55 protein-coding genes and 3 pseudogenes (1 of these 58 only partly in view) are annotated in these 57,671 nt (G+C 39.0%); 6 read left to right on the top strand and 52 right to left on the bottom strand.

Annotated elements, in window-relative coordinates; translation table 11 throughout:
• From cysS to OC529_RS06790, 8 genes and pseudogenes are all read right to left on the bottom strand, one after another.
• Positions 1–247 carry the start of a cysteine--tRNA ligase gene (gene cysS / locus OC529_RS06755; protein ID WP_262081795.1) on the bottom strand. 1,097 nt of this gene lie to the left of the window's left edge, so the window shows 247 of its 1,344 coding nt (coding positions 1–247); it begins with the start codon at positions 245–247; its stop codon lies off the left edge, out of view.
• A gap of 81 nt (positions 248–328) precedes the next feature.
• Positions 329–1,213, bottom strand: a complete 885-nt coding sequence (locus OC529_RS06760) for a GNAT family N-acetyltransferase (protein ID WP_262081796.1) — start codon at positions 1,211–1,213, stop codon at positions 329–331.
• An 11-nt stretch (positions 1,214–1,224) separates the two neighbouring features.
• Positions 1,225–1,842: a serine O-acetyltransferase gene (gene cysE / locus OC529_RS06765; RefSeq protein ID WP_120164262.1), complete on the bottom strand. Its 618-nt coding sequence runs from the start codon at positions 1,840–1,842 to the stop codon at positions 1,225–1,227.
• Between the two features lie 15 nt (positions 1,843–1,857).
• On the bottom strand, positions 1,858–4,071 hold the full coding sequence (gene pnp, locus OC529_RS06770; RefSeq protein WP_000166424.1) for a polyribonucleotide nucleotidyltransferase: 2,214 nt from the start codon (positions 4,069–4,071) through the stop codon (positions 1,858–1,860).
• A 486-nt stretch (positions 4,072–4,557) separates the two neighbouring features.
• Positions 4,558–5,424, bottom strand: a complete 867-nt coding sequence (gene metF / locus OC529_RS06775) for a methylenetetrahydrofolate reductase [NAD(P)H] (RefSeq protein WP_262081797.1) — start codon at positions 5,422–5,424, stop codon at positions 4,558–4,560.
• A gap of 102 nt (positions 5,425–5,526) precedes the next feature.
• Entirely contained in the window at positions 5,527–7,776 is a 2,250-nt protein-coding gene (gene metE / locus OC529_RS06780) for a 5-methyltetrahydropteroyltriglutamate--homocysteine S-methyltransferase (protein WP_262081798.1), read from the bottom strand.
• Positions 7,777–8,300: 524 nt separating this feature from the next.
• Positions 8,301–8,594 carry a helix-turn-helix domain-containing protein gene (locus OC529_RS06785; protein WP_262081799.1) on the bottom strand — a complete coding sequence of 98 codons (294 nt, stop codon included), beginning with the start codon at positions 8,592–8,594 and terminating at the stop codon, positions 8,301–8,303.
• 48 nt (positions 8,595–8,642) lie between these two features.
• Positions 8,643–9,128: pseudogene (locus tag OC529_RS06790) on the bottom strand (transposase); the annotation flags it as partial.
• A 156-nt stretch (positions 9,129–9,284) separates the two neighbouring features.
• Between OC529_RS06790 and OC529_RS06795 the strand changes: the two are divergent.
• The gene (locus OC529_RS06795) at positions 9,285–10,286 is read left to right on the top strand and encodes an endonuclease/exonuclease/phosphatase family protein (RefSeq protein WP_262081800.1); all 1,002 of its coding nucleotides are present in this window, start codon (positions 9,285–9,287) and stop codon (positions 10,284–10,286) included.
• A 221-nt stretch (positions 10,287–10,507) separates the two neighbouring features.
• On the opposite strand, the gene pheT is transcribed toward OC529_RS06795, so the two are convergent.
• The 28 genes and pseudogenes from pheT to rimP all read right to left on the bottom strand — a co-directional run bounded on the left by pheT (position 10,508) and on the right by rimP (position 40,067).
• The gene (gene pheT, locus OC529_RS06800) at positions 10,508–12,913 is read right to left on the bottom strand and encodes a phenylalanine--tRNA ligase subunit beta (protein WP_262081801.1); all 2,406 of its coding nucleotides are present in this window, start codon (positions 12,911–12,913) and stop codon (positions 10,508–10,510) included.
• A 76-nt stretch (positions 12,914–12,989) separates the two neighbouring features.
• Positions 12,990–13,499 (bottom strand): GNAT family N-acetyltransferase, encoded by a 510-nt coding sequence (locus OC529_RS06805; RefSeq protein ID WP_173219840.1) that lies wholly within the window; start codon positions 13,497–13,499, stop codon positions 12,990–12,992.
• Positions 13,499–14,545, bottom strand: coding sequence for a phenylalanine--tRNA ligase subunit alpha (gene pheS / locus OC529_RS06810; RefSeq protein ID WP_173282626.1), 1,047 nt, complete (start codon positions 14,543–14,545; stop codon positions 13,499–13,501). Before pheS ends, OC529_RS06805 begins: the two co-directional genes overlap by 1 nt.
• A gap of 367 nt (positions 14,546–14,912) precedes the next feature.
• Positions 14,913–17,591 carry a TOTE conflict system archaeo-eukaryotic primase domain-containing protein gene (locus tag OC529_RS06815; RefSeq protein WP_262081802.1) on the bottom strand — a complete coding sequence of 893 codons (2,679 nt, stop codon included), beginning with the start codon at positions 17,589–17,591 and terminating at the stop codon, positions 14,913–14,915.
• A gap of 241 nt (positions 17,592–17,832) precedes the next feature.
• Positions 17,833–18,627, bottom strand: a complete 795-nt coding sequence (locus OC529_RS06820; RefSeq protein WP_262081803.1) for a Fic/DOC family protein — start codon at positions 18,625–18,627, stop codon at positions 17,833–17,835.
• Positions 18,628–18,841: 214 nt separating this feature from the next.
• Positions 18,842–18,991 (bottom strand): annotated as a pseudogene (locus OC529_RS06825) (DNA cytosine methyltransferase); the annotation flags it as partial.
• Between the two features lie 174 nt (positions 18,992–19,165).
• Complete coding sequence (locus OC529_RS06830; protein ID WP_262081804.1) at positions 19,166–19,933, bottom strand: hypothetical protein; 768 nt, start codon at positions 19,931–19,933, stop codon at positions 19,166–19,168.
• Positions 19,934–19,936: 3 nt separating this feature from the next.
• A complete protein-coding gene (locus OC529_RS06835; RefSeq protein ID WP_240149569.1) occupies positions 19,937–21,988 on the bottom strand; it encodes an ATP-binding protein in 2,052 nt (683 codons plus the stop codon).
• Between the two features lie 78 nt (positions 21,989–22,066).
• The gene (locus OC529_RS06840; protein ID WP_173212711.1) at positions 22,067–23,230 is read right to left on the bottom strand and encodes a DNA cytosine methyltransferase; all 1,164 of its coding nucleotides are present in this window, start codon (positions 23,228–23,230) and stop codon (positions 22,067–22,069) included.
• A 74-nt stretch (positions 23,231–23,304) separates the two neighbouring features.
• Positions 23,305–25,956 (bottom strand): valine--tRNA ligase, encoded by a 2,652-nt coding sequence (locus OC529_RS06845; RefSeq protein WP_262081805.1) that lies wholly within the window; start codon positions 25,954–25,956, stop codon positions 23,305–23,307.
• Entirely contained in the window at positions 25,949–26,527 is a 579-nt protein-coding gene (locus OC529_RS06850; RefSeq protein WP_262081806.1) for an AAA family ATPase, read from the bottom strand. The genes OC529_RS06845 and OC529_RS06850 overlap by 8 nt, the downstream gene beginning before the upstream one ends.
• Entirely contained in the window at positions 26,527–27,087 is a 561-nt protein-coding gene (locus tag OC529_RS06855; protein ID WP_262081807.1) for a GNAT family N-acetyltransferase, read from the bottom strand. Before OC529_RS06855 ends, OC529_RS06850 begins: the two co-directional genes overlap by 1 nt.
• Complete coding sequence (locus tag OC529_RS06860; RefSeq protein ID WP_262081808.1) at positions 27,074–27,652, bottom strand: flavin reductase family protein; 579 nt, start codon at positions 27,650–27,652, stop codon at positions 27,074–27,076. Before OC529_RS06860 ends, OC529_RS06855 begins: the two co-directional genes overlap by 14 nt.
• A 283-nt stretch (positions 27,653–27,935) precedes the next feature.
• On the bottom strand, positions 27,936–28,331 hold the full coding sequence (locus OC529_RS06865) for a helicase (RefSeq protein WP_262081809.1): 396 nt from the start codon (positions 28,329–28,331) through the stop codon (positions 27,936–27,938).
• A gap of 95 nt (positions 28,332–28,426) precedes the next feature.
• Complete coding sequence (locus OC529_RS06870) at positions 28,427–28,681, bottom strand: DUF1912 family protein (protein ID WP_000119707.1); 255 nt, start codon at positions 28,679–28,681, stop codon at positions 28,427–28,429.
• A 9-nt stretch (positions 28,682–28,690) separates the two neighbouring features.
• Positions 28,691–30,025: a DUF438 domain-containing protein gene (locus OC529_RS06875; RefSeq protein WP_262081810.1), complete on the bottom strand. Its 1,335-nt coding sequence runs from the start codon at positions 30,023–30,025 to the stop codon at positions 28,691–28,693.
• Complete coding sequence (locus OC529_RS06880) at positions 30,025–30,258, bottom strand: DUF1858 domain-containing protein (RefSeq protein WP_000368739.1); 234 nt, start codon at positions 30,256–30,258, stop codon at positions 30,025–30,027. The genes OC529_RS06875 and OC529_RS06880 overlap by 1 nt, the downstream gene beginning before the upstream one ends.
• A gap of 417 nt (positions 30,259–30,675) precedes the next feature.
• Positions 30,676–30,858, bottom strand: coding sequence for a hypothetical protein (locus OC529_RS06885; protein WP_262081811.1), 183 nt, complete (start codon positions 30,856–30,858; stop codon positions 30,676–30,678).
• 1 nt (position 30,859) lies between these two features.
• Positions 30,860–31,639 carry an EcsC family protein gene (locus OC529_RS06890; protein ID WP_262081812.1) on the bottom strand — a complete coding sequence of 260 codons (780 nt, stop codon included), beginning with the start codon at positions 31,637–31,639 and terminating at the stop codon, positions 30,860–30,862.
• 367 nt (positions 31,640–32,006) lie between these two features.
• Positions 32,007–33,116 (bottom strand): SPFH domain-containing protein, encoded by a 1,110-nt coding sequence (locus OC529_RS06895; protein WP_262081813.1) that lies wholly within the window; start codon positions 33,114–33,116, stop codon positions 32,007–32,009.
• Between the two features lie 12 nt (positions 33,117–33,128).
• Complete coding sequence (locus OC529_RS06900; protein WP_000386258.1) at positions 33,129–33,686, bottom strand: hypothetical protein; 558 nt, start codon at positions 33,684–33,686, stop codon at positions 33,129–33,131.
• A gap of 20 nt (positions 33,687–33,706) precedes the next feature.
• Entirely contained in the window at positions 33,707–34,210 is a 504-nt protein-coding gene (locus tag OC529_RS06905) for a hypothetical protein (RefSeq protein WP_262081814.1), read from the bottom strand.
• Positions 34,211–34,380: 170 nt separating this feature from the next.
• A complete protein-coding gene (gene rbfA / locus OC529_RS06910; protein WP_001273601.1) occupies positions 34,381–34,731 on the bottom strand; it encodes a 30S ribosome-binding factor RbfA in 351 nt (116 codons plus the stop codon).
• A gap of 251 nt (positions 34,732–34,982) precedes the next feature.
• Entirely contained in the window at positions 34,983–37,784 is a 2,802-nt protein-coding gene (infB, locus tag OC529_RS06915; protein ID WP_262081815.1) for a translation initiation factor IF-2, read from the bottom strand.
• Positions 37,785–37,800: 16 nt separating this feature from the next.
• Positions 37,801–38,100: a YlxQ-related RNA-binding protein gene (locus OC529_RS06920; protein ID WP_001041392.1), complete on the bottom strand. Its 300-nt coding sequence runs from the start codon at positions 38,098–38,100 to the stop codon at positions 37,801–37,803.
• Entirely contained in the window at positions 38,093–38,386 is a 294-nt protein-coding gene (rnpM, locus tag OC529_RS06925; protein WP_000857562.1) for an RNase P modulator RnpM, read from the bottom strand. Before rnpM ends, OC529_RS06920 begins: the two co-directional genes overlap by 8 nt.
• Positions 38,387–38,407: 21 nt before the next feature.
• Positions 38,408–39,544, bottom strand: coding sequence for a transcription termination factor NusA (gene nusA, locus OC529_RS06930; RefSeq protein ID WP_049511349.1), 1,137 nt, complete (start codon positions 39,542–39,544; stop codon positions 38,408–38,410).
• A 43-nt stretch (positions 39,545–39,587) separates the two neighbouring features.
• A complete protein-coding gene (gene rimP / locus OC529_RS06935) occupies positions 39,588–40,067 on the bottom strand; it encodes a ribosome maturation factor RimP (RefSeq protein ID WP_001808916.1) in 480 nt (159 codons plus the stop codon).
• 247 nt (positions 40,068–40,314) lie between these two features.
• On the opposite strand from rimP, the gene OC529_RS06940 reads away from it, so the two are divergent.
• Positions 40,315–41,481, top strand: coding sequence for an IS30 family transposase (locus OC529_RS06940; RefSeq protein WP_262081816.1), 1,167 nt, complete (start codon positions 40,315–40,317; stop codon positions 41,479–41,481).
• A 256-nt stretch (positions 41,482–41,737) separates the two neighbouring features.
• Here the strand turns inward: OC529_RS06940 and trmB are convergent, their stop codons facing one another.
• Both trmB and ccrZ read right to left on the bottom strand, forming a co-directional pair.
• Complete coding sequence (gene trmB / locus OC529_RS06945) at positions 41,738–42,373, bottom strand: tRNA (guanosine(46)-N7)-methyltransferase TrmB (RefSeq protein ID WP_112445000.1); 636 nt, start codon at positions 42,371–42,373, stop codon at positions 41,738–41,740.
• On the bottom strand, positions 42,370–43,164 hold the full coding sequence (ccrZ, locus tag OC529_RS06950; protein WP_112444998.1) for a cell cycle regulator CcrZ: 795 nt from the start codon (positions 43,162–43,164) through the stop codon (positions 42,370–42,372). Before ccrZ ends, trmB begins: the two co-directional genes overlap by 4 nt.
• A gap of 208 nt (positions 43,165–43,372) precedes the next feature.
• On the opposite strand from ccrZ, the gene OC529_RS06955 reads away from it, so the two are divergent.
• Positions 43,373–44,539 (top strand): IS30 family transposase, encoded by a 1,167-nt coding sequence (locus tag OC529_RS06955; protein WP_262081817.1) that lies wholly within the window; start codon positions 43,373–43,375, stop codon positions 44,537–44,539.
• Between the two features lie 328 nt (positions 44,540–44,867).
• Here OC529_RS06955 and OC529_RS06960 read toward each other — a convergent pair whose 3' ends face one another.
• The 14 genes and pseudogenes from OC529_RS06960 to blpI form a co-directional block, all read right to left on the bottom strand.
• Complete coding sequence (locus tag OC529_RS06960; protein WP_262081818.1) at positions 44,868–45,479, bottom strand: CPBP family intramembrane glutamic endopeptidase; 612 nt, start codon at positions 45,477–45,479, stop codon at positions 44,868–44,870.
• 29 nt (positions 45,480–45,508) lie between these two features.
• Positions 45,509–45,757 (bottom strand): immunity protein BlpZ, encoded by a 249-nt coding sequence (gene blpZ / locus OC529_RS06965; protein ID WP_112444995.1) that lies wholly within the window; start codon positions 45,755–45,757, stop codon positions 45,509–45,511.
• 41 nt (positions 45,758–45,798) lie between these two features.
• Complete coding sequence (locus OC529_RS06970; protein ID WP_173234446.1) at positions 45,799–46,488, bottom strand: CPBP family intramembrane glutamic endopeptidase; 690 nt, start codon at positions 46,486–46,488, stop codon at positions 45,799–45,801.
• 63 nt (positions 46,489–46,551) lie between these two features.
• Positions 46,552–46,935 carry an immunity protein gene (locus tag OC529_RS06975; protein ID WP_262081819.1) on the bottom strand — a complete coding sequence of 128 codons (384 nt, stop codon included), beginning with the start codon at positions 46,933–46,935 and terminating at the stop codon, positions 46,552–46,554.
• 625 nt (positions 46,936–47,560) lie between these two features.
• Positions 47,561–47,965, bottom strand: a complete 405-nt coding sequence (locus OC529_RS06980; RefSeq protein WP_164226411.1) for an immunity protein — start codon at positions 47,963–47,965, stop codon at positions 47,561–47,563.
• Positions 47,966–48,326: 361 nt separating this feature from the next.
• Complete coding sequence (locus OC529_RS06985; protein WP_049538848.1) at positions 48,327–48,683, bottom strand: hypothetical protein; 357 nt, start codon at positions 48,681–48,683, stop codon at positions 48,327–48,329.
• A gap of 327 nt (positions 48,684–49,010) precedes the next feature.
• Positions 49,011–49,283: a hypothetical protein gene (locus tag OC529_RS06990; protein ID WP_049533701.1), complete on the bottom strand. Its 273-nt coding sequence runs from the start codon at positions 49,281–49,283 to the stop codon at positions 49,011–49,013.
• A 408-nt stretch (positions 49,284–49,691) separates the two neighbouring features.
• On the bottom strand, positions 49,692–50,729 hold the full coding sequence (locus tag OC529_RS06995) for a thioredoxin domain-containing protein (RefSeq protein ID WP_049533700.1): 1,038 nt from the start codon (positions 50,727–50,729) through the stop codon (positions 49,692–49,694).
• A gap of 161 nt (positions 50,730–50,890) precedes the next feature.
• Positions 50,891–51,276, bottom strand: a pseudogene (locus OC529_RS11755) (immunity protein).
• An 80-nt stretch (positions 51,277–51,356) separates the two neighbouring features.
• On the bottom strand, positions 51,357–52,025 hold the full coding sequence (locus OC529_RS07000; RefSeq protein WP_049533698.1) for a CPBP family intramembrane glutamic endopeptidase: 669 nt from the start codon (positions 52,023–52,025) through the stop codon (positions 51,357–51,359).
• Positions 52,026–52,058: 33 nt separating this feature from the next.
• Complete coding sequence (locus OC529_RS07005; protein ID WP_153226613.1) at positions 52,059–52,226, bottom strand: hypothetical protein; 168 nt, start codon at positions 52,224–52,226, stop codon at positions 52,059–52,061.
• Positions 52,227–52,238: 12 nt separating this feature from the next.
• Positions 52,239–52,418: a bacteriocin class II family protein gene (locus OC529_RS11760; RefSeq protein ID WP_049533696.1), complete on the bottom strand. Its 180-nt coding sequence runs from the start codon at positions 52,416–52,418 to the stop codon at positions 52,239–52,241.
• A 68-nt stretch (positions 52,419–52,486) separates the two neighbouring features.
• Positions 52,487–52,756 (bottom strand): bacteriocin-like peptide BlpJ, encoded by a 270-nt coding sequence (gene blpJ, locus OC529_RS07015; RefSeq protein WP_049533694.1) that lies wholly within the window; start codon positions 52,754–52,756, stop codon positions 52,487–52,489.
• A gap of 465 nt (positions 52,757–53,221) precedes the next feature.
• Positions 53,222–53,416 carry a bacteriocin-like peptide BlpI gene (gene blpI, locus OC529_RS07020; RefSeq protein ID WP_049533692.1) on the bottom strand — a complete coding sequence of 65 codons (195 nt, stop codon included), beginning with the start codon at positions 53,414–53,416 and terminating at the stop codon, positions 53,222–53,224.
• Positions 53,417–53,698: 282 nt separating this feature from the next.
• Between blpI and blpA the strand changes: the two genes are divergently transcribed.
• The 3 genes from blpA to blpC are packed head-to-tail and all read left to right on the top strand — an operon-like array spanning position 53,699 to position 57,439.
• Positions 53,699–55,852, top strand: coding sequence for a peptide cleavage/export ABC transporter BlpA (gene blpA, locus OC529_RS07025; RefSeq protein WP_262081820.1), 2,154 nt, complete (start codon positions 53,699–53,701; stop codon positions 55,850–55,852).
• A gap of 10 nt (positions 55,853–55,862) precedes the next feature.
• Positions 55,863–57,224 carry a bacteriocin secretion accessory protein gene (locus tag OC529_RS07030; RefSeq protein ID WP_262081821.1) on the top strand — a complete coding sequence of 454 codons (1,362 nt, stop codon included), beginning with the start codon at positions 55,863–55,865 and terminating at the stop codon, positions 57,222–57,224.
• Positions 57,225–57,280: 56 nt separating this feature from the next.
• Positions 57,281–57,439 carry a quorum-sensing system pheromone BlpC gene (gene blpC / locus OC529_RS07035; RefSeq protein WP_078141630.1) on the top strand — a complete coding sequence of 53 codons (159 nt, stop codon included), beginning with the start codon at positions 57,281–57,283 and terminating at the stop codon, positions 57,437–57,439.
• Positions 57,440–57,671: the final 232 nt, after the last annotated feature.

A 57,671-nucleotide genomic window follows, 5' to 3' on the forward strand; every position in this document is an offset into this window, starting at 1 on the left:
TGCCCTCTTCCTTGGCACGGTTGATAATCTTATCATCTACATCTGTAAAATTGGAAATATAGGCAACCTCATACCCACGGTACTCAAAATAGCGACGAACCGTATCAAAAGCCACTGTTGAGCGGGCATTCCCCACGTGGATATAGTTGTACACAGTTGGCCCACAAACATACATCTTGACCTTACCGTCCTCAATCGGGACAAATTCTCGCAAATCACGAGACATGGTGTCATAGATTTTAATCATAAATCATAGTCAGGAAATCCAAAATCCAAGAACAATTAGTTTCATTACTAAGAGTTCAATTGAATTTCAGTCCGAATGTCTCTACACTTCGGAATCCCTTGCTCCTTTCTCATTCAGATAAACCACCTGAGTCTGTTTGACAAAGCCAATTTTTTCATACAAGCGCTTGGCACCTACGTTGCTATCCTCTACTGCAATCTGAAATTCCTTATCATTTTGCTCAATTAGTTGGTTAACGATGGATTTTGCTAAGTAGCTTCCATAGCCTTTTCCATGTTCAGGTTCAGATATTGCTAAACCGTAGAAGTAATTCGTATCGCTCGATAAATCAACCGTGCAAGTCCCAATAACCTGACCGTCTTTTAATAAAATATATAAGCGACTTTCTGGATCTTTCAGAGCTTCAGAGACATATCTATCCACAACTTCTCTCGATTCATGTTCCTCTGAAAATGCCTGAAATTTTAACTGACTAATTTGATCCTGATACGAACTATCTGCTAACAAAACTTCAAGATTGGAAATGGTTGCTAACGGATAAGGTTTTCTATCCTTACCTAACCAAGTTTCTGTATCCTCGTCCTCGACCAATCCCCAGTTGCTGACAAAATCAGGATGGCGATCTAGAAAAACACGCTCTGTCTGAAAAGTAACTGAATGAATCGGAAAAGAGGCTGTTTCTCTCTCAAAACTAGTAAACAATGTACGCGCAATTCCCTGACAGCGACGATCTGGATGAACCAGTATCGTCACTTCTACATCTTGGTCATCAGCATAGACAGTTAAGAGACCAACAAGTTCGCCTTTTTCATAATAAAGGAAAAAGGCGGGCATGTTTGGGTCAAAATTAAGCATGTTAGAAAGATAGGGATCACGATAGGTACCGTCATAGTTTTGGCAACAGTTAATTAGTTTTTTCGCCTCAGATAGCTCCTCTTGGCTTAACTTGTTTCTTGCTTGAATCATATAGGTATCCTCTACAACCCAGACGATCTGTGACTGGCTTCTTTAGCCTGCTCAAGTTTATTGACGTAGTATTCTCGTTTTTCTTCGACTTCGTGAATGACCGGTTCATCCTTTTTACCATGAAGGCGGACAATCTTAGCCGGAATACCGACTACTGTCACATCACTAGGTACGTCTGCCACGACAACTGCTGCTGCACCAACCTTGGCATTTTCACCGATTTCTACAGGTCCAATAACTTGGGCATGGGCTGATATGAGAGCTCCCTTTCGTACAGTCGGATGGCGTTTGCCACAGTCTTTCCCTGTTCCACCAAGAGTCACTCCGTGGTAAAGCATAACACCTTTTTCAACAATAGCAGTCTCTCCGATAACCAGGCCTGAACCATGGTCAATAAAGACTCCAGAGTCGATTTGGGCACCTGGATGAATCTCAATCTGAGTCCAAAAGCGCCAAAACTGACTGTGCATACGAGCCAAGAGTTTGAAGCCATGCTTCCAGAGAAAATGCGAGAGACGGTGGGCCGCCAAGGCCTTGACACCTGGATAAGTCAGCAAAACCTCTAAAGTGGTGCGGGCCGCTGGATCATTTTCTTTTACGATATCAATGGTTTCGCGCCACCATCCCATACATTTCTCCTTTTCTTATTCTGAATCTTTTGGTGTTTCTGTAAATTCTTTCTTAGGTTTGTGATCCTTGTGATGACGTGGGCGGTGAGGACGCTCTGATTTTTCACCTTTTTCATCACGTTCAGGTTTTGGAGGACGAGGAAGAAGGGCTTTCATAGAAGCATCCACACGTCCTTTTTCATCAATCTTGATAACCTTAACATCAACTTCGTCTCCGATGGCTACCAAGTCTTCGACATTATTGGTACGCGTCCAAGCCATTTCAGAAATGTGAACGAGGGCATCTGTCTTGTCAAAGAGGTTGACAAAGGCACCAAATTTCTCGATACGAACGACTTTAGCACGGTAAACTTCATCCACTTTGGCTTCACGAACCAAACCAGCAATAATCTCTTTAGCACGGTTAATAGCATCTTGGTCGCTAGAGTAGATAGACACATTTCCTTCTTCGTCGATATCAATCTTAACGCCTGTTTCAGCGATAATCTTGTCGATGGTTTCTCCACCCTTACCGATGACAATCTTAATCTTGTCCACATCAATCTTGATGGTATCAATTTTCGGAGCAGTTGGAGCCAATTCTGGACGAACTTCTGGAATGGTTGCTTCAATCACATCAAGAATTTCAAAACGGGCTTTCTTGGCTTGGGCAAGAGCCTCAGTCAAGATTTCTGCTGTAATCCCTTGGATCTTGATATCCATTTGAAGGGCTGTAATCCCGTCACGAGTACCTGCAACCTTGAAGTCCATGTCTCCAAAGTGGTCTTCCAAACCTTGGATATCTGTCAAGACTGTATAGTTGTTTCCATCTGAGATGAGACCCATGGCAATCCCTGCTACTGGCGCCTTGATTGGCACACCACCAGCCATAAGGGCAAGCGTTCCCGCACAGATAGAGGCTTGAGAAGAAGAACCATTTGATTCCAAGACTTCTGCCACCAATCGGATAGCATATGGGAATTCTTCCAAACTTGGCAAGACTTGAGCAAGAGCACGCTCACCAAGAGCACCGTGACCGATTTCACGACGACCTGGCGCACCGTAACGACCAGTTTCCCCTACAGAGTATTGTGGGAAGTTATAATGGTGCATAAAGCGTTTCTTATACTCTGGATCCAAACCATCAATGATTTGAGTTTCTCCCATCGGAGCCAAGGTCAAGACTGAAAGAGCCTGAGTTTGTCCACGAGTAAAGAGACCGGAACCGTGCACACGAGGAAGGAAGTCAACAACCGCATCCAAAGGACGGATTTCATCAACCTTACGACCATCAGGACGTACCTTATCTTCTGTGATCAAACGGCGCACTTCAGCGTGTTCCATTTGTTCCAAGATTTCAGCCACATCACGCATGATACGGTCAAATTCTTCGTGGTCCGCATATTTTTCTTCGTAAACAGCAGTTACTTGGTCCTTAACTGCTTGAGTTGCAGCTTCACGAGCCAATTTTTCTTCTACTTGGACCGCTTTTTGGAGGTCGCTGTTGTAGGCTGCGATGATTTCAGCTTGCAAGTCAGCATCCACATGAAGCAATTCTACTTCTGCTTTTTCCTTACCAACAGCTGCAACGATTTCTTCTTGGAAGGCAATCAATTCTTTGACTGCTTCATGCCCTTTAAGGAGAGCTTCCAGCATGATTTCTTCTGACAATTCTTTAGCACCAGACTCAACCATGTTGATGGCATGTTTGGTACCAGCTACTGTCAATTCAAGGAGAGATTGCTCTGCTTGTTCTTGCGTAGGGTTGATAATGATTTGACCATCTACATAGCCCACTTGTACCCCAGCGATTGGGCCGTCAAATGGAATATCTGAAATGGAAAGTGCCAAGGATGAACCAAACATAGCAGCCATTGGTGCAGAAGCATTTTCATCATAAGAAAGCACAGTGTTGATGACTTGTACTTCATTACGGAAACCTTCCGCAAACATAGGACGGATTGGACGGTCAATCAAACGCGCTGTCAAAGTCGCATCCGTTGAAGGACGTCCTTCACGTTTCATAAAGCCACCAGGAAATTTCCCAGCCGCATACATTTTTTCTTCATAGTTGACTTGGAGAGGGAAGAAGTCCCCAGTTGCCATCTTCTTAGACATCACGGCAGCAGTCAAGACAGTTGACTCACCGTAACGCACGACAACAGAGCCATTTGCCTGCTTAGCAACCTGACCAGTCTCTACAATTAACTCACGACCCGCAAAAGTCGTTTGAAACACTTGTTTTGTCATTTTAATCCCCTTTGGATTGATGAAATTATACGCCTTGCCTACAAAAATCAAGATACTAAGGGCGTGAAGAATCCCGTATGAAAATAGGAGATTGACGCAGTGTACCATGTACACCAGGAAATCTATCTTTTTCACTAGGGATTTAGCCCGTGTTCAATTACTCAAGATACAAATCATTAGAAAGGTTTGATACTAAAGCATCTAAACCTTTCACGCTAATCGCTATCAGGCGATTAGCTAAATGCTTTACTAACTCTCTCGTCAAATAATATCGATTTGACTCGTTCGTGTCGCTCTTTCCTACCGTTAGTCATCAGAAAGGTTTGATGCTAAGCCTTCAGTTTAAATTCATTGTATTATTTAATACCCTCATCTTTGTATCAAGTACGTACAGAGTCTATTTTATCATATTTTTCTTAAAAAGTGCGGTCTTTACCATTAAAAAGGAACCATTCCCCTCAGCTGAGAAGAATGGTTTGCTTTTTATTATCCTAGAGACTGGTGATTAAACAAGGCATGGGTTGCTTGGTGGATGTATTTTGCTGTATCCGCATTGTTCATGGTGTAGAGATGCACACCGGCCACATCCTGAGTTACCAAGTCCACGATTTGGTCCACTGCATAGGCAAGTCCTGCTGCTCTGAGCGACTCAGGGTCATGCTCATACTTGTCTAAGATGGCTTTAAATTTGCGTGGAAGGTGGATATTCTCACAAGTCTTCAAGAGGCGGAGAGCCTGATTTCGATTCAGAATTGGCATAATCCCTGCATGAATAGGAACATCAATCCCAGCCAAGATGCACTTGTCTTGGAAATCATAGAAGCGCTCATTGTCAAAGAAAAGCTGAGTTACAAGGCTCGAACAGCCTGCATCCACTTTCTTCTTAAGATTTTGAATATCTGAAATCTGATTTGATGAATCTGGATGGCCTTCTGGATAACAAGCACCAACAATATCAAAGTGAGGGGCTTGTTCCTTGATGAACTCGATCAAGTCAGTTGCGTAGCGGAAATCCTTTTGTGGTTCCACATCAGGAATAATATCCCCACGAAGAGCCAAGATTTTCTGCACCCCAACCTTGTCCAAGTCTGCAATAGTTTCAGCAACTTTATCCTTGGTCAAATAGATGGCTGGCAAGTGAGCAATAGTAGGAATCACCAAGTCATTTTGGATAAAGTCAGCCAAACGAACCGTCGTTTCCTTGATATTAAATTTATTATTGCTGGCAGTTACACTGATAAAGTGAGGAGCCAACTCCTGCATATCTTGAAGAGCAGAAATAATGTTATCATTACCCACGGCTGGGTTTGGAGGGAACACTTCAAATGAGAGTGACGGTGTTTGGCGTGACATAGTCATTATCCTTTTCTAGTTGATTTTTTCGTTAGCTGGACTCTTAGAATCCAAATGAAACAGGCAGATTGACCAAACAGTGCTTCTAGAGAAATCCTTATCTTACAATTTCTCACGCGCAGCTTTAGCTGCTTCAACAAGGCGGATCAAGCTTTCTTTTGTTTCTGGAATACCACGTGTTTTCAAACCACAGTCAGGGTTGATCCAAACTTTCTTGCTTGGCACTTTAGCAAGGATGGCTTCGATTGTATGGTCGATTTCGCCTTCATTTGGCACACGAGGTGAGTGGATATCGTAAACCCCAGGTCCCACTTCTGTTTGGAAGTTTTTCGCTTTGAGTTCGTCCAAGATTTCAAGGTTTGAACGGCTTGCCTCAAATGAGATAACGTCCGCATCCATGTTGTCGATAGCTGGGATGATATCTGTAAATTCTGAGTAACACATGTGAGTGTGGATTTGAGTATCTGGCGCTACTGTTGAGTGTACCAAGCGGAAGGCAGGAATTGCCCAGTCAAGGTAGTCTTCGTACCAGTCGCTACGACGGAGTGGCAATTTTTCACGAAGAGCAGCCTCGTCGATTTGGATGATTTTCACACCAGCAGCTTCAAGGTCAAGCACTTCATCCTTGATAGCAAGGGCGATTTGAAGAGTAGAATCCTTGATAGAGATGTCTTCACGTGGGAATGACCAGTTGAGGATGGTAACAGGTCCAGTCAACATACCTTTAACAGGTTTGTTTGTACGGCTTTGTGCATAGCTAGACCATTTAACAGTGATAGGGTTAAGACGAGTGACATCACCCCAGATGATTGGTGGTTTAACCCCGCGCATACCGTATGATTGTACCCAACCATTTTTAGAGAAGAGGTAACCTGACAAGTTTTGACCGAAGTACTCAACCATGTCATTACGCTCAAATTCACCGTGAACAAGGACATCAAAGTCGATATCTTCTTGCCATTTGATCCATTCATCGATCGTTTCAGCAAGGAAAGCGTCGTACTCTTCTTGAGACAATTCACCTTTACGGTAAGCCAAACGTTTAGCACGAACTTCTTTTGTTTGAGGGAATGAACCGATCGTTGTTGTTGGAAGAGCTGGAAGTTTGAAAGCTTCTTCTTGAATAGCTTCACGTTCTGCAAAGGCTGGCAAACGAGTGTAGTCTGCGTCTGTCAAGCCAGCGATACGCGCACGAAGTTCCGCATTTTCACCAACACGCTCAGTCGCAAAGAGTTCTTTGTTAGCCGCAAGTGCTTCTTCACCTTGACCATTGCGGATAGCATCCAAATCACGAATCTCATCCAATTTTTCAACTGCAAAGGCAAAGTGGTTCAAGATTGCTGGTTCAAATTCTTCATTAGCAGTTGTAAATGGCACATGAAGAAGTGAGCATGAGCTTGTCAACACAATGTTTTCAGCTGGGATTTGCTCAAGAACAGCCAAGCTCTTTTCGTAGTTGTTACGCCAGATGTTCTTACCATTGACAATACCTGCATAAAGAGTCTTGTCAGCTGGGAAACCACCTTTAACGAGTTCAAGAGTTTTCTTACCTTCAACGAAATCAAGACCGATAGCATCTACTGGCAATTTCACAAGGTCAGCATAGACATCACGAACATCACCGAAGTAAGTTTGAAGCAAGACTTCAAGACCTTTTTTGTCAGCCAAGAGTTTGTTGTAGAGGTTCAAGAAGAGAGCTTTTTCTTCAGCTGTCAAATCTTTTACAAGAGCCGCTTCGTCCAATTGGATACGAGTCGCACCAAGTTCTGCCAATTTAGCAAAAACTTCTTGGTAAGCAGCCACTAAGCTGTCTACGAAGTCTTCTGCTTTCACGCCTTCTTCAAAGTCTGACAATTGAAGGAAAGTGAATGGACCTACAAGAACTGGACGAGTGTTCAATCCAAGTTCTTTTGCTTCTTGGAACTCATCGAAGATCTTGTGACCTGCAAGTTTGACTTGAGTGCCTTTTTCAAATTTAGGCACAATGTAGTGGTAGTTGGTGTTGAACCATTTCTTCATTGGAAGGGCGCGAACGTCCCCTTTTTCTCCTTGGTAACCACGACCCAAAGCGAAGTAGCGCTCAAGGTCAGACAAGTCCAAGTTTTGAACTGAAGCAGGTACCACGTTGAAAAGGAAAGCTGCATCTAGGAAGTTGTCATAGTGAGAAAAGTCATTTGATGGAATTTCAGTGATACCTTTTTCTTTGACAATGTTCCAGTGTTTCGCACGCAAGTCTTTTGCTGCAGCAAGGAGTTCTTCTTCTGAGATTTCTTTTCTAAAGTATTTTTCAGTTGTAAATTTTAATTCGCGGAATTCGCCCAAACGAGGGAAACCGATGATTGTAGTTGACATGATGTGTCCTCCAAAATTTGTTGTTGAAACTATCTTAACAGAAAAGAAAGCGTCTGTATAATTGTAAAAAATTAGGCTTTGATATAGTTTGAAACTATATCTCCGTTTTAGACAAAAGAAAAAGACTTGAGACAAATGCCTCAAATCCTTTGTGTAGCTTGTTTTTTAACTATATTTCCGTTAGACTGGCCAAACGCGTTATTAGTAATTCTTATAAGTGACTATGGCTTGTTATTAGAAAAGACTATAGGTTGATTTTTCTTTTGTAATTCTGATATTTCCCTGAAAAGTGCGGACGGGAGCAACTTACTTCGTAATTTCATCCCTAATTTTTGAGCCAGAATGTCTCAAAAATTCCGTTCTAGATAATAATAAATTATTATCTAGAATACCACTATAGCGGGAAATATCCGCTAAAAGCTCACTTCGTTCACACTTGATATAAATAAAGCATAATTTTTCTATATTATACACTTGAGGCACTATAACTGTTAAATTTGTTAAAGTTTTCCAACTTCTTCCTATCAACTTTTTCTCTGTTCGAGTGGGACGACTGCTAGTGTCTTTCCTAAACTGGCTAAAACTTTCAAGACTGTATCCAACTGAGGACTTGTCTTGCCTGTTTCCATCCTAGCTATGACAGGCTGGCTTACTCCACTGAATTCTTCCAGCTTTTTCTGGCTGATTCCTTGGTCATGCCTAGCCTCAATCAGCTCACTCATGATAGCCACTCGCATATCACTTTCAAGAATTTCCTCCTTTGTAAAGAGTTGAGATCGGACATCCTTCCAGTTACTCCCAATAGCACTATTCTCCATCACTTAGCCCTCTTTCTTTTACGTCTATGTATAATGAGCGAATTATGATTCGATAGATTGACCAGCGGGTTTAAAGTTGGAACTAGCTTGTTTCTTAAGCGCTTTTCCTTTTCTAGGATAGAGCAGATCCTGTTTTGATAATCCTAATTTTCCATGATGAATCCAATAGTAAATGGTTGAAATTCCCACGTTAACGCCCTTAGCCATCACCATCATTTCAGGCGAAAATTTTTGGTTATGATAGTGGAGAATCTTTTCCTTTAGTTCCTTGGTCAAGCTTGATTTCTTGACCGAGCGCTTGCGATTATTTTCATAAAATTGTTGAGCGTAGTCGGCAGAGTAAAGCTCTTTACCCCCCTTTCCCAAGACATTTTCGGACTGTCCCACGCTTGATTTCAGTATGGATGTTTGAGGAGCTTTTCCAAATAGAGAGGCAATTTCTCTATTTGATTTTCCTTCTTTTTTCCATCGTTCGATTAAGCAACGACTATCGATTGTCAAATGTTTGCCTTTTGTAGTATAATTGTCTTGCATTTCTGTGCCTTTTAATCATTTCAATCTTAAATTGGACTTTTTTTTACTTGGGTTGTACTTAATCTATGAGGAAGACAAGAAAAAGAATATCAATCAAGTGAAGTCACAAAGTCACATTAGCTCCGAGCAACCATTGCAAATTGAGGTACTCATACAATGATTAAAATATTTCTCTCTGCCTTTTCTGTCATTCTCTTCGCTATCCCTATCATAGCTTATTCTTTTTTCCCATCTTCTAATCTTAATATTTGGCTATCTACCAGACCTATCTTGGCACAGATTTATGCCTTTCCCTTAGCTACTGCAACTATGGCTTCTATTTTAAGTTTCTTATTTTTTTCCCTATCTTTTTACAAGAAAAATAAACAAATACGGTTTTACTCTGGCATTTTGCTCTTACTATCGCTCATATTACTATTATTCGGAACAGATAAAACCCTTTCTTCTGCATCAAATAAGACTAAAACCTTAAAATTAGTAACTTGGAACGTCGCTAATCAAATAGAAGTACAACATATTGAGCAAATTTTTAGCCATTTTGATGCCGATATGGCTATATTCCCTGAACTAGCTACCAATATCAGAGGTGAGCAAGAAAATCAGAGAATCAAACTATTGTTTCATCAAGTTGGACTTTCTATAGCCAACTATGATATTTTTACTTCTCCACCTACTGACAGTGGAATAGCTCCTGTGACTGTGATTGTCAAGAAAAGTTATGGTTTCTATACAGAAGCTAAAACTTTTCATACAACACGTTTTGGGACAATTGTATTACATTCGAGAAAACAAAATATACCAGATATCATTGCTTTGCATACTGCTCCTCCTCTGCCAGGTTTAATGGAAATCTGGAAGCAAGACTTAAACATCATTCATAATCAACTGGCTTCAAAATATCCAAAGGCTATTATTGCAGGTGATTTTAATGCAACTATGCGTCATGGAGCACTTGCAAAAATAAGCTCTCATAGGGACGCATTAAATGCACTTCCACCTTTTGAAAGAGGAACTTGGAATAGCCAAAGTCCAAAACTTTTTAATGCAACAATAGATCATATTTTATTGCCTAAAAACCACTACTATGTTAAAGATTTAGACATTGTAAGTTTTCAAAACTCTGATCATAGATGTATTTTTACAGAAATCACATTTTAATTATTTTATACTCTTCGACAATCTCTTCAAACCATGTCAGCATCGCCTTACAGTAGACATATGGTTACTGACTTCGTCAGTCTTATCTACAACCTCAAAACAGTGTTTTGAGCAACCTACGGCTAGCTTCCTAGTTTGCTTTTTGATTTTCATTGAGTATTATATAAAATCACCCCTCTAGTGTTCATGAACTAGAGGGGGAATTTGTATCCTACTATCGTTTAACGCACTTCTGCATTGACTTTTTCTTCGAGAGACGCTTGGATTTTTTCCATGTAGCGTGCGACTTCTTCGTCCGTTAAGCTATCTTCTGGATTTTGGAAAGTCAAGCTATAAGCCATTGACTTCATACCAAGTCCCAATTTTTCGCCTGAGAAGACGTCAAAGAGTTTGATATCTGTCAAACGTTTTACGCCGGCAGCTTGGATTGCATCCACAACTTCTTGGTGAGTCACTTCTGCCTTGAGGAGAAGGGCAACGTCACGGCTGACTGCTGGGAATTTCGTGATTTCTACAAATGGAGCAGCAGGTTGAAGGGCAGCTTCGATGGCTGAAAGGTTGAGCTCAGCTACATACGTTTCTGGAATATCGTAAGCCTTAGCGGTGACTGGATGCACTTGGCCAAGGAAACCAAGAACTTGGTCACCGAGTGAAATGACTGCTGTACGACCTGGATGAAGGCTAGCGATTTCAGATGTTACTGTATAGGTCACTTCTAGTCCCAAACGAGCAAATAGCGCTTCTAGGATTCCCTTAGCATAGAAGAAATCAACTGGAACTGCTGCTGTTTGGAAATCTTTTTCAGCAACCAAGCCTGTCAAGGCAAAGGCAAAGCTGTTGATTTCATTTGGAAGTTCTTCTTTTGGATTACCTGTTTGTTCAAAGACTTTTCCAATCTCGTAAAGGGCCAAGTTTTTGTTCTTACGAGCTACGTTATAAGCCACCGTATCAAGGATACCAGAAATCATATTTTGACGGAGGACAGAACGGTCCACTGTCATTGGCCACATAAGTTCTGTAAGGTTACTTGGTTGAGCCGTAAACTCAACTGCTTTTTCAGGAGTTGTTAGAGCATAGGTGATAATTTCTGTCAAACCTGCCCCTTCAGCAATGGTACGAACTTGACGTCGAAGTTTTTGTGTTGCTGTCAATTCACCAGCTGTCCCATCGTCTTTTGGAAGACTGGTTGGCAAGCGGTCATAACCATAGATACGAGCGATTTCTTCAAAGAGGTCTGCCTCGATAGTGATATCCCAACGACGACGTGGGACTCTGACTGTAAAGCTATCTGCATTTCCAGAAAGGCCAAATCCAAGACGACGGAAGACATCTTCTACATCCGCGTAAGAAAGTTCTGTACCAAGGACACGGTTAACATCAGCAAGCGTTGAAGAAACTTCCACATCAGAGGTATCAAGTTCACCTGCTGAAACGATGCCTTTACGCACCGTCGCACCTGCAAGTTCTGCAATCATACTAGCCGCTGCATCAAGGGCTTCATTGACTGTTGCCACATTGATGCCTTTTTCAAAGCGAGAAGAGGACTCAGAACGAAGGTTGAGGCGACCGCTGGTCTTACGAATTGATTTACCATTGAAGACTGCAGCTTCAAGGACAACACGACTAGATTTTTCAGAGATTTCTGTTGCTTGACCACCCATGACACCTGCAAGAGCAACTGGCTTGTCTGCGACAGTGATGACTAGGTCATTCACGTCCAAATCACGTTCTTCACCATCTAAAGTCACCAATTTTTCACCAGCACGCGCTTCACGCACACGGATGTCTGTCCCTTCAAAGGTATCCAAGTCAAAGGCGTGCATAGGTTGACCAAAGTAGAGAAGGATATAGTTGGTCACGTCCACTACGTTATTGATTGGACGGATACCTTCATTCATAAGAATGTTTTGCAACCATTGTGGACTTGGTGCGATAGTCACATTGTCCAAGATACGAGCGGCATAGTAAGGCGCCTTGTCTGTCTCAATGCCCACAGAAAGAGCATCTGCTGCAGCTTGGTCAGTTTCTGTTAGAGTAAATTCTTTAAAGTTGACCGCCTTGTCATAGATGGCTGCCACTTCGTGAGCCACCCCACGCATAGAAAGGGCATCCGCACGGTTGGGTGTGATAGAAAGTTCGATGATTTCATCATCCAAGTCTAGATATGAGAAGACTTCATCCCCAGGAACGGCATTTTCCGGCAAGATTTGAATGCCATCTGCAAATTCCTTAGGCACAACGGAGTCAGAAATTCCCAGTTCACCAAGTGAACAGATCATCCCAAGTGACTCAAGACCGCGGATTTTCCCTTTTTTGATCTTGTAATTGTCAGCGATGCGAGCTCCTGGAAGAGCCACCATAACCTTGATACCAGCACGCACATTCGGTGCACCACAGACGATTTGACGGGCTTCTTCTTCGCCAACGTTAACCTGACAAACATGGAGGTGAGTTTCTGGCACATCTTCACAAGACAAGACCTCACCGACGACAATTTTTGAGAGACCAGCAGCAGGTGATTCGACACCTTCTACCTCGATCCCTGTAGTTGACATTTTTTCAGCCAACTCTTGTGATGGCACATCAATGTCCACCAATTCTTTTAACCATTTATAAGATACAAGCATAATTTAATTCTCCAGAATGACAGTTGTCCCTCTGGTTCTTTTCCTTTCCTATCATTTCAATAGAAGAATCCTCTTCTTACCTTAATTTCTTTTTCAGCAACCAATCCGTATCTACTTTTTGACCAACCATAAAATGATGTTGGCTAAATTTTTCAAAACCATATCGGTTATAAAACGCTTGAGCTTTTGTATTATGCTCCCAAACACCTAGCCAAGCCCAAGAAAAACTATTTTTTGTAGCAAGTTCAAGAGCAAATTCAAACAGTTGCTTACCGAATCCAAATCCTTGGAATTTTTGTAGCACATAGAGGCGTTGAATTTCAAAAGCATCCTCTAATTCTCTCTCAGTTTGAGCACTTCCCCAGTTGACCTTGAGAAAACCAGCTATCTCCTCTTCATGCATAATGAAATAGGTTTCGGAGTCAGGATTTCCCAACTCAGTTAACAAAGTTTTCAGACTATAAGCCTCTTCAAAGTATTCCTGTAACTGCTCTTCCGTATTATCATGGGTAAATGTTTCACGAAAGGTTTGTTTGGCTATGTTAGCCAACATCTCAACATCTGCCATTTCTACTTTTCTAATCATTATTTAAACTGTTCTGAGAAGCGGACATCTCCTTGGTAGAATCCACGGATATCGTTGATTCCATAACGGAGCATAGCAACACGCTCTTGTCCAAGACCAAAGGCAAATCCAGAGTAAACAGTCGCATCGATACCACTCATTTCAAGGACACGTGGGTGAACCATACCGGCCCCCATAATTTCGATCCAACCAGTTTTCTTACATACGTTACAGCCTTCTCCACCACACTTGAAGCAAGAAACATCCACCTCAACAGATGGCTCTGTGAATGGGAAGTAAGATGGACGCAAACGAATTTGACGCTCTTCACCAAACATTTTTTGGACAATCAACTGAAGGGTTCCTTGAAGGTCTGCCATAGAAATGTTCTTCCCAACAACCAAACCTTCGATTTGGTGGAATTGGTGACTGTGGGTCGCATCGTCTGTGTCACGACGGAAGACACGCCCTGGTGAGATCATTTTCAAAGGACCTTTAGAGAAATCATGGGCATCCATAGCACGCGCCTGAACTGGAGACGTGTGGGTACGGAGCAAGATTTCTTCAGTGATATAGAAAGTATCCTGCATATCACGGGCTGGGTGATCTTTTGGAAGGTTCATACGTTCAAAGTTATAGTAGTCTTGCTCTACTTCAAAACCATCCACGACTTGGTAACCCATCCCAATGAAAATATCTTCGATTTCTTCACTGGTTTGTGTGAGAACATGACGGTGACCAGTCGCAACAGGACGACCTGGAAGTGTCACATCAATACTCTCGCTAGCTAATTGTGCAGCGACTTTCTTTTCTTCCAAGAGCTTAGCTGTTTCTTCAAAAGCAGCTGTCAAGACATCACGAGCTTCATTTACGTGTTTCCCAATGATTGGACGCATCTCAGCAGAGACATCTTTCATCCCTTTGAGGATTTCAGTGAGCGAACCCTTTTTACCAAGGACAGCGACACGCAAATCTTGCATCTCTTTTTCATTTTCAGCAGTAATCTGCTTCAAGCTAGCCAGCGTTTCTTCACGAAGCGCTTTTAATTGTTCTTCAATAGTTGACATAATTCCTCCATCAGTCGCTCGTAGATAAAAAGAAAACCACATGCCAAAAACTCCAATCGGAGCGTTGACACGCGGTACCATCCGTTTTCATCTGACAAGTCAGACCTTCATTTCTAAATCCATGCGCAAGTGAATTCACCCAGCTTTCATATAGAGAGCTTGCAGTCACGGCTCTCCTCCCTGATATACTTCCCTTGGGCTACTAGTCTTGCAGATTCCTATCCAATTACTACTTAGTTTATCAGATTTTTACCATTCTTGCAAGACCTATCTCACTTCTGCTTGTTAGCTGCGATTCGAATGTGAAAATGTCATCACTCTCACTAAAGAAATGAAAATCATACATAGAAATTTTTAAAAATTTTCTCTATCGTAAACCTGCCACTATTTCAGAAACTATACAAGCTGATTCCAAACGTAATATGGTCATTTCATCTACCTTCCCTAATAATGGCATTGCACCATACCAAACAATGGTCTTGTTTACCAAAAGAATAGGCGTGACTATTTTTGATTGAGTAAAAGATACTTTAATTTTCTGGCTCTTCAACTGGTCTAGCCATGTTTTATTTGCAACCGTCTCTGGTACACATATCTCAATTTGACTAATCCTAAATTCTTTTAGAAATTTCATCAGTTTTGTCTGGTGCACATAAGGTAAAATAAGCAGACACTCCTGTCTTTCCCCTGCCAAGTCCTCTCTCAGCACATTCTCATATCTACTATCAACATAAACGAATTGTTTCTCCTCACCCTCAATGACACAATAATCCATCTTTCGATAAGCTACTTGTCGTTTCTGAAACATCTTTTCTAAATAAGGAACATGAATATCCACATAATCGAAAATACGTACCAAAGACTTATCCTTGTAGTTTCTATGAATCCGACCTGCATACTGAATCAAATTATTTTTCCAAGAAAAGGGCGCTGCCAAGATAAGCGTATCTAGCTGAGGCAAGTCAAAACCTTCGCCAATGTATTTTCCAGTAGACAGCAAAACAAACCCTTTATCTAACTGTTCTAACGTCTCCAGTAAACTTGTTCTCTCTCGGACTTTGGTTTTGCCACTAATAATATAAAAATCATCAACCTCTTTCTCTTTCAATAACTTTTCAAAGACATCTATCTGTTGAATTCGATTGACTAGAACCAAGATATTCCGCCCTTCTGTCACTTGGTCTAGAATATCCTTGAGAATCATCTGATTCCTCACTGAGTCTGTCGCAATCCAATCACTAAGCTGTATAAAATTACTTGCTTTGGTCTTTTCAATCTCCAAATGACCAAAAGAAGTGAATCTTAATTGCAATTGCCGTTTAAAATCCGTTTCCCTCTTATCAGCAGTATGGAGTATCTCACCAATTCTCTGAAAAACAATAGGTTCATGACCATTCTTACGTTCAGGCGTAGCCGTCAAACCGTAAAGATACTTCCCTCTAAACTGTGCCACAACTTTTTCAAACATCAAAGCAGACACGTGATGACACTCATCCACAATCATCATCTCATACTTATCCAAAAGACTTTGACTATTTTCCAACTTAAATAGAGATTGGATCATAACGACATCAACCAGTCCACTCAGCCATTTCTTAGTCCCACCGTACTGCCCAACATAGCCTATTACCCTTTCACGACCTGATGCCGTATAACGGGTAGCTTCTTCCTCTTCGAAAGTCAAAAAATGGTTTAAACGATCCAGCCATTGGTCTAAGAGTTGCCTATTATGGACTAGAATAATTGTTTTGGTCTTACGTTCAGAGATGAGAGCAGCACCTAAAACGGTCTTCCCAAAACCAGTCTCCGCATGGAGTAAACCATTTTCTTTGGAAATCATATCTGACAGGGCTAACTCTTGCTCCAAAGTGAGTTCTCCCTTAAATTCCACTCTAATAGACCTTTGTACCTTTCTCCTATCTTCCACAACGACCTGCTTAAATTTATCTTGCAATGGATATAGCAAACCTCTCGGCAACCATAAATAATGATCGGATTCTCCAAATAAATACATTCGCTCAGGAATTTGATAGGTTGGCTGTCGCATAGCCTGCTTTAAATAAAATTCGGGATTAGAAAATGAAGCCATATTTTTCAAGAAAAAAAGTGTCTTGGGTGTCACAGACGATTTTTCAAGTTGGATCATATTGGATAAGATGACCTTCAACTCCTTATCCAATTCTTGCTTCCCTAACTCCTCTTGGATTAACAGTGCCACTTTAGCAGTTGAAACCCTCTGAATCTCTTGTAGATACCTCCATTGGTCTTCATAAGGCTGAAACTGTTCATCCACAAAGACCGTTCTCCCTTGATGGTAAGCTTCTCCTTGAAAAGGCAAGGCAATCAAATTTCCAAATCCCCCCTTAGGAAGGACATCCTGATTTGGAAACATGCGATCAAAAGAATCAAAGGACAGTTGCATACTTTCCTGCATAGCCAGTTCTAACAATTTCTTTCCAAACAAGCGAGCCTCTCGACTCGGAATCGCTTCCTCAAAGAAGAACCAAATATGGAGTCCGTGACCCGAACGAGAAATCTCTAAATGGGCTTCCATCTGGCGTTCCCTGGCTATTCTTCGAATGGTTAAACCAGCTTCTTTCCAATCTCCTTCATCAAAATCCAGTACCAAAAAATAACAGCTATCATCTAAGTGCATAGGAAAGATACCGATAGCTGTCTCCCCACGAAAATGAGATTTCAAAACGGAGTCCGTTAATGTCTGGAAACTCCGTTTTTCAGGCGGCAACTGCTTCCAACCATAATCATAGGATGGAAAATACTGAATTTTCCCTTGATCATTGATAAAACTCTTAGCATAAACATCATAACGGCCAGCAAACACAGAGGTAAACAATTGTAATTTTTCTTGCGTCGTCAAGTGACTACTTTGAAGTTGGAACATCTCCTCGAACTGAGAGCGTTCCATCACAAACTGACTCTTGTCTTTTAGACGTTTACACAAGAAAAACTCACTATCCCCATTAAAAGAAGAAAAGACATCAAGTACTTCTACCACAATTCCATCCAAAGACACAAAAACAGCCATAACAATCACCTCCTTGATTCCTATAGGCTGATTATAACAAGAATAGCTGAAATTGTACACGAAAATAAAATCCGAATAGCACTGAAAGTACGAAATAAATAGAGTTTAAACGAGCAATCTATAAAATAAAAAAAAACACATATTATCAAGCGACCTAAATCTTTGATGATATGCGTTTTCTTGTAGGAATATTTACTTCATTTTTTTCCTAAAATTCAATGTTTACTCAGTATTAGGATTTTTAAAGATCGAGTTCTAGATACATCTTTTCTGATGACAGATCATTTTGACCACCGAGCAAGAGATTTTCAAAAAAAGCTGTTAAAAACTCAGGAGGTCGCTGTAAAATCTTTGCATTATCTAATACCAAGGCATCACGAAAATACTTGGCATGTTGCTGAAATGGTGTATTATCAATATCAAAACCAAACTCACGAAGATACTGAATCAAAAAGACCGTTACCGTCCGAGTGTTTCCTTCGCGAAATGGATGAATCTGCCAGATTCCTGAAATAAAATGCTGGATTTGTTTAACCACATCCGCCTGAATCAGTGTCGCATATGCAACTTGTTTTTCCTGATTAAAATCATAATCCAAGGTCATTTGAATCATGGAGTAATCAGAGTACACAACACTTTCACCATTCAAAACAGGTTCATTCTTTGTGATATTTATCTGACGAAATTGTCCCACCGGAATAGAGGTTTCAAATATATCTTGAAACAACTCCTTATGAATAGCAAGTAAGGTCGCAGGACTAAAGCTAAAGCCTCTTCGAGACAATAGTTCTACAATACGTAGAGAAACCAAGTCTGCTTCCTCCGTACTTGCATCAATGGTATGATGATAAGCCGTTGCATCCTCATAAACCTGCTCATAAGTCAGTTCTCCCCGGGACTGTTTCTCAGCCAAAGATTCCATATACTCTGATGGCACTAGATTGTCAACTTTCTGCAGACCAAAACCTATCCGCCATAAATCACGCTTAGCTTCATAAGACAAGTTTGGATTGTCAATGTTGTAAGTTGGTTGCATAGAAATATCCTTTCAATTGTTTTTCTGCGTCATCGGTAAATGGTGAAATGGGTATGGAATTGGAGCAAATTATAAAAAGTCCTCATAATAGGTTCTATGAAATATATACTTCATCTTAATAGTGAACAAGTTATACTCAATATGTCATACAGTCATATGGAATGTTCTTTGACTGATAATACGATTATTGAGATATATCTGGATAAATGGGCTAGTAAGTCTGACACGCATACTTATCAAATTTATTGGCATACACCACTCTGAACTCGTTGGTCTGTTCAAATCCCAACTCAATTCCCCCAACATCTGAGAAGAATGCAGCAATCTTATACTTCTCAGGTCGGTTCGAACTTAGAGGTTTTGTTGTGTAGTGAGTTGCTTTCTAAAATGTTAGTTATATTAGTAGTATTTTGATAATTGTAAATAATTGTATTTTATCTTTTTATTGGATATTAAAATATCTTTTTGGCCCTATGTTTTTACTTACTCCTATGGATTTATCAACAATTTCCTTTTATACAATTAGGTACTTTCATCATCAATGTGTGTTATTGATTATTCTTTTTGGTTTTGCTCTTATCAATGCTTTCACTTGTTCTGATAGATGTATCAATGATTTTCTCTCTTCGTTAATTTCCTCTTCTACAATTTGTATACTTTTATCATCAAGGTTTGATATTACATAGCCTTTTACATCATTAAATTCTTCTTTAGAATGAGCTAATGAATTGCGTTTATCTATCATTTGCATCCAATCATTTAATAATGATGTATTGTGGGTTATATCACGTTTACTAAGATGATTATTTTTAAAATCTCTATAGAGAGATTTATAATTTCTAGAATCTGTTAAGTCAACATTTAATATTTTTTTTAACTCATATTCTATCTCAGCATTTTCACTCATATACTCTCCTCTAAGAGCATTTAGTTCATCCCACTTTGATAAACTAATTTCAATGGCTTTCTGAAATTCATGTTCAATTACTTCATCGCTGGGAGAGGATAAATTGATAATCATAGTATTATTTAATAATCCTAGATTATCTTCCTCGTTAATTTTTGTTATTACTGTCTCCTTTATCTCATCATAATTTTTTGAATAAAGAATAAAAAATTGCTTATATTTTTCTCGACTTCTTACATCGTTTAAAAATTCAATACCATTATCAATACCATTCTCATATTCTTCTCCTAATAATTGATAACCTTTATCTTCTATAGCTTTTTTTACTATTTTTAAATAATCGTGAAAAGCATCTTCCATCTCATCTTCTAACCAAATAATACTAATATCTCTACGCATTTTCTAATTATCACCTAATTCAATTATAAAGCTTGTTTCTTCTGTATTTGAAACCACTTTAATTTCCCATTTAAATTTTTTACAAGTTTGTTTAATTATATACATCCCAACTCCTGTCCCATTCTCTTTAGTAGTAAATCCTAATCTAAAAATATCGTCCTTATTGACTATTTCAGAAGATAATGGCTTGTTAGAAGATATAACTAATTTATTTTCTTCATCAATAAATTTAAATATAATTTTATCTGCTAGTTGATCCATAGCATTTATAATAAAATTATCTAGTATCATACCTAAATCAAAAATATGTACTCTGGAAGTATGAGGATTATTTGAAAAATCAATTATAATCTCTAAATTTTTATAAGACAGACTGTTTAAATAACTCTTTATATAACTTTTGACATTAATGTATTTCCTTCCTTTTACTTCAGAAGTATTTAATTTTAGCACTTGATTTTTTATTGTAAATAATTTTCCAGAAGATTTTTTTAGACTAACAACATACTCGCTCACTCGTTCAAAATCATCTGTCGATTTAAAATCTGCAACAATTTTTTTATTTACTGAATCTATGTTTTTATACACTCCAGTTAATTCATGAGCCAACAAATTTTGTTGCGCAGAATTATTGCTTCCAATTAAAACATCCTTTCTTTTACTTTCCTCCTCTGCTACGTCTCTAGCTATTTCTGCTTCTTTCTGTTTTGTCTCTGCCAATTTTCTAGCTAACTCAGCCTCCTGACATTGCTGTTCTGCAATTTTTTTATTTTCTTCTGCTTGCTTTCTTTTTTCCTCTGCAAGTTGTTCTTTTCTTTCTATTTTCTCCTTCTCTTCTTGTCGAATCTTTTCAACTTCCTTACGCACTACAGTACCAATATTAACACGCTCAATTATCAACTTATTGATAATTGGTTTTAGCAACTCAATCAATAAAGTTATTCTTTCATCATTTCCTGATAATCCTTCACGATTTGAAGTTGAAATATCTTCCAAACAATCATTGTCTAAAATATCAAATGAGATTTCCCCTTCAATATAGTTACTGAAGGCTTGTGTGTTATTTAACTGTGGCATAAAATTTGATACTGCTAATTTATCTCTGACATAAAGTCTTAGCTGATTAGCCTTGTAAACATCATTCCTTATAAATCTATTAGTGGGATCATCTTTTGTATTTTCGGATGCTTCCGTCATATTAATTGTACTATGAATTCCTATCCAACCAGTCAATTCATAATCAAACTCTTTGGTTATTCCATGTATAGTTAAAAAATTTCTCTTTCCTTTCAAATTTATTTTAGTAACGTCTGATGGACTTAATTTCTTTACCTGACGTAACTTATTGGATACTTCCTTTAAATCTGCGTTTATTTTCACTGAGTCATTTAACAATTCGTTTTCAACGATACCATCAGAAGTTTGAAAAAAAGCATACAAATTTTTAAATCCAATTATTTTAGAAACTTTTGAAAATTCTATCTTCTGTTTTGATTTAGTCTTGTAAGCCACTTCGATAACTGCACCAATATTGTTTAACAAATAATAGTTAGCTAAAGTCATCTTCAAAGAATCCAACTTTCCCTCTGCAAATCCAGTCAAATCAACTCCAACTGATTTTATTAAAGTTCCTGATTCGAATGAATCCCAAACACTTTTATTTTCAATAGACACATCATTAATATCAACACGAATTAATTCAGGAATATCACTATCAGATGCGTTTGTGGAGTCTAGCATCCACGCTGTTTCAATTCCTCCTTTTTTAGAAACTATATAATATTTTTTTGACAAAAATAACGTTGCTAATTTTCCTATACCTTTTCTTCCCTTTGTCTTCTCAGATGACTCTTCTTTCGATAAGCGTCTGTTTCTCCCAATCAATGCGTATTTAGTAGATAAATCAACATAGCTCATTCCACTACCATTATCTAAAATTTCTAAGGTTGATTTCGATTTATCAATAGATTCTATATAGAGCTTAACATTTGTTGCACCAGCATCTAAACCATTAGCTATTAATTCAGATATTGCACTCCAGTTATTACTATACATTTGCTTTCCTAACAAGTTTAAAGCAAAATAAGAGAAGTTAAATGGGATACTGTTAGTTTCTATCATAATTAAACGCCTTTATAATTTATTTTCCTCGAAAAATTTCTTTATTCTATTAGCTAAATGAATACTTAAAATTGGAGGAACAGCATTACCAATCTGGGTATTAATTGCTTGTAGACCTCCGACAAACTTATAATTATCTGGAAAAGACTGTATTCTTGCACCTTCCCTTGCAGTCAAAGCTCTATTTTGACTAGGATGAATGCACCGTAAGGAGGATGGAGTTGATAAATTATTTGTTATGGTCGTTGAAGGTCTATCCCACCACAATCTACCGTAAGTATTACTATATCCTGAGGTTAAATAAAGTGCTCTATCTAACAATCCATCTTCTACCATTCTATTTATATCATTCTTACCTTGTCCTTCCTTAAGTGCAGCCATAATTTTCTGCAATCTTTGTCCATGATTACGACTTACATGATTAAATAATTGATCTTGATTACCTCTCATTAAAATTTGATAATCTGTTTGCGGATCTTCCACATATTGGTCCGCTCTGTCATTATTTCCTAAACTAGGTAAATCTCCAATAGCATCTCTTAAATTGAAGGGATTTTCAGAAGTACACTTTTCTGGAAAATTCCATTCAAACTCAATATTTAAATCATTTCTTACACCAATTAAAAAGACGCGTTCTCTATTTTGTGGAACACCATAATCCTTAGCATTAAGTAATTCTGTATAAACGTTATATCCATGAACATTTCCAAAGCTAGATAAATCTTTAAAACTTTCTTTTACATTTCGAATAATTGGGCCATTTTGCTCGTTTTTCATGGTTAGCAAACCATAAACATTTTCAAATACAAACATTTTAGGTTGGATAAATGAAAGTATCCTTCTATATTCACGATACATTTTTGCTCTCTTATCATACTGTCTCTTGCCAACCGTACTAAAGGACTGACAAGGTGGGCCACCAATAACTAAATCAACTCTTTTTGAACTGATTCCTTTGGATTTTAAAAAATGTTCGTCTATATTAGCAATATCTTCCTCAATCATAGTAACTCTAGGATAATTTTGTCTGAAAGCTTCTGCTGCGTCATGATTGAATTCATTTGCAAATCTAATGTTAAAGTCATTTCGGGAAACAAATTTATTATTTTTAATTGTATTCTGAAAGCCAAAAGTCAATCCTCCAGCACCAGAAAATAAATCTACAACTTCTATCATTTCTTACCCTTTTCAAAAAATATTCTCAGTTTCCATTATACCAAAAAACACGGCTCATCACCGTGTTTCTGTGTTTATTTAACGAGTTTCTTCATCTCATCAATACGTGCTACGGTCGCGTCGTATTTCGCTTGGTAGTCGGCTTGTTTGTCGCGTTCTTTTTGGACGACTTCTGGTTTGGCATTGGCTACGAAGCGTTCGTTAGAGAGTTTCTTACCGACCATGTCCAGTTCTTTTTGCCATTTAGCCAGTTCCTTGTCGAGACGAGCCAGTTCTTCTTCGACATTGAGGAGGTCTGCCAGTGGCAGGTAGATTTCTGCTCCTGTGATGACGCTTGACATAGCAAGTTCAGGCGCAGGAATATTTGAGGCGATCTCCAAGTGTTCTGGATTTGTGAAGCGTTTGATGTAGTTGACATTGCTGTTAAAGAAGGCTTCCAAGTCACTATCGCTTGTCTTAACAAGGATAGTGATTGGTTTGCTTGGTGCTACGTTTACTTCCGCACGCGCATTACGAACAGCACGGATCAAGTCTTTGAGGCTTTCCACGCCAGTGTGAGCAGCAAGGTCTTCAAAGGCTGGATTGACAGTTGGGTATTCTGCTGTCACGATAGAGCCTTCTGAGATTTGTCCAAAGATTTCCTCTGTCACGAATGGCATGATTGGGTGGAGGAGACGAAGGATCTTGTCCAAAGTATAAAGGAGAACAGAACGTGTGATGACTTTCTCTTCTTCGTTGTCGCTGTATAGGACTTCCTTGGTCAACTCAACGTACCAGTCCGCAAACTCATCCCAGATGAAGTTGTAAAGGATGTGTCCAGCGACACCAAACTCAAACTTATCAAAGTTGGCAGTTGCTTTTCCAATGGTTTCATTGAGGTTGTGGAGAATCCAGCGGTCTGTGACATTTCCAGCTTCCTTGTTGACTACTTTTTCCACATTGGCAGTTGCTTGCTCAAGAGTCAAGCCTTCATTGTTCATGAGGATATAGCGAGAGATGTTCCAGATCTTGTTAATGAAGTTCCAAGAGGCATCCATTTTCTCGTAAGAGAAGCGCACGTCTTGACCTGGTGCAGAACCGTTTGAAAGGAACCAACGAAGGGCATCGGCACCATATTTCTCGATGACATCCATCGGGTCAATCCCGTTACCGAGAGATTTAGACATCTTGCGTCCTTGCTCGTCACGGATGAGACCGTGGATAAGCACGTTTTGGAATGGCTGACGGCCAGTGAATTCCAAGGATTGGAAGATCATACGAGACACCCAGAAGAAGATGATGTCGTAACCTGTAACCAAGGTTGAAGTTGGGAAGTAACGTTTAAAGTCCTCTGAGTCTACATCAGGCCAGCCCATGGTTGAGAATGGCCAAAGGGCCGAACTGAACCAAGTATCCAAGACGTCTTCGTCCTGAGTCCATCCGTCACCTTCTGGAGCTTCTTCACCGACGTACATTTCACCCTCAGCATTGTACCAAGCAGGGATTTGGTGACCCCACCAGAGCTGACGAGAGATTACCCAGTCGTGGACATTTTCCATCCATTGAAGGAAGGTATCGTTGAAACGAGGTGGGTAAAATTCTACCTTGTCCTCTGTGTCTTGGTTGGCAATAGCATTTTTTGCCAATTGGTCCATCTTAACGAACCATTGAGTAGACAAACGTGGCTCCACCACTACACCTGTACGCTCTGAGTGTCCAACACTGTGGACACGTTTTTCGATTTTAACAAGGGCACCGATTTCTTCCAACTTAGCAACGACTGCCTTACGAGCTTCAAAACGATCCATGCCTGCAAATTCGAAGGCAAGCTCATTCATAGTTCCGTCGTCGTTCATGACGTTGACTTGTGGCAAGTTGTGACGTTGACCCACCAAGAAGTCGTTTGGATCATGGGCAGGTGTGATTTTTACGACACCAGTACCAAACTCAGGATCTGCATGCTCGTCTCCAACGATTGGAATGAGTTTATTAGCGATTGGGAGGATGACGTTTTTACCAATCAAGTCCTTGTAGCGTGGGTCTTCTGGATTGACCGCAACCGCAACGTCCCCAAACATAGTCTCAGGACGAGTGGTCGCAACTTCAAGGGCGCGAGATCCGTCTTCCAGCATGTAGTTCATGTGGTAGAAGGCACCTTCGACATCCTTGTGGATAACTTCAATATCAGAAAGGGCTGTGCGTGCAGCTGGATCCCAGTTGATGATGAATTCACCACGATAGATCCACCCTTTCTTGTAAAGGTCCACAAAGACCTTACGAACAGCTTTTGACAAACCTTCGTCAAGAGTGAAACGCTCACGAGAGTAGTCTACAGAGAGCCCCATCTTACCCCATTGTTCCTTGATGGTAGTGGCATATTCGTCTTTCCATTCCCAGACTTTATCTAGGAATTTTTCACGCCCCAAGTCATAACGCGTAATGCCTTCACCACGCAAGCGCTCCTCAACTTTAGCCTGAGTCGCAATACCAGCGTGGTCCATACCAGGAAGCCAAAGCGTATCAAAACCTTGCATGCGTTTTTGACGGATGATGATATCTTGTAAAGTCGTATCCCAAGCGTGACCAAGGTGAAGTTTCCCAGTTACGTTTGGTGGCGGAATGACGATTGAATAGGGCTTAGCCTTTTGATCGCCTGAAGGCTTGAAAACATCGGCATCAAGCCATTTTTGGTAACGACCAGCCTCAACCTCGGTTGGATTGTATTTAGGTGAAAGTTCTTTAGACATGTGTGTGTCCTTTCTCTATTTTGTTCATTTTATTTTGAATTTGCTTAGCAGCTTCTTCTGCAGACAAATTCGTATTATTTATTTTAAAGTAGTGGTGTAGCTCATTCGGTTGATGTTGGGAATTTAATTGAAGTGTTTCAGTGGTTTCTAAAATTTCTCTTTCAGATACCTCAATATGTCGTTTTAAGGGTTTGTGCTTTAATCGATTCTCCGTTCGATTTCGATGTAAGCGCTCCTCAAGACTTGTTTCCAACTCCACAAACAGAATCTCTTGATGATAGTCATTCAACAAATCCTGAATTTGCTTTAAATACATCAGCTGGTACTGATTTGAAAAATCAATTACGTCAGTTAAAATTACTGATCGCTGATTTCTTGCACTTGCTCCAAGGAAAGAAAAGGTGATTCCACGAACAAATTCCCACATTTCCTCTGTAAAGTCCTGATAGATTTCTAGTGCAAAATCGATGGCTTGATGGTTATAAAAGAGGGTAGCATCTGTCAGTCGAGATAATTCTTGACCAATGGTCATTTTTCCTGATGCTGGAGCACCAATGATGAAAAGATGCATCAAATTACCTCCCACTCACTCCTCAGCAAGCCATATCTCAAATCATCACAGCGGTTTCCTTGAACATCTTTACGGTCTCGGATGCGAGCTTCGAGGGTAAATCCAAGTTTTTCTGCGACACGTTGACTTTGGACATTATAACCAAAACAAGTCAGTTCAATCTTGTGAAGACCCAAATCTTTAAAGCCTAAGTCAATCAAGGCACGCGCAGCTTCTGGCACATAACCGCGTCCCCAATAGTCTGGGTGTAAGGTATAGCCAATCTCCAGCACATCATCTTCATGACGATGGTTGAAATCAACAGAGCCGATAACTTTATCAGTCTCTTTGGCAACAATTCCATAGCCTGCTGGGAGATTGTCCTTTTCATTGCGCTCAGGAAGGATATGCTCTAGGTAATAAATCTCATCTTCCAAGGTCTTGACGGGTAGAAAACCAGCTGGGTAAGAGACTTCTGGGAGACTGGCGTATGCATAGATATCTTCTGCATCTGCCACTGTACGGACTCGTAAGACCAGACGCTCTGTTTCCAACCGTTCTGGTAACTCAGCTCTTGTCATCCTTCTCCTTCGCTTTCTTTATGAAGCTCCCCATGGGATTGATTCGGTCATCTAGATAACGATAAACGCGCTGATGGCCATCCCCCATAAAGTAAGTCGGCGCAAAACGGTCATTTTTAAAATGTCCCTTATCATCCAAAAGTTCTGGGTCAACAAATCGCTCAACAATCTTAGCGAAAATATGACAAATTCCCTCTTCCTCATCAATCCTATCTACCTGACATTCTAACACGACTGGACAAACCTCTAAAATCGGTGCCTGAGTCTGTTCAGAAATCTCGTAGTCTAGCCCCAGTTGTTTCAATTTCTCTCGATGACTGATAAAACCAGCCTGCTCCATCTCGAGCATGAGATTTTCATCAGGGATATTCACGGTGAACTGCTGATAATGCTTAATCTGCTCTGCGGCATTCTCTTTCGCAACGACTCCAATCACAATCCAATCTCCTAGACTATAAGAGGAACTACAGGTCGTGATGTTATAGCCAAAATTCTGATCTTGATATCCTAAAATAAAAACAGGAAAGCCATAGTATAGTTTATTAGTTTTAAATGATTGTTTCATAACAACCTCCTTTGACTAAGACACAAAAGAAAAGCCCTGCCATCTACATGACAGGGACGAATGTATTTATCCGCGGTACCACCCAATTTCGGGCAGTTGCCCGCAACTCTCATCTTTAAAACAAAAAGACACTTTTATTTCAATTTTTCATCCATTAGCAACCAGTTTTGACACATTTGTGGACTTCTCAGCACCGCCACTTTCTGTAAAATGCGGGATTCAAAACACCTCTAATGGCTCTATTGTAGCAAGATTTTGACGGAAATGCAAGGCACAAGAAAGATTACTTGAACTTGATGCCATTTTCTTTTAATTTCTTGATGGTAACTGGGCCGATTCCTTTCAAGGCAAGGAGTTCTTTTTCAGTCCAATTTTTGAAATCTGAAGCAGACTTGATTCCTTCATCATAGAAGGTCTTAGCACGATCAAGTGGAAGTCCACCCAAGTTTGCTGCAAAATCTTCTACAGAATTGGCTACTTTTTGAGCTTGCTCTTTGGTAGCTTCTACTGCTTGTTCAACTTTTTTAGAAACAGCCTTACCAGCTTGGCTTGCTGACTGTTCTGCACGTTTTACGACTTTTTTTGTCTCTTCTACAACCTTAGTCACAGTACTTGAAAAAGCACCTGCACGACGGAGGCTATTTCGTAATTGTTTTTTACGATTGAGTTTCTTTGACATGATAAAATCCTTTCAATAAAAAACCCCTGCTCTGACAAGGATTTAATATAAATATTCTATCAAGATTTTGGTGAAAAATCAAGAACCTTTCTCGTTTAATAATTTCGCTCACCAAACAATCCCTCTGGTAAATCATGGAATCCCTTACCTGCCTTGAAGTTTTCAAACTTACCAAGCAAGAACTGATAAGCATCCAAGCGGCTTTCGTAACGAATCATAGCATCTTTAGCACGTTCGTCCTGGTCTTCTTCGTAGACTTTTTGGCTTTCCTTGTGCGCCATGTCATTGATCATAATCTGGGTATTGACCCAGGCTTCAAATTCCTTCATAAATTCTTGTTCGTAACTCATTTTTTCTCCTTATTCTAGTCCACGGAAATAGTCCGTGTCAATCTCACGGTAGGGTTGAATATCCTGAACGTACTCCAATACACCTTGGAATTCCCCATCTTCATCGCGCACTGCTGCGTAGGTGATGTGGACAAACTTACCTCGCGACTCGGACTTAAACCACATCTCGTATTTGTCCTTGACCCCGTCACGAAGACCTTGCATAATGGTTTTTACCTTATCCAAGTACTTAGGCGGATGGCAAAGTTCAACATTACGCCCGACTTGGGACGGCGTCCGTTTGAAAATCATCTCATCAGCTGGCGCATTGTCATTGTAATACTGGAAAATATCGTCCTTATTGACAAAGGTAATCTCCATAGGGAGGTGATTGAGGATGAGATTAGCCTGCTCGACCGATAGATAGCCATTCCCAAAAGCCTGTTGACTATGGCGATCCAGCACTGATTCTTTTTCCTTAGGGGTAAAGGTAATGGTGAACTGGCCTTCTGGCGTATCAATAACTTGCTGAACTTGACCCTCTGCCGTATCTAACTGTACAGGCTCCTCTGCACTCTTTTCCTCAATAAAACTCTGACGTTCTGGCACCCATTTCTCAGACGGACGGATGATGGCATAGCCATAGGCGTCACTCTCCTCCGCAATCTGAAGCCAGTCATCTTGGGTGAAGGACTCAAGGAGAATCATGAGAAGGATGGACTCTTCCTTGAAAATCATACTTTCAAACTCTGTCGCAAAGGCTTCAAAAGCTTCTTTTACACTGCTAATCGACACTTCTGGCAGTGACTCGGCTGTCGTTAGAGCTGTTTGAAAGAGTTCTCTAATCTGGTCATCCACTCCCCACATAACTTTAGGAGGTGAATCGTGTCCATAGCGCTCCATGATAGGAAAAAAGAGTTCTTCTTTACGTTGGTAATGAATATCAAATTGACCCACAAGTCCCATCTGACGCACCAAGCCCTTACGCATCTCCGCCAGCATTTCTTCATCTTCCATAGACTCATAGGTATCTAACAATCTACGAATACGAATCAAAGCTGCACGGAGGGCCAGATTTTCATCCTTGAAGACCCGAACTGGGTGACCTGGATGCTCGGTATCCTCTACTTCAACACCTTTAACAGCATTTTTAAAAAGATTGGCATGGACATCACAGAGTTCCATGACATCTTCAAAGGTAACACCTGAGTCTGAGTTCATCAGCTCGTGCTCCATGAGGGAAATCTCGATGGCTGAAACACCTGTAAAGGTCGCATCAAAACGCTCCTGAACCGACTCAGGAGAGGCGCCATTGTGCAATTCTAACAAAATATCCCGTAGGATATGAATCCGTTCATCTGCCATTAGTCTAATCCAATCACTTCGTAACCGTTTGCTTCCAGTGTGCGGACAATCTTGTCCATAGGAGTTCCTTCAAGCTTAGAACCCTGTTTGAGCGATACCTTACGACCAACTGTGTTGCGCATCAAGGGATTGGCAAGGGGTTTAAAACCCAACTCCACTAGAATTTCCAAGACTTCTGGATGCTTGTCCACCACTTCTGCAACGGGAATTGACACATCGATGATATTGTCCATGACGACCTCCATTGTATGTTCTAATACTCAATGAAAATCAAAGAGCAAACTAGGAAGCTAGCCGCAGGTTGCTCAAAACAGTGTTTTGAGGTTGTGGATAGAACTGACGAAGTCAGTAACCATACCTACGGCAAGGTGAAGCTGACGTAGTTTGAAGAGATTTTCGAAGAGTATAAAATGATTTTACTGCTTATATTATACCACAAGGAAAATGATTAAAAAACTAGCAGTGGAGTTCCTGCTAGTTCTATGCGATTTGGATTACCATCTAAATAAGTTTAAAGAGCCAATCCAATATCTTAAATACTATCTTGTAAAACAGCAATTGGACTGCAAAAGAAATGATCATCCAAAAGAATTTCAAAATCCCAATAATTGGTTTGATAAAAAGAATGGCAAGAAGTCCTCAGAAAAATTTCATTTTCTATCCTCTGGCTTGATGAGCCACCGAGCCGTATCCATTAGCTTGTCTGCAATAAAAAGTTTTCCCAGACCGACAACGGCGTGGTCATCCTTCTTTATCGTTTTCATTACTTTTACACCTTGCACGGTCAAAAAGTAATTACCATAAATTTTAGCAAAAGCTTTGATAGGATTCATCTCACTCACCCTCGATTATTTCAGCCTCTTTTCGGATTGTTTCAACATCTTCTTGATATTGAACTTCACTATAGTTGACTAGCTTGGATAATTCTTTCTGCAAGCTTTCCCCCATCGGTTTCATAGTTGCAAAGGTTAAACCACCTGAAATGATACCTCCCAAGATAGGTATGAATTTCCCCATTCCTTTGGCCAGCCCTCCCTTGGTAAGATTCACACCAAATATTTTTAAGACTTTTTTCAAAATAGGGTACCAAAGCGTCTTTGTTAAAGCTTTATTAGGTACTGTTTTCATTACCTGTTTGGCAATTGTTATACCACCTGCACGTAGCAAAGCAGCGGTTCCATTTACCCCCAACATGACACCTAGATAAAGCAAGAGGGTATTTTGAGCATCTTCACTCAACTCATCGCGTGAAGCCCAAAGATCCTCATATCCATAAATATAACCTAGTTCTTGAGCTAATTTTAAAGAAAAAGCATAAAATTGAGCTACATCCGCTGGTATGGTAATTGCCATGGCAAGTCCACCTGGTAATCCAGCAACAACAGACGTTCCACTCGCCAATAAAACATTATCCCTAATGCAGGCATTAGCCACTCTATCTAAGGTTTCTTGAGATAAGAGAGACGTTGGGCCTTGTTCTAATAAGGTAGGAATGTCCTGTGGATCCAATTCTTTGGAAAACTTATCCACTAAAAATTTCGAACGATCAACCTTAACAACAGGTAGTTTTACCACTTGTTGCAATACTTGCATAGCTAACTCTTGTTCAGCCATATACAAACTCCTTTTACTTCTGTAAGTTATATTCTATGATAGCATACTCTTTTAAAGTATGTTTCAAATCCCCCTCAAAAATTTTCAAAAAATCCTTAGCAACTTATTTGTTAAAGATTTTTAATAGTCTTTTTAGAGACAGCTAAAATATTCAACTCCTACCCTTACAACATGATATTCTATCTGTGAACGATAATCTATTATTGTTTCAACTAAAATGTTCCTTGAATACACACTAATACTCTTCGAAAATCAAATTCAAACCACGTCAGCGTCGCCTTACCGTACCCAAGTACAGCTTGCGGCTAGTTTCCTAGTTTGCTCTTTGATTTTCATTGAGTAAAACTATGAACTTTCGAGCTTCATCTTATAAATCCATAATTTCTTTTTTCTTTCGATCAAATTCTTCCTGAGATAATATACCTGCATCTAAAAGAGATTTTAGTTTTGTAAGGGCTTCGATTTGCTCATCTAATGATAGACTTGGTTTCATGGCTTTTTCATCTAAACTTTGAGCCATATTCATCCCAAATATCATTCCAGCACTATCACCTAGACCATGTTGCTCCACTCCTGATGCAATTTTTTGTTGTGCTGCAATATTAGAAGCTTTCTGCGATACATCATCATAAGCTTTTAAATTCATCTTATTTGATGAAAATTGTTTAACCAATTCCTTAGATTCTGGTGAGAACTCAATATTAGCAATGGCAACTTTTACAATCTCAAATCCAAAACGTTCTTTCCAAGTCCCTGCATACTGTCCATCATTCGATACTTGGGTTGCAAGAACTGAAGCTTGTGACGGCAATTGTGAAATACGATAAGTTGTTGACAAAGAATTAAGTGCAACAATAAAAGATTGAAGAAACTCTGTTACTATTTGTGATCTAGCTTGAGCGCTATCGAAGGTATAATAAGTCACATTGGCAGGAAGAAAGTTTCTGATAAATTGCTTAGCATCTGTAATTTGGATAGAAAATGTTCCAAAAGCACGTACTTCTAAATCTGTCCCATAAAACAAATCATTATACATGACTGGACCACGAGTCCCAAATTTAATATCACGAATTTCTCTCAAATTAACAAAACAAATCTGTTTTTGCTGATCACTTTGACCACCGAATCCAACACGATTAACAACATTGTCAAACAGTGACTTTTTCAATCCATCACCGTTAAAAACACTGCTCTCACCATTTTGGTATTCATAACCACCTGGTTCTGTAATAATGTCCTCGATACCAGACTGACTAAAGATAAAGGCAGCAGTATTTTCTGGAATAAAAATCTTGGATCCGTTGGAAATAACACCTACAGATCCCTTCGTATTGACACCCCTACCATTATTACTTTCTTGAACAATACCGGGACTTACAGCTGTATGTTCATCAAAAGCTTGAACCGTGATAATTTCTTTCCACTGATCTGCAAATGTCCCACCGATAGAATCTGTGATTGCTTTTATCAACCCCATTTAATTGCCCCCTTATAAACTCTGCTCCATATCACAATAGGCACATCTTACTGTTTGCTTCACTTGACCTGACAAAGGTGCTCCACAAAAGCTACACTTGGTTGAAATCTTTTCTGGCTCTGCATCCTTAATCCCAAGCCCTGCTTTAAAAGTGTCAAATGTATCCTTAAATGTTTCTGCCAAAACATCTGCTCCAAACAAGCTACTATCTCCCAAGGTTTCAAAATTACTTGTATCACCTGAAATCAATTTAATAATGTTCCTAGCCCACTTGTCAGTGTCCTTAGTATTATTAAATGCAAAGATAGCTTGTCCGCCATTATAATAAATTTCCAGCCGTTTCACACCATTGGTTTTAGTTACTGAAACTTGAGGTTTCCCTTCAAAAATTTTAATCTGGTTAATGGGTATAGTAACTTGATCTTTTTTTCCTCCCCACAAACCTTTTTTGATATATATTAAGTGTAGATTCGTTAAAATTAATTCATCTGTAGACAAACCATTTTTCCCAAAACTCACATGGTCACTATTCATAACCATATATTCATGTGGCAATAATTGATAATCCATATTGAACTCCACTCTTCCTATTAAAGACTAGCTTTCCACTGCTCCACTTGTTCATGTAGATTATCACGATAATCTTTTAGAGTCTTAATCACTTCTTCTTTCCCTTGAATCGGTGCTTTCTTTAGTGGACCATATTGTTTTTTCAAATCTTCCATTTCTTTTTTAGTGCTATCTTTCAGTTCTTGGATAGCAGCACTATCTTCTATAACAGTCCCTTTAAAGGCTTCGTCTGCTTCTGTATAGTAATTATCGATTATTTTCTCATTCATAATTAAGTAATCTTCATAGGTTTTTATAGACTCAATTGTCGTATCGCTAACATCTTGTGGGTTAAAATCGCTTGAACTGAGTTTTTCTTTTGCTTTAGCAAACAACCCTTTCTTCTCAGAACTACTAGATGAAGCTTCTGTTTGATTCTCACTAGAAGAGCTGCTTGTTTTTTCAGAAAGAGAACTACAAGCAACTAGAGTAGAGACGGAAAGACATAGCAAAGCTAAACGACAAACTTTTTTTACATTATTCATTGATAGAATCTCCTTTTATTTATGAAATCATCATATCATATTTCCTAAAAAAAAAGCATTTTCTAATTAGATAAACATTAAAAAATACAGAATCCCTTTTTTAAAAGAATATTTTTCCATTTCAAATTCCACCTATTTTCCCCACCAAAAAAGAGGGTTGCCCCTCTTCTTTAGTTCTTATCCAGATTGCGTAGCATTTCGTCAATCTTGTTTCCATACTCGATGGACTCGTCTTTGACGAAGGTCAAATCTGGGATTTTGTACAATTTCAAATTGCGACCAAGTTCACGTTTGATGGTACCAGTTGCTTTTTCAAGCCCGATTTGGGCTTTTTGGTTATCCGAAGCAAGGTTACTCAAAATGGTGTAGTAAACCTTGGCAACAGACAAGTCACCTAGCATCTGAACATCTGTGATGGTCACACCTTGGACACGCGGATCACGGACTTTCTTTTGCAAAATCTCATTGACTTCACGCTTGATTTCCATGCCCACACGATCCGTACGGAAATGATTTGCCATGATATTCCTTTCTCTACTTTGAACCAAAAGCTAGGCCAGCAGACCTAGCTATTTTTAAACTTCTTGATTTTCATTTCAAATTGAAACGAAGTTCAATTTGAAATCATCTGCTTCTTTCGCCGTGGTGAAAGTGATGGAACTGATTTATCAGTCCCATCACAGGGGATTTTTGAGACCATAGGCTCAAAAATAAGCAATGAAACCATCGGTTTGCTTGCGTCCCTCACCACCTAAGAAAGGAGCAAAAAATCTTATCTCTTAATTTCTTCCATGACATATGCCTCAATCACATCATCCATCTTGATATCATTGTAGCCATCAATCATCAATCCACCTTCACGACCGTTTGTAACTTCTTTCACGTCGTCTTTATAGTGTTTCAAGCTTGCGAGTTCGCCGTCATAGATAACGACACCATCACGGATAACACGGACTTTAGAGTCACGGGTAACCTTACCGTTGATAACCATGAATCCACCGATAGTTCCCACTTTAGACACCTTGAAGGTTTCACGAATAACTGCTTCACCGATAACTTTTTCTTCGAATTCTGGATCAAGCATCCCCTTCATAGCTTCTTCCATCTCTTCGATAACCTTGTAGATAATGCTGTGGAGACGGATTTCAACATCGTCAGCTTCTGCTTGTTGACGAGCTTGTGGTGTAGGGCGTACGTTGAAACCAACGATAAAGGCATTTGAAGCTTCGGCAAGGGTCACATCTGATTCGTTGATAGCACCGACCGCAGAGTGAACGATGGTAACTTTGACACCTTCCACGTCGATCTTTTGAAGTGAGGCAGAAAGGGCTTCAACAGAACCTTGTACGTCGGCCTTGATGATAACGTTAACTGACTTGAGTTCACCAGCTTTAAGCGTATCAAAGAGGTTTTCAAGGCTGACACGTTGGGTAGCTTGACGTTGTTTCATGAGGGCACGTTTGGCACGTTCTTCACCTGCTGCACGCGCAGATTTTTCATCTTCGTAAACAGCAAAGTGGTCACCTGCCATTGGCGCTTCGTTCAAACCTGTGATTGAAACTGGTGTTGATGGTCCAGCAACTTTAACACGACGACCAAGGTCGTTGGTCATAGCACGGACACGACCGAAGGTATTTCCGACAACGATTGGGTCTTGGACATTCAAGGTACCTTGTTGAACAAGAAGGGTTGCGACCGCACCTTTTCCTTTATCCAAGCGAGCTTCAATAACTGTACCGATCGCACGAACTGTTGGGTCTGCTTTGAGTTCTTGGATTTCAGCCACAAGAAGGACTGTTTCCAACAATTCTTCGATGTTTTGGTTGAATTTAGCTGAAATTTCAACAAATTCAGAATCTCCACCCCAAGCAGTTGACATAACTCCATGCTCTGCCAATTCACCGATAACGCGTTCTGGGTTAGCACCTGGTTTATCAATCTTGTTAATGGCTACGATGATTGGAACGTTGGCCGCTTTTGAGTGGTTGATGGCTTCGATAGTCTGAGGCATAACCCCGTCATCTGCCGCTACGACCAAGATCGTAATATCGGTAACAGAAGCACCACGCGCACGCATAGATGTAAAGGCCGCGTGTCCTGGTGTATCAAGGAAGGTAATCTTCTTGCCATTTTCCACGATTTGGTAGGCACCGATATGTTGAGTGATACCACCTGCTTCACCTGTCGCAACACGAGAGTTACGAAGGGTATCTAGGAGGGTTGTTTTACCATGGTCAACGTGTCCCATGATAGTTACAACTGGTGGACGCTCAACCAATTCATCTTCATTGAGATAACCATCTTCGACAAAGAAACGTTCGATGTCAGCATTATCCACTTCAACTTTTTGTTTGGCTTCGATACCATAATCCACCATGAGGAGTTCAATTGTTTCCCCATCCAAAGATTGATTTTGTGTGGCCATGACACCCATCATGAAAAGTTTCTTAACGATTTCAGCTGGTTCACGCTTGATACGTTTTGCGATTTCCGCAACGGTCATACCATCTGTATATTCAAATTCTGTTGGCAATTCATGGAATTTACGCTCTGTAACAGGTTTTGGAACCTGATTACGGTTGTTCTTGTTATTGCCTTTTTTGTTCTTTTTGTTGTTATTCCAGTTACTATTCTTTTGATTTCTCACTTGATTTTGACTACTTCGATTCTTTTGTTGTTTTCTAGGACCATCTTCTTCGTGATCATAATCGTCACGATTTTTGTCTGGTCGAGCTTGTTTTTTACGACGTGTATCCACTGCAGGTTCTTTTTTCTCAGGGACAACTTCAACCACTGCTTGAACTTGCTGTGCTTGTTGCGCTTGTTCAGCTAACTTAGCCGCTTCTTCAAAGATTTCCTCTGGTTCCTTGCGTTTGTTAGCTTGAGCCAAGGCTTCTTTAGCAGCCTGATACTGCTTGAAGCGTTCCTCACTTGAACGCGCATACTCTGCATTTTGCTCTGCTTTTAGGGCTGCTGCACGGGCTTTAAAGTCAATGCGTGGAGCTGCTTGATTTGGACGTTTATCCCCTTGTTGACGGCGATCGTTTCCACGATTTTGCTGACCTTGCTGTTTCTTAGCTTGGTCATTAAAGCGACGATTGTCGCGGTTGCCTTGAGCTTGTTTCCCACCATTACGACCGTCGTTTTTCTGACGGTTTCCGTTTTGTTGTTGGTCACGGTTATTGCCCTTATTTTGCTTGCGTCGCTCTGCCTGCTCTTTGGCACGGGCTTCACGCTCAGCCTTGAAATTACGGCTTTGCGGTTTAGCTGCTACTTTTTCTGCCTTCGGAGCGACTGGCTCAGCAGGTTTTGCCTCTTCCTTAGCTACAGCTGGTTTAGCTGGTTCAGATTTCTCGGCTTTCTTTTCTGTACTTGCTTTTGGTGCTGCAGGTTTTGCTTCTGCTTTCGGAGCAGCTACAGGCTTAAAGCTGGCAGCGATTTTTGCAGCGACAGCTTCTTCCACACTTGATGAGTGGCTTTTCACATCCAAGCCCAACTCTTTTGCACGCGCTACAACTTCCTTACTTTCTTTTCCAAGTTCTTTTGCGATTTCGTACAATCTTTTCTTAGACAAATCATGTCCTCCTCTTCTATTCCATAAGAGACCTCATTTTCTTTGTAAATCCAGCATCTGTTACAGCCAAAACCTTTCTCGATTTTCCGACTGCTATGCTTAATTCCAGTGTTGAAAACACGGTTACAATTTCTACTTGATAATAGTGACTTTTATCTTGAATCTTCTTGGTCAGATTGGGTCCAGCATCATGGGCTAGAAAGACCATCTTGGCCTTGCCGTCTTGAATGGCCTTGACCACCAATTCCTCACCCGATATAATCCGCCCTGCTCGCTGAGCAAGTCCCAAGAGATTGCTTATCTTTTGCTTATTCAAGTCCTAACTCTCTTCTTTTCACTTTGTGATCCACATAAGCGATCAACTCGTCATAAAAGCTTTCTTCCACTTCCATGCTAAAGCTGCGGTTAAAGACCTTCTTCTTTTTCGCCTCTAGGGCTTCTGCATTGTCTAGTTTGATATAAGCGCCGCGGCCATTGGCCTTGCCCGTAGGATCAATAAAGACTTGTCCTTCCTTGTTCTTGACAATGCGGAGCAAATCCCGCTTATCAATCACTTCATTGGACACGACAGACTTGCGCAAAGGGATTTTTCTCGTTTTCATCTTTCCCTCCTCTAGCAGCTTTTATTCTTCTACAGTATCGTTTTCTGCTTCCAACTCTACCGAATCAGCTTCTTCCATGGCTTCAAATTCGCTAGCAGACTTGATATCGATACGGTAACCAGTCAAGTGAGCCGCCAAGCGCACGTTTTGTCCACGACGACCGATAGCAAGAGAAAGCTTGTTATCAGGAACAACCACCAAGGCACGTTTGCTGTCGTTTTCATCGAAGATAACTTGGTCAACCTCAGCAGGAGCGATGGCATTGTAGATAAATTCAGCTGGATCTGCTACCCACTCGATAACATCGATATTTTCTTCGATTGGCACCATACGGTCATTTTTAGCATCGTAGCGAGCTGGGTGGAATTTGCTAGTAATCTTCTTGATATTGGCTCCACCACGTCCAACGATTGTTCCGATAGCATCCACGTTTGGATTGTGGCTACGAACAGCAACCTTGGTACGGTCACCAGCTTCACGAGCCACGCTCATGATTTCAACAGTTCCATCATAAACTTCTGGAATTTCTTGCTCCATTAAACGTTTGATCATTTCTGGATGACTACGGCTAACAAAGACGTTCACACCACGAGGGTTGTCTTCAACCTTGTAAACATAAACTTCGATACGATCATGAGAAGCAAAAACTTCTCCAGGAATTTGGTCTTGTTTTGACAATTGGGCTTCGATGCTACCAAGGTTGACATAGATAAAGCGGTTGTCAAAGCGTTCTACTGTACCAGACATGATTTCTTGCTCATGTTCTTTGTAAGTATTGTAAGTGATGGCACGTGTTTGCTTGCGCATTTTTTCCATGATGGTTTGTTTGGCAGATTGGGCTGCTACTCGACCAAACTCAGCAGGTGCTTCTTCAAACTTGATTTTGTCACCAAGTTCATAAGCTGAATTGATAGCAAGAGCATCTTTCAAGCTGATTTCCAAACGGCTATCAAATACTTCATCAACCACTTCACGGACAGTATAAACTGTAAAGTCACCTGTTTTTTCGTTGAAGTCAATAGCTACGCTATCAGATTGACCATAGCGTCTGCGATAAGCGGAACGAAGCGACTCTACTACTGCGTCGATGATATCTTCTTTTTTGATTCCCTTGTCTTCTTCCAAAATGCGGAAGGCCTCTAGCATTTCTTTACTCATGTTTTCTTCACTTTTGAATCCTCAAAAGCTATCCTTTCTTTTTCTATAATTTTACTGCTAAACGTGCTTTTGATACTAAACTGTATGGAATTTGGACGGTTTTCTTACGCGTCTTGTCCATATATTCCATAGTCAACTCGTCCTCTTCAAAGGCCAACAAGGTTCCTTCAAAGACCTTTTGCTTATCGATGGCTTGGTAGAGCCCGACATGGATGTATTTCCCAACCGCTCCAGCGACGGCATCCTTGGTTTTCAAAGGACGTTCCAAGCCTGGACTGGTAATTTCTAGGAAATATTGTTCTGGGAAGGGATCTGGCTTGATGGTGTCTAGGACAGGACTGATCATTTCTGTCAAGTCTGCCGTGTCGTTCAAGGTAATTCCTTCAGGTTTATCTACAAAAATACTGAGAATCATGTCACTGCCAATCTTTCCATACTCGATATCCACGAGTTCGAAAGGAGCTTCTATGACAGGTTCTACAACTTCTCTGACTAATTCTACAATTGTTGCGATTGCGTCCACCTCCTCATAAGCAAGAGGCGAAGATATTTCCCCGCCTCACTTTCTCATATTCTTACTCTTAGTATAGCACGTTTGCCAACTTATGTAAAGCAAAAGCACTTATACAGCCTGATTTCAGGCTATTTCTTAAAATTCGCTAACTTCTCAAAGTAACTTCCACTTACCTGACCGAAGTGGAAATTAGTCTAAAACGGATTTTTATGGTGGAATTAAGTGTGAGACGTTTGAGTTAGAAATGAGGTTCACTATGACAAAACATAAACACCTTACCCTTTCAGACCGTAATGATATCCAATTAGGTTTAGAGCGCAGTGAAACCTTCAAAGCTATTGGACAATCCATTCTAAAAGACCCGACTACTGTTTCTAAAGAAGTCAAACGAAACAGACAAATCCGAGAGTCTACATGCCATAACCTTCCTTGCCCTCTACTCGACAAATCTCCCTTTGTCTGTAACGGCTGCCCTAAAAGAAGACAGAATTGTGGCTATAAGAAGATCTTCTACCTCGCTAAGCAAGCTCAAAAACAATACGAACAAACTCTTGTCGAAGCTCGTGAAGGAACTCCTCTTAATTCTCAGACTTTCTGGGACATAGATAAAGTCATTTCTGATGGGGTTAAAAAGGGACAACACATCTATCATATTCTGAAAACTCATAACCTCGATGTTAGCTCCTCAACTGTCTATCGACACATCCGAAAAGGGTACCTGTCTATCGCTCCTATTGACCTAGCCAGAGCCGTTAAATTTAAAGAAAGAAGAAAAAGTAAGCTACCTTCCATTCCTAAAGAAGCCCAAAAAGGCCGCTCCTATGAGGATTTCCAAAATTATTTATCCCTTAACCAACTAGACTCTTGGTTGGAAATGGACACCGTTATGGGCAGGATAGGATGTAAAGTCCTACTCACCTTTAATCTATCTTTCTGTAACTTTATCTTCGCTAGGCTTCTGGGGAATAAAACTGCCCTTGAGGTTACCAAACACCTCTATGCCATCAAGAACACTCTTCATGAAGCGGATAAAAATTTCTTCCAACTCTTCCCTGTCATCCTGACAGATAATGGTGGAGAGTTTGCCAGGGTTGATGACATCGAAATGGATGTGCGAGGAGAGAGTAAACTCTTCTTTTGTGACCCTAATCGCTCTGACCAGAAAGGGAGAATTGAGAAAAATCACACGCTGATTCGCGACATTCTACCTAAAGGAACTTCTTTTGACAACTTAACTCAAGAGAGCATCAATCTCGTTTGTTCTCATGTCAACAGCGTCAAACGCGCTGCTTTAAATGGAAAGTCAGCTTATGAACTCTTTGCCTTTACCTATGGAGAAGAGATTCCTAAACTTCTAGGTATTTCTAAAATACCTGCAGAAGACGTCTGCCAGTCGTCTACATTACTCCAACATAAGTTCTAAAAACTAATCTTCAACCCCATTCAAACGTCTCACACTAACTTCCACCATAGCGGAACTTAATCTGAAACGCTTTCAGATGAGGGGATTTTGTGCGCTCTTTTTTTCGATTCATTTTGGTTACAAAAGCGATGAAATCAAGCATGAGTAAAACCAGTGGAACTTACCCTGACACGGATTCTCACTGGTTTTTACGATTTTTATCACACTAACTTCCACTTGGATTAGCGGTGGAAGTTAGTTTGGGAATTTACCTTTCTTAAAATTCTGCCTCAACTCGGTAGATAACTTGCCCCTTGTTGGAGAATTTTTGCTCGTATTCTGTCATGACATTGCCTTCAAAATCACTGGCATGTAAATCAAGCCAAACACCATTGAGCTTCATGCCATACTGAGAAAAGCTCACTAGGCTGTACTCAAACAAGCCACGGTTATCCGTCTTGAAATGAATTTCACCATTTTCAGGTAAGATACGCTTGAAGGTATCCAAGAAGGTCTTATAGGTCAAACGACGCTTTTCATGGCGTTTTTTCGGCCAAGGATCTGAAAAGTTCAGATACAAACGATCAATCTCACCGTCTTCAAAGTAGTCAGTCAAGTCAGAACCATCTACCCACAAGAGCTTGATGTTAGGCACTCCAACTTCAAGCACCTTGTCCAAAGCGTAGCTCAAAACAGACTTTTGAATATCAATCCCGATATAGTTGATGTCAGGGTTCTGCTTGGCCATTCCTGAAACAAAGGCACCCTTTCCACTTCCAACTTCCACATGAATGGGATTGTCATTGCCAAACAGGTCCCGCCATTTTCCCTTGGATTCCAAGGGATTGAGAACCACATACTGGGGATTTGCCTCTAGTAATTCTGTCGCCCCTTTACGATTTCTAACTCTCATCTTCTCTTTCCATACTTGTCTCGGAAGTGACGCAAGCCATGAATCTCCCGATTAACATTTTCTAAATCTTGGTTCATATAATACTTGGAAATCTGGCTCAAGTAAGATAATTGACCGTACCAATACAATTTATTTAATACCGTTTGATTGTACTTGTAACCGTAGTAGGTTAACCACTCCTTCCACTGATGTTCTGGAATATAATGGCAGAGCATATGGGCCACATCAAACATGCGGTCGGTCAAGCGAACCGAATCCCAATCTACCAAATAAATCAAGCCACTATCTGTCTCAATCCAATTACTATGTCGTACATCTCCATGGACAATGGTCGCATAGTCCTCTCTAAATCCTGGAATAGTCTGACGTAAATCAGCCATCACTTCACTGATAAAATGATTTTTACGCAAAGCATCTGGAGCCGTTTCCTGCCAAGACTGTAGTAAATCTACAGGTGTTTCCATGGCATAGCCCAAACGACTCAACTGTGTCATCAACGGACGTGAGCGATGCAGACGGATTAAAATATTGACGATTTGCTTACGATTCATATCATAGGGGGTCAATATCTTGCCTGTCAACCATTCTTGAGCACACATATCACGCCCATCTGCCAAACGGCGACTCCATAATAATTGTGGAGCAATTTGTTCTCTAGCTAGACCAGGTAGGATTGGAGAGGTGTTCATTTTTACAAAGATACGCTTCCCATCAGGATAGCTACCCATATAAGCTTTGCCACTTTTCCCAGGTATGGGAGTCAGTGTTAGCTCATTATCACCCAAATCCATTTCTTTCCTCCGTATAAAGTTTCCTTACTATTCTACTAGTTTTTGGCCTATTCGTCAACCGCTCCACACCCGATTCTCAAAGAAAAGCCTCTGGATGCTAACTTCTCAAAGTAACTTCCACTTGCCTATCCAAAGTGGAAGTTAGTCTAAAACGGATTTTTATGGTGGAATTAAGTGTGAGACGTTTGAGTTAGAAATGAGGTCTACTATGACAAAACATAAACATCTTACCCTTTCAGACCGTAATGATATCCAACTGGGCTTAGAGCGCGGTGAAACCTTCAAAGCGATCGGGCAACTTATTCTAAAAGACCCGACTACTGTTTCCAAAGAAGTCAAACGAAACAGACAAGTCCGAGAGTCTACAGGCCATAACCTTCCTTGCCCTCTACTCGACAAGGCTCCCTTTGTCTGTAACGGCTGTCCTAAAAGAAGACAAAATTGTGGATTTAAAAAAATCTTCTACCTCGCTAAACAAGCTCAAAAACAATACGAACAAACTCTTGTAGAAGCTCGTGAAGGAACTCCCCTCAATTCTAAGACCTTCTGGGACATGGACAAAGTCATTTCTGATGGTGTTAAAAAGGGACAACACATCTATCATATCCTCAAAACTCACAATCTTGATGTCAGCTCCTCAACTGTCTATCGACACATCCGAAAAGGTTACCTGTCTATCGCTCCTATTGACCTAACCAGAGCCGTTAAATTTAAAGAACGAAGAAAAAGTAAGCTACCTCCCATCCCTAAAGAAGCTAAAAAAGGCCGTTCCTATGAGGATTTCCTAAATTATTTAACCCTTAATCAACTAGACTCTTGGCTAGAAATGGATACCGTTATGGGCAGAATGGGAGGTAAAGTCCTACTCACCTTCAATCTATCTTTCTGTAACTGTATCTTCGCTAGACTGCTGGATAATAAAACTGCCCTTGAGGTTACCAAACACCTCTATGACATCAAGAACACTCTTCACCAAGCTGACAAAGATTTCTTCCAACTCTTCCCTGTCATTCTTACCGATAATGGTGGAGAGTTTGCAAGGGTTGATGACATCGAAATGGATGTGCGAGGAGAGAGTAAACTCTTCTTTTGTGACCCTAATCGCTCTGACCAGAAAGGGAGAATCGAGAAAAATCACACCTTGATTCGCGACATCCTAACAAAGGGAATTTCCTTTGACAACTTAACTCAAGAGGACATCAATCTCGTCTGCTCTCATGTCAACAGCGTCAAACGTGCTGCTTTGAATGGAAAGTCAGCTTATGAACTCTTTGCCTTTACTTATGGAGAAGAAATTCCTAAGCTTCTCGGCATTTCTAAAATACCTGCAGAAGACGTCTGTCAGTCGTCTACATTACTCCAACATAAGTTCTAAAAACTAACCTAAAACCCTATTCAAACGTCTCACACTAACTTCCACCATAGCGGAACTTAATCTGAAACGCTTTCAGATGAGGGGATTTTGTGCGCTCTTTTTTTCGATTCCTTTCGGCTACAAAAACAATAAAATCAAGCATATTTAAAACCAGTGGAACTTACCCTGACACGGATTTCCACTGGTTTTTAGGATTTTTATCAGACTAACTTCCACTTGGATTAGCGGTGGAACTTAGTTTGGGAATTTACCAAAGCCTCTGGATTGACTTGGGTATCATTGTAGAAAGAAAAGGCAAGCTCTTTCTTCTGCTTCCCTTTCATGATTTTTATAAATAATATAAGAGTGGCCAAGCATTGTAAAACATGTGAACTAGAGTAGAAACCCATAAGTTTTGGCTCTTTTTATAAGCAAAGCCCAGCAACAAGCCCCCAAGTAGATAAAAAATAAACGAAGGGACATTAGAAGGACCATGCATGAACGAAAAGAGAGAGGAAGTTAGCACAAGCCCTAACCAAGAATTGTCAAAAACCGCACCTTGAAGAAGTCCTCTGAAAATGAGTTCCTCCTGGATGGGGCCAAAAACTGAGGAAGTCAAAACCAAAGACAGGGAAATTCCTCTGCGGACTTCCGCCAAGTGTTGAACTCCCGCGCCAGAAGAAATAGCGAAGAAATGAATATAAACCAGCGTCTCAAGTACACTTAGAAGAAAGATTGCAATGAAAAGTAAAAGTTGTTTCTTGCTTAACATCCCAAAAGAAATCATTTCAAACTTTCTAGCATAAGCAACACTCAGCGAGGTTACAAGAAGACTTACAATAATCAATTCAGATTCATTTTGAAAAAAATCCCCATGGTTAATCGTATAAGGAACTGTAATGACGATTATTAGTACTAAAAATCCAAAGCACAAGGCATGAAATTTGTCAAAAAACTCCATCAAATTATCCTCCTCACCAAACAGACTTCCTACGCGTCATCCTTGAGCTCTAACCTTTCCAAAACAAACCATTTTAACAACCAAAAACCGACCACATAGCCAGCTCCTAAGAATATAGCCATTAAAGATAGCATGGGATTCAGAAAATAAAACATCACAACAGATACAAAGGTTAGCACAAAAACATTAAAGGCAATGGTGTCAGAAGCCAAGACCAGAATATAAGGTGTCAACCAGTCTAAGGTTTTTGAATCTAGGAAAAATAAGTGTTTATACATGATAACCTCCTCTATGGCTGAAAAGCAAGCCTTTGGTTTTTTTACCCCAAGACCCTATGTAGAAAAGTGAGCAAAAATGGTAAGTTTGCGATGATATTATTAACAATATGAATCGAATAAGAAGGATAGATACTCTTAGTATAACGTGTTAGACAGGCAAATAGACAGCCCACTGCCGTATAGACAAAAATATCTGCCAGACTTGGCAAGCTAGAAAAGTGGGGCAAGGCAAATAAGAATGACGGAAAGAGAAGATCCAGCCCCCACCTCGAATTCTTAAAGAAGGCATGTTGAAGCAATCCCCTACATACCAATTCTTCCATCAGAGGTCCTAGTACGATTAAGGTTAGGTAAACACCAAACTCCGCAAAATTTGTCTCACTATAAGCAATAAACAAATTCCACCCTTCATTGGTTCCCTGAACGTGTTTAGCTGTCAGATAGTTAAAGCAGATAAGCACAACAGCTGCTAACACCGTCAGAACAGAATAGCTCAACCACTTTTTCCTAGGGATACGAAAGAGATAAGCATGGCCCGACCTGACCAAAATCCAAACCATCAAGCCGATAAAGAGAAGGCTGATGATGTTTCGAATCCAGATAATATTTCCTACCCAAGACGAGAACTCCCAATAATTGCTCCAAAATTGGTGCGTCCAAGACAGTCCGAAAAACAGAAACAAATAAGAAAGAATTGCACTCGTTTTGAAAAGAATAGAGTGTCTTTTCATATAAATCCTCCTACTATCTACAAGACAGGATGGCTCCCCTTGCCGGGCTCTGCTGCTGCAATATCAAGAGGTCAGTTTGTTCTTTTTAAGGCTAACCTGACTACTAGATAATAGATACATTAAGGCATTAAAGACAATGAAAATATGTCCATAGAATAAAATCAATCTCGCATCCAAACCAAGATACGGTTTGACCATCAAAAAGATGAGCAAAAGAATTTGAAACCATAGCGTTTTTCCAAAAATAAATTTAAAGCGGTTTTGGATGTCTACTTCCTTGATTTTTACCGCCACCCCTTTATTAGCAAGAAGGAAAATTCCTGCTTCAAATAATCCACTGTAGAGAACAATCCAACCTATCGATACATTAGAGATTTGTAAAAATGTCCCTAAAAGAATATCCAACATACTACTCAAGAAAATAACAAGAAATAATCTGTATTTCATATTAAATACCTCCATTCATTTATTTCACTAACAATTTAATAGAGCCTTCTACTCAAATATCCTGTCAGAAAAGGATAGAAAGCTACTTTTAATACTTCAAGCCCCACATGAGCAGAAGCGTGATAAACAAGTAGCGAATACACCTATATAAGCGATTAGTTGTTGATAGAATTCTGTTTCTGAAATACCTCTATACAAACAAATAATAGACATAAAACCTGTCAAGCCGATGAACATGAGTTGATTGGTTCTAGGACTAACCAAATCATCATTTACGTATATTTAAGAGCATCTCTTTTATGTTAGTGTATATTAACACTAAAAAACAAGTTAGGCCAATAATATTTAAAATGAACAATAACGGGGTTAAGTCTCTAAAAAAATTATCCACTGACTCTACAAGAAATACTATACATATTATAGTCGAAACTATCTTTTTCTTATCCATAATTATTTACTCCTTTCCTAACAAATCCAGCTTATCAATCAAGAGCGATTTTTAACAGAATGTAGCAGCACCCGTTGCAAATTTGACAATTTCAGTATAGCACTATTTGTTAAAGTTTTTCATCCAAATCTTGAATTGTCATCGAGACATCTTGAATTGCAAAAACTTCATTAGCCCCTACTTTTTATAATACTTCAAGCCCCAAATGAGTAAAAGCATGATAAGCAAGCAGAGAATAGCGCCAATATAGGCAATTAATTGCTGATAGAATTCTCCTGCTGTGATACCTCTATACAAACAAATAATGGACATAAAACCTGTCAAGCCGATATACATAAGTTGATTGGTTCTAGGACTAACCAAATCATCATCTTCAAACTCTCTTATTCTCATTTCCCTAGTGAGGTAAACAGTAACCAAAATAGAAGCCAAGTTAATAACCACTAAAAGAAATTGGAAAACCAAGGAAAAATTTAAAAACTGACGAGATAGAAATAGATAAGTGGAGACAAGCAAGGGCAACTGACCTAGGAACAATCTCGCAAGAAAGATGTTCCGTTTTTTAGCAAGAAAAGTTTTCATTTCTTTTCTCCTTTCTTTTTCATGATAGCAAAATAAATCATAGCTGCAATCACATAGGCTATGGTATAAAATAGATGATACCAAATACTCTCCCTAAGCGGATAAAGAAAGATGGACATGATCAGATACAGAACGAAAATGATTAGTATTTTTTTCTTCATAAGGTTTCCTCCTAAATGTTTGTTGAGCTAGAACCTTTACACTGCCAGTATAGCACTCATTTTGACCGTGGATCACTCAAATCATAAATGGTCATCAAAACATCTTGAATTGTAAAAAATTTAAAAAGCAAGCATGAAAAACATACTTGCCCTAGGGGAACTTGACAACGTAAAGATCCAAAATAGAAAACTACTCACCCTCACTTCCGTATGTTCTCATATATTCTCATAATCGCAACAAGGATAGCAGCTGTCCCACTTGCCAAAGCGATAAGGGTAATGATAATGTTGAGGATTTCAGGCGTACTCCCTATTCTGTTGATAAGACGGAGTAGGGATATAACTGTCAACTGAATCAGGAGTATTGATTCTACTCTTATCAATGAAGTTAGTTGGTTTTCAACTGCATATAAAAAAGCTGGTAGCAAAACACAAGCTATAGCAATCACAAACAGATTGCTCCCTGTTTCTTCTCCCTTGTTCACCACGGAAATCATGAGAAGATTTGATGCTATGATCAACGTAGAACAGATGATAAAAAAGGATTTCTTATTCATATAGGATACCTCAAATAATATAACATCCAACTTATTAAAAGTCAGGCTGGATAAAGAGAAAATTTATCTGTTAGCTTCTGCAAATTGAAACATTGTTTTTGTATTCACGAGGAATACTTTTTTTATTTTCGTCCTGTTAGAATATCGTATGCTTGTACTCCATCAAGCAACCCCATTCCATTAGATAGTATGTTGTCTAACTCCTCCATCTTTTCATCTGAAAATGTTATTTTTCAGCGTTGATTACTTTTTCATAGGTTGCTATCGTCCTTGACAGCACCATCTTCCATATTCTTCTCCAAGTGACTTCTTTTTCCTTGCCATTTCTTACCCCTTTATTTTACATTTTTTTAGTTCTGATTGTTGTTTTTCTTTCTCTTCGTCTTCTTTTATTTTGTTATGTCGTTCTTTCATAGTTTCTAAAATAAAGAATGTGAAGGATATAGTAAATGGAGCGCCTACATATTCTATAACATACTTCCAATTCCCGAAGCATTGACTAAAATAAGAAAAGAAAGATACAATTATCAAATAGGTAACTAAAACTGCTGTCATTCCACGTAATTCTTTCTTAAATATTGCACGTACTGTACGACTCATTTTCTTTCTCCTTTTACTGTTTTCTACTTCCGCTAATACTAACTACTTACCATACTTTTTTACCTATACATCAACTACTATTTAATTCTCTAAAAGTGGTTAGTTTTCTCCTCTATAAGAGTTGATATTCCACTTTCGACTACAACCTTAACAATGTTAGTATACTACTATTCTTTGAAATTTTCCATCCAAATCATAAATAGTCATCAAAACATCTTGAGGCGTTAAAATAATCGAAAAAGAAAGCATTTCGGAAATACTTGACCTTTTATCATTCAGTTCATATACAGTTATAATCTTTTATATATAAAATAAATACACCTATCTTCTCACTCTTGTCTATAGGCAAATGTTAGCTATATGTTATTACAAACAAATAATATCATTGCACCTGTTTACCATCTATTTTTATTTATGAATTTTTTGTTTCACTTTAATCATTATAGAAGCCATAAAAAACGCGACAGCTAGCCGAATCAGTTGGTAACTTTCTTCCTCTCCTGTTTTCGGTAATAATTTTTCATTCGAAGTAATAGATTCGCTTACATAATCAGTCCCCTTAACATCAGTTGAAGGAGTTTTATTTTCTTGAGCAGCATCAAAAATAGGTTTGGGAGTTTCCAATTGATTCTTATTGTCTAACATTGCTAAATTGTCAGATTGAGTAGTTTTAGCTTTAGTAGTTGAGTTTGTACTCTCCTCTTTCCCACTATTTTCACTATTAGAATTGGAATTAGCATTGGATATTTTCATTTCGGTTCTTTTTTCATCACTCATACCTTTGCTGTCGCTTACAACTTTATCACTAATACTCATGCTGTCATTTCTGGTTTTCTCATCACGGACACTTTCAGTTACTGTTTCCTCAGAAGATTTCACTGTCTCCGTTTGCTTAGGTGAGTTTCTCGAGTACATATAATCATACACCTGTTGTGCAGTTGCTCCGCCACCAACCCATCCAGATATCGGATGTCCATTTTTTAAATACAAAATTGTTGGTGTTCCTGGAATACCGACTTTTTTAAATAGAAACTCTCTCGCTTCCCCATCAAAATCCTTACCATCCAAATCATAATATTCTAACTTCTTTTCAATCAAGTTATTAAATTCTTTCAATTCAGGAGAAAATTGACGACAATGAGAGCAAGTTTTTCTACCAAAATAAATAGTATGTTCCAATTGATCCTCTGTAAAAGATTGACGAACGGCTTCAATATCTATCTTTTTAAAGTCCGTAACATTCTTCTCATACTCTTCTGGGGTTACAACAGAAGGCTTATGCTCCACCTTTTCCTTAGCCGATGGCAAATCTGGTGCCACAAGAGAACTATCATTCGCCCGAATAGATGAAGTAGTAGGCTGCTCTTCTGCATATACAACACCCGTAGTAATAGATGCAAATACAAGTGGTACAAGTAATAGCGATTTTATCTTTTGATTCTTCATAAGAATACTCCTTTACATTTGTTATCTTTATCTTACCTTATTTAAGATTACAAATTCATATAAATCTTAAATGGTCATCGAAACATCTTGAATTGCAAAAAAAATCATTATAAAAGGGTAAGTATTTCGAAAACACTTATCCCTTTATACTTCATTAAGCTCTACTTTTTATAATACTTCAAGCCCCACATAAGCAGAAGCATGATAAGCAAGCAGAGAATATCACCAATATAAGCGATTAATTGTTGGTATAATTTTCCTGCTGTGATACTTCTATACAAACAAATAATAGACATCAATCCTGTCAAGCCGATGAATATAAGTTGATTGGTTCTAGGACTAACCAAATCATCATCTTCAAACTCTCTTATCCTAACAGTAACTAAGATAAAAACCAAGTTGATAATCACTCAAAGAAATTGGAAAACTAAGGAAAAATTTAAAAACTGACGAAATAGAAACAAATAAGTAGAGACAAGCAAGGGCAACTACCCTAGTAGCACTCTCGCAAGGAAGATGTTCCGTATTTATCAAGAAAAGTTTTCATTTCTTTGTTCCTTTTCTATCTAACAGTTCAAAGCACTGTATATAACCTCTGTTACGTAGCTATGTGACGTTATTTAAAGATTAAATAGATAAGAAAAAGAGACACGTAATAGTAGCATTCATTAAGCCATGTACAACTACACAGGAATATAGATTTCTTTGCTTTATATAAAGACAACCCAATACAAGTCCTGTCACAAGATGCTGAGAAATAATCTCTCCATCATGAGCAAATCCAAAAAGAACAGCTGAAAGAAAGACAGCAAAAATAGGAGAATATTTTTCTAAAGTTCCTAAAATGATTCCTCTAAAGAGCATCTCCTCCAAAAGAGGTTGAGTAAAAGCAGTTGACAACCAAAATAGAACTGTATAAAAGAAACCACTAGTTTCCAAATGTTGAAAAAAGCTCAAAGAACTTGTATTATCATGGGCTTTTCCAAGGACGGTAGTAAAAAATATAAAACTAACTACTAAAATTAGATTAGCCAGATAAGCAAAAATAATCCATCTCAATTCTACCCACTTGATTGGTAAGCGATCTAAAGTAGTCTCATCCCCCCATCTCTTAACAAGATATACAATAATTGTTAAACATATAAAGAAAGATAAAAAGTAGACACCTACACCGAATACTTCTCCTATCACTCCGTCATAAAATCGTCTCACAACAGTTAATGGTACAACTTGAATAGCAAAAGTAAGTAAAAAGCAAGTAAGCACTTTTATAAAGATAAAACTTATGTTCTTCATAGTTTATCCTTTCTTTAATGTCTAGATGATTTTTTAGCATTGTCCCCTGTTTGTAGATTTGCTAATTCCATCTATGAAACCACAAATTGATCCAAGAAGTTGGTCGTAATTAGGAATTAAGGAAGTCCACCAAGGCATTCCACCTCCTTGAACTTGTATTAGTTTTTCTGCACTTAAAGTTTCAAAATATTTATTTTTCATGATATTATCTCCTTAGATACACAGTGGGCACATCGCATGCAATCTTCTTTGATTTTCAACATACAAATCAAATCCATCTCTTACTAAACTACCTACTCTATACCAGAATCCGTATGAATTATCTCCACCTTCAACGCAAGCAAGCATTTCAGTATCCATAACAGAAAATTGTGATATCATTTTTGTATCCATGACAAATACTCCTTTTTAAAAAAACTAAAATAAATCAGAATAGAATCCTCATAATTTTACTATAAGTCTTACCAACTTAGTCCCAATTTATCACCAACCATACCTCCTAAGCATGTTAATCCACCCCCAATTGCACCAATGTGTGCTCCAACAAATGCACCAGCAAGTCCAGCTACTCCTAAAGTGGCCAAACCTGCTCCAGTTCCACCAGTTATAGCTCCCGTAATGACTCCTCCAATCAGTGCATTTTGACAATCAGTGGAGCTATACCCCCCTTCAACTTTCGCAAGCATTTCAGTATCCATAACCTCTAACTGTGACAACATTTTTGTATTCATGATGAATACCTCCTTTTTATTTTCAATTTGTTACAAAGTCTTAAATTCAATAAACAAATAGATTTTTTATAGTATCTTTTTGATTTTCTTAAAAAAGTATATACGTCTACTATCTTCTTAAAGGTAGCAGTACCTATTTTTTAGTCTAAGATTTCAATAATCTTGAGTATCTAAAATATCTTAATTTCGTTATTCTCCTTGCAATAAAAAGTTTTACTATACTATTTATTAACTTGCAGAAAGCAAAAAATATTAGTAAATAATAGTTTATAGTTAAGTTTTTTATTCCTACCAATCCATCAACTAAGTAAAGCATCAACGATTACATAAACTATTGATAATATAATTAAAATTTTGCTAACTATCTTATTCTCATCATTCTTAGATAACTTTGATATTTTGTAAGTAAGTAAATAAGACAGTAAATTAATAGCGATAATAATACTATATTTAAGAATCATAATCTTACAAAGAGGACATAATTCCTGAACCTACACAAATAAGTGTTGCTGCTCCCCCAGTTATCGGACCAGTCGCAGCAGCTAATAGTACTGCTCCAATACAACCACCGATTGCAGACCCTAAATTGCCTCCTCCACTAACTATTTCGAGTTCTTCATTATCCATAACAGAAAATTGTGACATCATTTTTGTATCCATGACAAATACTCCTTTTTTATTTTTAATTTTTGTCCTGTTGCAACTTTGACAAGTTTAGTATATCATCGTTTTTTAAAGTTTTTCATCCAAATCTTGAATTGTCATCGAAACGTCTTAAATTAGCTTTTTTATTTCAAAATCATCTCTATTTTTTTAAAGAAAGATGTGCTCTAAACATTTTTTGACCATTCAGGAAGTTTCAATGACGATTCAAGATTTTATAAAGCATGAAATTGTTTTTATGTCATAATAGACCTATCCACTATATGAAAGGAATTGCCTATGACTTCTTATAAACGTACATTTGTTCCTCAAATAGATGCGAGAGACTGTGGTGTCGCTGCCTTAGCCTCGATTGCTAAATTCTATGGTTCAGATTTTTCTCTAGCTCACTTGAGAGAACTTGCAAAGACCAATAAGGAAGGGACGACTGCTCTTGGTATTGTAAAAGCCGCTGATGAAATGGGATTTGAAACAAGACCTGTTCAAGCAGATAAAACGCTCTTTGATATGAGTGATGTCCCCTATCCATTTATCGTTCACGTTAACAAAGAAGGAAAACTCCAACATTACTATGTTGTCTATCAAACAAAGAAAGACTATCTGATTATTGGTGATCCTGACCCTTCTGTAAAAATCACTAAAATGTCAAAAGAACGCTTTTTCTCTGAATGGACTGGAGTAGCTATTTTTCTAGCTCCCAAACCCAGCTATCAACCCCATAAAGATAAAAAGAATGGTCTACTAAGCTTCCTTCCTCTGATTTTCAAACAAAAATCTCTCATTGCTTACATTGTTCTCTCAAGCTTATTGGTCACTATTATCAATATAGGTGGTTCTTATTATCTCCAAGGAATCTTAGATGAATACATCCCAAATCAGATGAAATCAACTTTAGGAATCATCTCAGTTGGTCTGGTTATCACCTATATCCTCCAACAAGTCATGAGCTTCTCCAGAGATTATCTCCTAACCGTTCTGAGCCAGAGATTAAGCATTGATGTGATTTTATCCTATATTCGCCATATTTTTGAACTTCCTATGTCTTTCTTTGCGACACGTCGTACAGGAGAAATCATTTCACGGTTCACAGATGCTAACTCTATTATAGATGCCTTGGCTTCTACCATTCTTTCTCTTTTCCTGGATGTTTCTATTCTGATTCTTGTAGGGGGAGTCTTACTGGCACAAAACCCTAATCTCTTCCTTCTTTCTCTTATTTCTATTCCTATATACATGTTCATCATCTTTTCTTTTATGAAGCCTTTCGAAAAAATGAACCATGATGTCATGCAAAGTAATTCTATGGTTAGCTCTGCCATTATCGAAGATATCAACGGGATTGAAACTATAAAGTCGCTCACAAGTGAAGAAAATCGCTATCAAAATATAGACAGCGAATTTGTAGATTATTTGGAAAAATCCTTTAAGCTCAGTAAATATTCTATTTTACAAACGAGTTTAAAGCAGGGAACAAAATTAGTTCTGAATATCCTTATCCTATGGTTTGGCGCTCAATTAGTCATATTGAGTAAAATTTCTATCGGTCAGCTGATTACCTTTAACACACTTCTTTCTTACTTTACAACTCCTATGGAAAATATTATCAACCTCCAAACCAAACTCCAATCTGCGAAGGTCGCTAATAACCGTTTGAACGAAGTCTATTTAGTCGAATCGGAATTTCAAGTTCAAGAAAACCCTGTTCATTCACATTTTTTGATGGGCGATATTGAATTTGATGACCTTTCTTATAAGTATGGTTTTGGACGAGATACCTTAACAGATATTAATCTCACGATTAAACAAGGAGATAAGGTTAGCTTAGTTGGAGTTAGTGGTTCTGGTAAAACGACTCTAGCCAAAATGATTGTCAATTTCTTTGAACCTTACAAAGGACATATTTCCATCAATCATCAGGATATTAAAAACATTGATAAAAAAGTCTTGCGCCGTCATATCAATTACCTACCTCAACAAGCCTATATCTTTAATGGCTCTATCTTGGAAAACTTAACCTTGGGTGGTAATCATATGATTAGCCAAGAAGATATTCTAAAAGCTTGCGAATTAGCTGAAATTCGTCAAGACATTGAAAGAATGCCTATGGGCTATCAAACTCAGCTCTCTGATGGAGCTGGTCTATCAGGAGGACAAAAGCAACGAATAGCCCTCGCTCGTGCTCTTTTAACTAAAGCTCCTGTTCTAATACTAGATGAAGCTACTAGCGGTCTTGATGTCTTGACTGAGAAAAAGGTTATAGATAATCTTATGTCCCTAACTGATAAAACCATTCTCTTTGTAGCCCATCGTCTCAGTATAGCCGAACGAACCAACCGTGTCATTGTTCTTGACCAGGGGAAAATCATTGAAGTGGGTAGTCACCAAGAGTTAATGCAGGCGCAAGGCTTCTACCATCATCTATTCAATAAATAAGGAGAATGTCATGAATCCTAATCTTTTTAGAAGCGTCGAGTTTTATCAGAGACGTTACCATAACTATGCGACAGTGTTAATTATACCTCTTTCATTACTGTTTACTTTCATCTTGATTTTCTCCCTTGTTGCCACAAAAGAAATTACTGTTACTTCCCAAGGAGAAATCGCCCCTACAAGTGTCATTGCATCCATTCAGTCAACCAGTGATAATCCTATCCTTGCTAATCATTTAGTGGCAAATCAAGTAGTTGAAAAAGGTGACTTACTCATCAAATACTCTGAAACAATGGAAGAAAGTCAGAAAACTGCCTTAGAAACTCAATTACAAAGACTTGAGAAGCAAAAAGAAGGACTTGGAATTTTGAAACAAAGCTTAGAAAAAGCGACTGATCTTTTTTCTGGCGAGGATGAATTTGGCTACCATAATACCTTTAGGAATTTTACTAAACAAGCTCATGATATTGAACTGGGTATCACAAAGACTAACACTGAGGTTTCAAATCAAGCTAATCTTGCCAATAGCAGTTCATCAGCCATCGAACAAGAAATTACAAAAGTTCAACAACAAATTGGAGAATATCGAGAATTGAGAGATACTATCATAAATAAAAGGGCTCGCTTACCAACTGGCAATCCGCACCAGTCAATTTTGAATCGTTATCTTGTAGCCTCACAAGGACAAACACAAGGAACTGCAGAGGAGCCATTTTTATCTCAAATTAATCAAAGTATTGCAGGTCTTGAATCATCTATCGCAAGCCTCAAAATTCAGCAAGCTGGTATCGGAAGTGTAGCAACTTATGATAATAGTTTAGCAACCAAAATTGAAGTACTCCGCACTCAGTTTTTACAGACAGCTTCTCAGCAACAACTAACCGTGGAGAACCAATTAACAGAATTAAAAGTACAGCTAGATCAAGCGACACAGCGCTTAGAAAACAATACCTTAACCGCCCCAAATAAAGGTATCGTTCATCTGAACAGCGAATTTGAAGGTAAAAATAGAATTCCAACTGGTACAGAAATTGCTCAAATATTCCCTGTCATCACAGATACAAGAGAAGTACTAATCACTTACTACGTATCTTCTGACTATCTACCTCTACTAGATAAAGGACAAACTGTAAGATTAAAACTGGAGAAGATTGGAAATCACGGCACCACCATCATCGGCCAACTTCAGACAATTGATCAAACTCCTACCAGAACAGAGCAAGGAAATCTCTTTAAATTAACCGCTCTTGCAAAACTATCTAATAATGATAGTAAACTCATCCAATACGGCTTACAAGGTCGCGTCACTAGTGTAACTGCAAAGAAAACATATTTTGATTATTTCAAAGATAAAATTTTAACACATTCTGATTAATTTTCAGATAACACTCTAGAACTATTTATTATCTTATCAAAAAGGAGAATCATAACATGGATAAGAATCAAAACCTAACTTCATTTCAAGAACTAACAACTACTGAACTCAACCAGATTACAGGTGGAGGATGGTGGTTAGATTCAATATTAGATATGTTAACATCTAAAATACCGGACCAAGCTAATAGGTATGGAAATCATCAACAAATGTAATCATCCAAGGTGATATTGGATAAAAAACTTGGCTCTATAATATTTGTAGTGGGTAAATCTCCTATAGATATTATGAAGCCTATTTTGTTGTAAAAAATAAAACAGTAACCTCAGGATGGCTACTGTCTAGTCTCATTTCTTCTTAAAACCTTTATTGACTTAATAAATGGTAGAAAAGAACCTTAAAAATCATAAAATACACAACCAATCTTTTCGAAACATTTATATTATA

The organism is Streptococcus sp. Marseille-Q5855, assembly GCF_946901985.1.
Classification (GTDB): domain Bacteria; phylum Bacillota; class Bacilli; order Lactobacillales; family Streptococcaceae; genus Streptococcus.

Bases quoted from the DNA above. Each gene is read 5' to 3' on its own strand.
- OC529_RS06760 (WP_262081796.1), bottom strand. From the start codon at position 1,213: ATGATTCAAGCAAGAAACAAGTTAAGCCAAGAGGAGCTATCTGAGGCG.
- cysE (WP_120164262.1), bottom strand. From the start codon at position 1,842: ATGGGATGGTGGCGCGAAACCATTGATATCGTAAAAGAAAATGATCCA.
- pnp (WP_000166424.1), bottom strand. From the start codon at position 4,071: ATGACAAAACAAGTGTTTCAAACGACTTTTGCGGGTCGTGAGTTAATT.
- metF (WP_262081797.1), bottom strand. From the start codon at position 5,424: ATGTCACGCCAAACACCGTCACTCTCATTTGAAGTGTTCCCTCCAAAC.
- metE (WP_262081798.1), bottom strand. From the start codon at position 7,776: ATGTCAACTACAATCATCGGTTTCCCTCGTTTGGGCGAATTCCGCGAA.
- OC529_RS06785 (WP_262081799.1), bottom strand. From the start codon at position 8,594: ATGGAGAATAGTGCTATTGGGAGTAACTGGAAGGATGTCCGATCTCAA.
- OC529_RS06795 (WP_262081800.1), top strand. From the start codon at position 9,285: ATGATTAAAATATTTCTCTCTGCCTTTTCTGTCATTCTCTTCGCTATC.
- pheT (WP_262081801.1), bottom strand. From the start codon at position 12,913: ATGCTTGTATCTTATAAATGGTTAAAAGAATTGGTGGACATTGATGTG.
- OC529_RS06805 (WP_173219840.1), bottom strand. From the start codon at position 13,499: ATGATTAGAAAAGTAGAAATGGCAGATGTTGAGATGTTGGCTAACATA.
- pheS (WP_173282626.1), bottom strand. From the start codon at position 14,545: ATGTCAACTATTGAAGAACAATTAAAAGCGCTTCGTGAAGAAACGCTG.
- OC529_RS06815 (WP_262081802.1), bottom strand. From the start codon at position 17,591: ATGGCTGTTTTTGTGTCTTTGGATGGAATTGTGGTAGAAGTACTTGAT.
- OC529_RS06820 (WP_262081803.1), bottom strand. From the start codon at position 18,627: ATGCAACCAACTTACAACATTGACAATCCAAACTTGTCTTATGAAGCT.
- OC529_RS06830 (WP_262081804.1), bottom strand. From the start codon at position 19,933: ATGCGTAGAGATATTAGTATTATTTGGTTAGAAGATGAGATGGAAGAT.
- OC529_RS06835 (WP_240149569.1), bottom strand. From the start codon at position 21,988: ATGTATAGTAATAACTGGAGTGCAATATCTGAATTAATAGCTAATGGT.
- OC529_RS06840 (WP_173212711.1), bottom strand. From the start codon at position 23,230: ATGATAGAAGTTGTAGATTTATTTTCTGGTGCTGGAGGATTGACTTTT.
- OC529_RS06845 (WP_262081805.1), bottom strand. From the start codon at position 25,956: ATGTCTAAAGAACTTTCACCTAAATACAATCCAACCGAGGTTGAGGCT.
- OC529_RS06850 (WP_262081806.1), bottom strand. From the start codon at position 26,527: ATGCATCTTTTCATCATTGGTGCTCCAGCATCAGGAAAAATGACCATT.
- OC529_RS06855 (WP_262081807.1), bottom strand. From the start codon at position 27,087: ATGACAAGAGCTGAGTTACCAGAACGGTTGGAAACAGAGCGTCTGGTC.
- OC529_RS06860 (WP_262081808.1), bottom strand. From the start codon at position 27,652: ATGAAACAATCATTTAAAACTAATAAACTATACTATGGCTTTCCTGTT.
- OC529_RS06865 (WP_262081809.1), bottom strand. From the start codon at position 28,331: ATGTCAAAGAAACTCAATCGTAAAAAACAATTACGAAATAGCCTCCGT.
- OC529_RS06870 (WP_000119707.1), bottom strand. From the start codon at position 28,681: ATGAGTTACGAACAAGAATTTATGAAGGAATTTGAAGCCTGGGTCAAT.
- OC529_RS06875 (WP_262081810.1), bottom strand. From the start codon at position 30,025: ATGGCAGATGAACGGATTCATATCCTACGGGATATTTTGTTAGAATTG.
- OC529_RS06880 (WP_000368739.1), bottom strand. From the start codon at position 30,258: ATGGACAATATCATCGATGTGTCAATTCCCGTTGCAGAAGTGGTGGAC.
- OC529_RS06885 (WP_262081811.1), bottom strand. From the start codon at position 30,858: ATGAATCCTATCAAAGCTTTTGCTAAAATTTATGGTAATTACTTTTTG.
- OC529_RS06890 (WP_262081812.1), bottom strand. From the start codon at position 31,639: ATGGCTGAACAAGAGTTAGCTATGCAAGTATTGCAACAAGTGGTAAAA.
- OC529_RS06895 (WP_262081813.1), bottom strand. From the start codon at position 33,116: ATGGGGTTGATAAAAGCAATCACAGATTCTATCGGTGGGACATTTGCA.
- OC529_RS06900 (WP_000386258.1), bottom strand. From the start codon at position 33,686: ATGGATTATCAATTATTGCCACATGAATATATGGTTATGAATAGTGAC.
- OC529_RS06905 (WP_262081814.1), bottom strand. From the start codon at position 34,210: ATGAATAATGTAAAAAAAGTTTGTCGTTTAGCTTTGCTATGTCTTTCC.
- rbfA (WP_001273601.1), bottom strand. From the start codon at position 34,731: ATGGCAAATCATTTCCGTACGGATCGTGTGGGCATGGAAATCAAGCGT.
- rnpM (WP_000857562.1), bottom strand. From the start codon at position 38,386: ATGAAAACGAGAAAAATCCCTTTGCGCAAGTCTGTCGTGTCCAATGAA.
- nusA (WP_049511349.1), bottom strand. From the start codon at position 39,544: ATGAGTAAAGAAATGCTAGAGGCCTTCCGCATTTTGGAAGAAGACAAG.
- OC529_RS06940 (WP_262081816.1), top strand. From the start codon at position 40,315: ATGACAAAACATAAACACCTTACCCTTTCAGACCGTAATGATATCCAA.
- trmB (WP_112445000.1), bottom strand. From the start codon at position 42,373: ATGAGAGTTAGAAATCGTAAAGGGGCGACAGAATTACTAGAGGCAAAT.
- ccrZ (WP_112444998.1), bottom strand. From the start codon at position 43,164: ATGGATTTGGGTGATAATGAGCTAACACTGACTCCCATACCTGGGAAA.
- OC529_RS06955 (WP_262081817.1), top strand. From the start codon at position 43,373: ATGACAAAACATAAACATCTTACCCTTTCAGACCGTAATGATATCCAA.
- OC529_RS06960 (WP_262081818.1), bottom strand. From the start codon at position 45,479: ATGGAGTTTTTTGACAAATTTCATGCCTTGTGCTTTGGATTTTTAGTA.
- blpZ (WP_112444995.1), bottom strand. From the start codon at position 45,757: ATGTATAAACACTTATTTTTCCTAGATTCAAAAACCTTAGACTGGTTG.
- OC529_RS06970 (WP_173234446.1), bottom strand. From the start codon at position 46,488: ATGAAAAGACACTCTATTCTTTTCAAAACGAGTGCAATTCTTTCTTAT.
- OC529_RS06975 (WP_262081819.1), bottom strand. From the start codon at position 46,935: ATGAAATACAGATTATTTCTTGTTATTTTCTTGAGTAGTATGTTGGAT.
- OC529_RS06980 (WP_164226411.1), bottom strand. From the start codon at position 47,965: ATGAAAACTTTTCTTGCTAAAAAACGGAACATCTTTCTTGCGAGATTG.
- OC529_RS06985 (WP_049538848.1), bottom strand. From the start codon at position 48,683: ATGAATAAGAAATCCTTTTTTATCATCTGTTCTACGTTGATCATAGCA.
- OC529_RS06990 (WP_049533701.1), bottom strand. From the start codon at position 49,283: ATGAGTCGTACAGTACGTGCAATATTTAAGAAAGAATTACGTGGAATG.
- OC529_RS06995 (WP_049533700.1), bottom strand. From the start codon at position 50,729: ATGAAGAATCAAAAGATAAAATCGCTATTACTTGTACCACTTGTATTT.
- OC529_RS07000 (WP_049533698.1), bottom strand. From the start codon at position 52,025: ATGAAGAACATAAGTTTTATCTTTATAAAAGTGCTTACTTGCTTTTTA.
- OC529_RS07005 (WP_153226613.1), bottom strand. From the start codon at position 52,226: ATGAAAAATAAATATTTTGAAACTTTAAGTGCAGAAAAACTAATACAA.
- OC529_RS11760 (WP_049533696.1), bottom strand. From the start codon at position 52,418: ATGGATACAAAAATGATATCACAATTTTCTGTTATGGATACTGAAATG.
- blpJ (WP_049533694.1), bottom strand. From the start codon at position 52,756: ATGAATACAAAAATGTTGTCACAGTTAGAGGTTATGGATACTGAAATG.
- blpI (WP_049533692.1), bottom strand. From the start codon at position 53,416: ATGGATACAAAAATGATGTCACAATTTTCTGTTATGGATAATGAAGAA.
- blpA (WP_262081820.1), top strand. From the start codon at position 53,699: ATGACTTCTTATAAACGTACATTTGTTCCTCAAATAGATGCGAGAGAC.
- OC529_RS07030 (WP_262081821.1), top strand. From the start codon at position 55,863: ATGAATCCTAATCTTTTTAGAAGCGTCGAGTTTTATCAGAGACGTTAC.
- blpC (WP_078141630.1), top strand. From the start codon at position 57,281: ATGGATAAGAATCAAAACCTAACTTCATTTCAAGAACTAACAACTACT.